50 protein-coding genes and 2 riboswitches (1 of these 52 running past the window's edge) are annotated in these 57,671 nt (G+C 58.6%); of the genes, 11 read left to right on the top strand and 39 right to left on the bottom strand.

Features of this window, described 5'->3' with window-relative positions; genetic code table 11:
• Positions 1-289: 289 nt before the first annotated feature.
• The 13 genes from purD to purE form a co-directional block, all read right to left on the bottom strand.
• Entirely contained in the window at positions 290-1,555 is a 1,266-nt protein-coding gene (gene purD / locus EAV92_RS24105) for a phosphoribosylamine--glycine ligase (RefSeq protein ID WP_123043435.1), read from the bottom strand.
• A gap of 1 nt (position 1,556) precedes the next feature.
• On the bottom strand, positions 1,557-2,303 hold the full coding sequence (locus EAV92_RS24100; protein ID WP_123043434.1) for an IMP cyclohydrolase: 747 nt from the start codon (positions 2,301-2,303) through the stop codon (positions 1,557-1,559).
• A gap of 20 nt (positions 2,304-2,323) precedes the next feature.
• Positions 2,324-3,502 (bottom strand): phosphoribosylaminoimidazolecarboxamide formyltransferase, encoded by a 1,179-nt coding sequence (locus EAV92_RS24095; protein ID WP_123043433.1) that lies wholly within the window; start codon positions 3,500-3,502, stop codon positions 2,324-2,326.
• 41 nt (positions 3,503-3,543) lie between these two features.
• Positions 3,544-4,158, bottom strand: a complete 615-nt coding sequence (gene purN, locus EAV92_RS24090) for a phosphoribosylglycinamide formyltransferase (protein ID WP_123043432.1) — start codon at positions 4,156-4,158, stop codon at positions 3,544-3,546.
• Positions 4,155-5,201: a phosphoribosylformylglycinamidine cyclo-ligase gene (gene purM / locus EAV92_RS24085; RefSeq protein WP_123043431.1), complete on the bottom strand. Its 1,047-nt coding sequence runs from the start codon at positions 5,199-5,201 to the stop codon at positions 4,155-4,157. Before purM ends, purN begins: the two co-directional genes overlap by 4 nt.
• 137 nt (positions 5,202-5,338) lie before the next feature.
• Entirely contained in the window at positions 5,339-6,856 is a 1,518-nt protein-coding gene (gene purF / locus EAV92_RS24080; protein ID WP_123043430.1) for an amidophosphoribosyltransferase, read from the bottom strand.
• Positions 6,841-9,084 carry a phosphoribosylformylglycinamidine synthase subunit PurL gene (gene purL, locus EAV92_RS24075; RefSeq protein WP_123043429.1) on the bottom strand — a complete coding sequence of 748 codons (2,244 nt, stop codon included), beginning with the start codon at positions 9,082-9,084 and terminating at the stop codon, positions 6,841-6,843. The genes purF and purL overlap by 16 nt, the downstream gene beginning before the upstream one ends.
• Complete coding sequence (gene purQ, locus EAV92_RS24070) at positions 9,062-9,754, bottom strand: phosphoribosylformylglycinamidine synthase subunit PurQ (RefSeq protein ID WP_123043428.1); 693 nt, start codon at positions 9,752-9,754, stop codon at positions 9,062-9,064. The genes purL and purQ overlap by 23 nt, the downstream gene beginning before the upstream one ends.
• Positions 9,755-9,761: 7 nt before the next feature.
• Positions 9,762-10,004, bottom strand: a complete 243-nt coding sequence (purS, locus tag EAV92_RS24065; protein WP_123043427.1) for a phosphoribosylformylglycinamidine synthase subunit PurS — start codon at positions 10,002-10,004, stop codon at positions 9,762-9,764.
• Between the two features lie 376 nt (positions 10,005-10,380).
• Positions 10,381-11,271, bottom strand: coding sequence for a phosphoribosylaminoimidazolesuccinocarboxamide synthase (locus tag EAV92_RS24060; RefSeq protein WP_241158385.1), 891 nt, complete (start codon positions 11,269-11,271; stop codon positions 10,381-10,383).
• A 27-nt stretch (positions 11,272-11,298) separates the two neighbouring features.
• A complete protein-coding gene (gene purB / locus EAV92_RS24055; RefSeq protein WP_123043425.1) occupies positions 11,299-12,594 on the bottom strand; it encodes an adenylosuccinate lyase in 1,296 nt (431 codons plus the stop codon).
• Entirely contained in the window at positions 12,591-13,754 is a 1,164-nt protein-coding gene (gene purK / locus EAV92_RS24050) for a 5-(carboxyamino)imidazole ribonucleotide synthase (protein WP_123043424.1), read from the bottom strand. Before purK ends, purB begins: the two co-directional genes overlap by 4 nt.
• Complete coding sequence (gene purE / locus EAV92_RS24045; protein ID WP_123043423.1) at positions 13,751-14,236, bottom strand: 5-(carboxyamino)imidazole ribonucleotide mutase; 486 nt, start codon at positions 14,234-14,236, stop codon at positions 13,751-13,753. The genes purK and purE overlap by 4 nt, the downstream gene beginning before the upstream one ends.
• Before the next feature lie 204 nt (positions 14,237-14,440).
• Positions 14,441-14,540, bottom strand: a riboswitch (purine riboswitch).
• 224 nt (positions 14,541-14,764) lie between these two features.
• On the opposite strand from purE, the gene EAV92_RS24040 reads away from it, so the two are divergent.
• The 5 genes from EAV92_RS24040 to EAV92_RS24020 all read left to right on the top strand — a co-directional run bounded on the left by EAV92_RS24040 (position 14,765) and on the right by EAV92_RS24020 (position 21,647).
• Positions 14,765-16,162 (top strand): sensor histidine kinase, encoded by a 1,398-nt coding sequence (locus EAV92_RS24040; protein WP_241158590.1) that lies wholly within the window; start codon positions 14,765-14,767, stop codon positions 16,160-16,162.
• 14 nt (positions 16,163-16,176) lie between these two features.
• Positions 16,177-16,863: a response regulator transcription factor gene (locus EAV92_RS24035; protein WP_241158384.1), complete on the top strand. Its 687-nt coding sequence runs from the start codon at positions 16,177-16,179 to the stop codon at positions 16,861-16,863.
• Between the two features lie 95 nt (positions 16,864-16,958).
• A complete protein-coding gene (locus EAV92_RS24030) occupies positions 16,959-17,417 on the top strand; it encodes a GNAT family N-acetyltransferase (RefSeq protein WP_123043420.1) in 459 nt (152 codons plus the stop codon).
• 93 nt (positions 17,418-17,510) lie between these two features.
• Entirely contained in the window at positions 17,511-21,122 is a 3,612-nt protein-coding gene (locus tag EAV92_RS24025; protein ID WP_123043419.1) for an FG-GAP-like repeat-containing protein, read from the top strand.
• A 3-nt stretch (positions 21,123-21,125) separates the two neighbouring features.
• A complete protein-coding gene (locus EAV92_RS24020; protein WP_123043418.1) occupies positions 21,126-21,647 on the top strand; it encodes a DUF4352 domain-containing protein in 522 nt (173 codons plus the stop codon).
• A gap of 102 nt (positions 21,648-21,749) precedes the next feature.
• Here the strand turns inward: EAV92_RS24020 and EAV92_RS24015 are convergent, their stop codons facing one another.
• From EAV92_RS24015 to EAV92_RS23970, 10 genes are all read right to left on the bottom strand, one after another.
• Positions 21,750-23,144, bottom strand: a complete 1,395-nt coding sequence (locus tag EAV92_RS24015) for an NCS2 family permease (RefSeq protein WP_123043417.1) — start codon at positions 23,142-23,144, stop codon at positions 21,750-21,752.
• Between the two features lie 145 nt (positions 23,145-23,289).
• Positions 23,290-23,390, bottom strand: a riboswitch (purine riboswitch).
• 170 nt (positions 23,391-23,560) lie between these two features.
• Positions 23,561-24,355, bottom strand: coding sequence for an ABC transporter ATP-binding protein (locus EAV92_RS24010; RefSeq protein ID WP_123043416.1), 795 nt, complete (start codon positions 24,353-24,355; stop codon positions 23,561-23,563).
• Positions 24,355-25,266, bottom strand: a complete 912-nt coding sequence (locus tag EAV92_RS24005; protein WP_123043908.1) for an ABC transporter permease — start codon at positions 25,264-25,266, stop codon at positions 24,355-24,357. The genes EAV92_RS24010 and EAV92_RS24005 overlap by 1 nt, the downstream gene beginning before the upstream one ends.
• 25 nt (positions 25,267-25,291) lie before the next feature.
• A complete protein-coding gene (locus tag EAV92_RS24000; RefSeq protein ID WP_123043415.1) occupies positions 25,292-26,371 on the bottom strand; it encodes an ABC transporter substrate-binding protein in 1,080 nt (359 codons plus the stop codon).
• A gap of 203 nt (positions 26,372-26,574) precedes the next feature.
• Entirely contained in the window at positions 26,575-27,816 is a 1,242-nt protein-coding gene (locus EAV92_RS23995) for a zinc ribbon domain-containing protein (RefSeq protein ID WP_123043414.1), read from the bottom strand.
• Between the two features lie 127 nt (positions 27,817-27,943).
• Complete coding sequence (gene guaA / locus EAV92_RS23990) at positions 27,944-29,464, bottom strand: glutamine-hydrolyzing GMP synthase (RefSeq protein ID WP_123043907.1); 1,521 nt, start codon at positions 29,462-29,464, stop codon at positions 27,944-27,946.
• Positions 29,465-29,541: 77 nt separating this feature from the next.
• Positions 29,542-30,012, bottom strand: coding sequence for a thioredoxin-dependent thiol peroxidase (gene bcp, locus EAV92_RS23985; RefSeq protein WP_123043413.1), 471 nt, complete (start codon positions 30,010-30,012; stop codon positions 29,542-29,544).
• A gap of 19 nt (positions 30,013-30,031) precedes the next feature.
• Complete coding sequence (locus tag EAV92_RS23980) at positions 30,032-30,829, bottom strand: ABC transporter permease (protein ID WP_123043412.1); 798 nt, start codon at positions 30,827-30,829, stop codon at positions 30,032-30,034.
• 5 nt (positions 30,830-30,834) lie between these two features.
• Positions 30,835-31,629: an ABC transporter permease gene (locus tag EAV92_RS23975; protein ID WP_123043411.1), complete on the bottom strand. Its 795-nt coding sequence runs from the start codon at positions 31,627-31,629 to the stop codon at positions 30,835-30,837.
• Positions 31,626-32,678, bottom strand: coding sequence for an ABC transporter ATP-binding protein (locus tag EAV92_RS23970; protein WP_123043410.1), 1,053 nt, complete (start codon positions 32,676-32,678; stop codon positions 31,626-31,628). Before EAV92_RS23970 ends, EAV92_RS23975 begins: the two co-directional genes overlap by 4 nt.
• Before the next feature lie 125 nt (positions 32,679-32,803).
• Between EAV92_RS23970 and EAV92_RS23965 the strand changes: the two genes are divergently transcribed.
• From EAV92_RS23965 to EAV92_RS23955, 3 genes are all read left to right on the top strand, one after another.
• Positions 32,804-33,826, top strand: coding sequence for an LCP family protein (locus tag EAV92_RS23965; protein WP_123043409.1), 1,023 nt, complete (start codon positions 32,804-32,806; stop codon positions 33,824-33,826).
• Positions 33,827-33,847: 21 nt separating this feature from the next.
• Positions 33,848-35,161: a glutamate-1-semialdehyde 2,1-aminomutase gene (locus EAV92_RS23960; RefSeq protein ID WP_123043408.1), complete on the top strand. Its 1,314-nt coding sequence runs from the start codon at positions 33,848-33,850 to the stop codon at positions 35,159-35,161.
• A 337-nt stretch (positions 35,162-35,498) separates the two neighbouring features.
• Positions 35,499-36,443, top strand: coding sequence for a transposase (locus EAV92_RS23955; protein ID WP_164472914.1), 945 nt, complete (start codon positions 35,499-35,501; stop codon positions 36,441-36,443).
• Between the two features lie 385 nt (positions 36,444-36,828).
• Here EAV92_RS23955 and EAV92_RS23950 read toward each other — a convergent pair whose 3' ends face one another.
• From EAV92_RS23950 to EAV92_RS23895, 12 genes are all read right to left on the bottom strand, one after another.
• Positions 36,829-37,680, bottom strand: coding sequence for a sugar phosphate isomerase/epimerase family protein (locus EAV92_RS23950; RefSeq protein WP_164472913.1), 852 nt, complete (start codon positions 37,678-37,680; stop codon positions 36,829-36,831).
• Between the two features lie 94 nt (positions 37,681-37,774).
• A complete protein-coding gene (locus tag EAV92_RS23945; RefSeq protein ID WP_123043405.1) occupies positions 37,775-38,020 on the bottom strand; it encodes a hypothetical protein in 246 nt (81 codons plus the stop codon).
• A gap of 82 nt (positions 38,021-38,102) precedes the next feature.
• On the bottom strand, positions 38,103-39,104 hold the full coding sequence (locus tag EAV92_RS23940) for a LacI family DNA-binding transcriptional regulator (RefSeq protein ID WP_164472912.1): 1,002 nt from the start codon (positions 39,102-39,104) through the stop codon (positions 38,103-38,105).
• A 155-nt stretch (positions 39,105-39,259) separates the two neighbouring features.
• Complete coding sequence (locus EAV92_RS23935; RefSeq protein WP_123043403.1) at positions 39,260-40,102, bottom strand: inositol monophosphatase family protein; 843 nt, start codon at positions 40,100-40,102, stop codon at positions 39,260-39,262.
• A gap of 110 nt (positions 40,103-40,212) precedes the next feature.
• Positions 40,213-41,037 carry a sulfite exporter TauE/SafE family protein gene (locus tag EAV92_RS23930; RefSeq protein WP_206424265.1) on the bottom strand — a complete coding sequence of 275 codons (825 nt, stop codon included), beginning with the start codon at positions 41,035-41,037 and terminating at the stop codon, positions 40,213-40,215.
• Between the two features lie 58 nt (positions 41,038-41,095).
• A complete protein-coding gene (locus EAV92_RS23925) occupies positions 41,096-42,406 on the bottom strand; it encodes a UDP-glucose dehydrogenase family protein (RefSeq protein ID WP_123043402.1) in 1,311 nt (436 codons plus the stop codon).
• Positions 42,403-43,437 carry an NAD-dependent epimerase gene (locus EAV92_RS23920; protein ID WP_123043401.1) on the bottom strand — a complete coding sequence of 345 codons (1,035 nt, stop codon included), beginning with the start codon at positions 43,435-43,437 and terminating at the stop codon, positions 42,403-42,405. Before EAV92_RS23920 ends, EAV92_RS23925 begins: the two co-directional genes overlap by 4 nt.
• 118 nt (positions 43,438-43,555) lie before the next feature.
• Entirely contained in the window at positions 43,556-44,326 is a 771-nt protein-coding gene (fabI, locus tag EAV92_RS23915) for an enoyl-ACP reductase FabI (protein WP_123043400.1), read from the bottom strand.
• Positions 44,327-44,425: 99 nt separating this feature from the next.
• Positions 44,426-45,421 carry a UV DNA damage repair endonuclease UvsE gene (gene uvsE, locus EAV92_RS23910; protein WP_123043399.1) on the bottom strand — a complete coding sequence of 332 codons (996 nt, stop codon included), beginning with the start codon at positions 45,419-45,421 and terminating at the stop codon, positions 44,426-44,428.
• Positions 45,422-45,502: 81 nt separating this feature from the next.
• Positions 45,503-45,820: a hypothetical protein gene (locus EAV92_RS23905; RefSeq protein ID WP_123043398.1), complete on the bottom strand. Its 318-nt coding sequence runs from the start codon at positions 45,818-45,820 to the stop codon at positions 45,503-45,505.
• 145 nt (positions 45,821-45,965) lie between these two features.
• Entirely contained in the window at positions 45,966-47,105 is a 1,140-nt protein-coding gene (locus tag EAV92_RS23900) for a D-alanine--D-alanine ligase (RefSeq protein ID WP_123043397.1), read from the bottom strand.
• Positions 47,106-47,175: 70 nt separating this feature from the next.
• Positions 47,176-48,258, bottom strand: a complete 1,083-nt coding sequence (locus EAV92_RS23895) for an amidase domain-containing protein (RefSeq protein ID WP_241158381.1) — start codon at positions 48,256-48,258, stop codon at positions 47,176-47,178.
• Positions 48,259-48,531: 273 nt separating this feature from the next.
• Between EAV92_RS23895 and acnA the strand changes: the two genes are divergently transcribed.
• The 3 genes from acnA (at position 48,532) to EAV92_RS23880 (ending at position 53,714) form a co-directional block, all read left to right on the top strand.
• Positions 48,532-51,243 carry an aconitate hydratase AcnA gene (gene acnA / locus EAV92_RS23890; RefSeq protein WP_123043395.1) on the top strand — a complete coding sequence of 904 codons (2,712 nt, stop codon included), beginning with the start codon at positions 48,532-48,534 and terminating at the stop codon, positions 51,241-51,243.
• 155 nt (positions 51,244-51,398) lie between these two features.
• A complete protein-coding gene (locus EAV92_RS23885) occupies positions 51,399-52,514 on the top strand; it encodes a SepM family pheromone-processing serine protease (protein ID WP_123043394.1) in 1,116 nt (371 codons plus the stop codon).
• Between the two features lie 9 nt (positions 52,515-52,523).
• Positions 52,524-53,714, top strand: coding sequence for a tetratricopeptide repeat protein (locus EAV92_RS23880; protein WP_123043393.1), 1,191 nt, complete (start codon positions 52,524-52,526; stop codon positions 53,712-53,714).
• 75 nt (positions 53,715-53,789) lie between these two features.
• On the opposite strand, the gene EAV92_RS23875 is transcribed toward EAV92_RS23880, so the two are convergent.
• The 4 genes from EAV92_RS23875 to EAV92_RS23860 form a co-directional block, all read right to left on the bottom strand.
• Positions 53,790-55,082 carry a homocysteine synthase gene (locus EAV92_RS23875; RefSeq protein ID WP_123043392.1) on the bottom strand — a complete coding sequence of 431 codons (1,293 nt, stop codon included), beginning with the start codon at positions 55,080-55,082 and terminating at the stop codon, positions 53,790-53,792.
• Positions 55,083-55,226: 144 nt separating this feature from the next.
• Positions 55,227-56,315 (bottom strand): Gfo/Idh/MocA family protein, encoded by a 1,089-nt coding sequence (locus tag EAV92_RS23870; RefSeq protein WP_123043391.1) that lies wholly within the window; start codon positions 56,313-56,315, stop codon positions 55,227-55,229.
• A 4-nt stretch (positions 56,316-56,319) separates the two neighbouring features.
• Entirely contained in the window at positions 56,320-57,174 is an 855-nt protein-coding gene (locus EAV92_RS23865) for a sugar phosphate isomerase/epimerase family protein (RefSeq protein ID WP_123043390.1), read from the bottom strand.
• A 25-nt stretch (positions 57,175-57,199) separates the two neighbouring features.
• Positions 57,200-57,671, bottom strand: the 3' portion of a protein-coding gene (locus EAV92_RS23860; protein WP_123043389.1) for a carbohydrate ABC transporter permease. Its footprint extends 416 nt past the window's final position; 472 of the gene's 888 nt are visible here — the last part of the coding sequence; the start codon falls outside the window, past its right edge — the gene reads right to left on this strand; its stop codon occupies positions 57,200-57,202.

Raw genomic sequence — 57,671 nt, 5'->3', positions numbered from 1 at the left:
TCCTTTAATTCCGATTAAAATAGTATGGATTAAAGTTATCACGATCCTTCACCGCTGTCAAGAAATACGAAACCATTTGGGCACACTAGGAAAATCACAGAAATCGGGTGAGGAGGCTAAGCCTGTGGAAGCTTTCATCGACTGGGTTTCCCATCACGTCGTCGAGTCGCTGCTGATTGCCGGCACGGTGTACGCCATTTTGTACGTGATTTACCGCCGCAAAAACCTGTTTTACCGGGAATAGAAAAAGCCCCGACTCCGTTTTCCGGATTCGAGGCTTTGAGTTTTGTTATACCAGCGCCTTGGCGGCGATGTCCGTGCGGTTCTGCTTGCCGGGGAAGTTTATGCGGTCCGCCGCGGCGTAAGCCCGGTCCCGCGCTTCCGCGATGCCGCGCCCCCGTCCGACGACGCCCAATACGCGCCCGCCGTTGGTGACGAACCGGCCGTCTTTGGAAGCCGTACCGGCATGGAACACCAGGGCGTCATCCTCGCTGATTTGGTCCAGCCCGTCGATCGGCAATCCTTTCGGATAAGAGCCGGGGTAGCCCTCCGAAGCGAGCACGACGCACACGGCCGCTTCGTCGCTCCATTCGATCTCGATTCGATCGAGCCGCCCATCCAGGGACGCCTGGAAAATCTCGAGCAAATCGGTTTTCAGACGCGGCAGTACGACCTGGGTTTCCGGATCTCCGAAACGGGCGTTGAACTCGATCGTTTTCGGCCCGTCTTTGGTGATCATGAGCCCGGCGAAAAGCACGCCGCGGAACGGCCGGCCCTCTGCCACCATCGCGCGCGCCGTCGGTTCGACGATCGTCTCGATCGCCACGTCGATGATCGATTGGGGAATGTGCGGCAGCGGCGAATAAGTGCCCATGCCGCCCGTGTTCGGTCCCTTGTCCCCGTCGAACACCGGCTTGTGGTCCTGCGCCGGCGACATTGGCCGAACCGTCGCCCCGTCCACGAACGCCAGGATCGACATCTCCTGGCCCTCCAGGAATTCCTCGATGACCACTTTGTCTCCCGCAGCCCCGAAGGACTTGTTCAGCATCGTATCGCGGAGTGCTTCGTCCGCTTGCTCGCGGCTGAAGCAAACGGTCACGCCTTTGCCGGCGGCAAGCCCGTCGGCTTTGATCACGATCGGAATCTCCTGCGCGTCGAGATAAGCTTTCGCGCTCTCGTAATCCGTGAACGTCGCGTATTTCGCCGTCGGGATGCCGTATTTGTGCAGCAGGTTTTTCATGAAAATTTTGCTGCCTTCGATTTCCGCCGCGTTTTGGCGAGGTCCGTATACGCGCAGCCCGCCCGCTTCGAGGGCGTCCACGATGCCGGCCGCGAGCGGATCGTCGGGTCCGACGACGACGAGGTCGATCTCCTGTTCCTGCGCGAACTTCACGAGCCGGTCGAATTCCAGCTCCCCGATGTCCACGAGCTCGGCGAGCTGCGCGATGCCCGCGTTGCCGGGCGCGCAGTAAATCTTCCGGCTGCCGTCCGCGCGCTTCAGCGCCCAGACGATGGCGTGCTCGCGCCCGCCGCGTCCGATGACGAGTATCCGCAAGTCAGGCCCCTCCTTCGGATTCCTTGTTGATCACGGTGAGACTTACCGCGCCGTCTCCGATGCGGATCGACTTGACCAGCAAGGAAATTTTGTTGTCCTCGTTCAAAAGGTTCCAATAGAATCCGGCCGTCTCATTATCGTCATCGAACAGCGGAGCGAGCTGCGGCTCGCCTGCGAACGAGGGCAACGGGTTCCCGTCGCCTTGGTACGTCGAGATGAAATGGCCGAATCCCGCGATCGCCTTTTCATAATGGAAAAATTGGCGCTTCGTTTGGGACTCGTCGTTCTCGTTCGTCTTCAGGATGGACAGCTTGTAGGCGTTCTGCCGATCGTTCAGATCCACGATGCCCGAGATGCGCGGGGTGAAATTCGGCGGGTCCGGCTCATAGGTACGCTGCGCCAAAGCTTGCTCGAAAGTTCCGCCTTGCTTCAGCGATTCCCAAATGGTGTCGGTTTGATCGCCGTTCGTCACGATGTGCGCTCCGCCTTCATGCCGAAGCGGATAATAGATAATGAGCGACGGATCGGACAGCTTCGCCGGATCGCGCGCTTCCGTACGCAAATATCCGTTCTCTTCCGGCACGAAAATGCGGTTGCGGCTGTTCTCGCTTCTTCCCATGATCCAGTACACTTGCACATAACGCGTTGCGTCCGGCGTCAAACCGATCACGATGCCGCGGCCCGGATAGGCGTTGGTTTTCAATTGTTGGACGGTACGATCCGCCAGCTGCTGCCATTTCGTAGACATGTTCGTTTCCCCTTCTCCCATCAGTGATGGAACAGGCGCACGCCCGAGTACACCATGACCATTCCGTAATCGTTCGCGGCTTGAACGACTTCCTCATCCCGCAGGGAGCTGCCGGCCTGGATGACGTACTTGACGCCGCTGCGGCTGGCCCGGTCGAGATTGTCGCGGAACGGAAGAAAGGCATCGGAGCCGTACGAAACGCCCGTCAATCCCTTCAGCCATTCGCGCTTTTCTTCGCGCGTCAAACGGGCAGGCACTTCCTCGAAGCAGCTTTCCCAAGCCGCTTGTTCGACCGGCGTCACTTCGTCCTCGAGCCACAGGTCGATGGCGTTGTTCTGCTCGGCACGCGCGAGCCCTTCGCGGAACTTCATGTTCAGCGCGGCCGGGTGCTGCCGGAGATACCAGCGGTCCGCCTTATCGCCGGCGAGGCGCGTGCAGTGAATGCGGGACTGCTGCCCCGCGCCGATGCCGATCGTCTGGCCGTCCAGTGCGTAGCAGATGGAGTTGGATTGCGTATATTTCAGCGTGATGAGAGCGACCAGCAAATCGCGTTTCGCATGGTCCGGAAGATCCTTGTTCTCCGTCACGATGCGGTCGAACACGGACTCGTCCGGAACAGCGCTATTACGCTCCTGTTGCAGCTTCAAGCCGAACAGCGTGCGGGTCTCGATCGGATCCGGAACGTATTCGGGATCGATCTGCAGGATGAGATACTTGCCGCCCTTCTTCTGCTTCAAAATCTCCAGGGCTTCCGGAGTGTAGCCCGGCGCGACCACGAGGTCGGATACTTCGCGCTTCAGGAGCAGAGCGGTGGACGCGTCCACCACGTCGCTGAGCGCGGCCGCGTCCCCGAAGGAGGACATGCGGTCGGCTCCGCGCGCCCGCGCGTACGCGGTCGCCAGCGGCGACAGCTCCGCGCCGTCCACGAAGTAAGCCTTCGCCAGTTCAGGCGACATCGGTGCATAGACGGCCGCTCCCGCCGGGCTTACGTGCTTGAAGGAAGCCGCAGCCGGAAGTCCCGTCGCTTGACGAAGCTCGCGCACGAGCTGGAAGGCATTCAACGCGTCCAATAGATTGATGAAGCCGGGGTCTCCGTTTACGACGGTCAGCGGCATCGGTTTGCCGTCCGCCGTCAGCTTCGCTTCTTTCTGATGCGGGTTCATGCCGTAACGAAGGGCAATCTCGTAGGTCTCGCTCATGAGTCTGTCTCGTCCTTTCCTATTCGGGTCGCCCTTCGGCATCAATCGCCGAGACGAACGTTTACTTTTCGGTCATTCAACGTTACGCGGCCCTCCGCAATCAAGCGGACCGTGTCCGGCAGCAGTTCATGCTCAATCCGCTGGATGCGGGCGTAAAGCGTTTCTTCCGTATCGTCTTCACGCACCTCGACGGCGCGCTGCGCGATGATGGGGCCGGTATCCATGCCTCCGTCCACGAAGTGCACCGTTACCCCGGCGATCTTCACGCCGTAGTCGAGCGCCTGTCTCGCGGCGTGCAGTCCGGGAAAAGCCGGCAGCAAAGCGGGATGAATATTGATAAGACGTCCGTAATAGGGCTCTACCAGCACGGGAGTAATGAGCCGCATGTATCCGGCCATGACCACGAGGTCAATGCCGCGCTCCTGCAGCTCCCGCAAAATTTCTTGCTCGTATGCTTCCCGGGAGGGATAATCCTTCGGGTTGAACACGAACGTTCCGATTCCGAATGATTCGGCTCGTTTCACGACCGTAGCCGAAGGCTTATCACACACGAGAAGCTCGACGGAGGCGGGAATCCTCCCGTCCCGCGCGGCTTCCGCGACCGCCTGAAAATTGCTTCCGCTGCCGGAAGCGAACACGGCGATTCGAAACGTCATGGAAGCTCCACGCCCTCGAACGTGACGATCTTGCTTCCGGCCGTTACGCTGCCGATGACGTAAGCTTGCTCACCCTTTTCCTTGGCGATGGCGACGGCGCGCTCGGCCTGGTCTGCCGGCACGACCAGCACCATGCCGACGCCCATGTTGAACGTCGTGTACATGTCGCGATCGGAAATGCTGCCGTCCTTCTGCATGAGGCCGAAAATCGGATGAACCGGCCAGGAGCCGCGCTTGATGTCCACGTTGACGCCTTCCGGCAGGACGCGCGGGATATTCTCGATGAAGCCGCCGCCGGTGATATGGGCCATGCCTTTCACCTGCACGGATTCAAGCAGCTTCAGCACTTGTTTGACGTAAATGCGCGTCGGCTCCAGCAGCGTTTCGCCGAGCGTCCGGCCGCCCAACTCGGGCAGCTTGTCGCCGAGCGAATAGCCTTTCTGCTCGAGCAGCAGGCGCCGTACGAGGGAGAATCCGTTGGAGTGAACGCCGCTCGATGCGAGGCCGATGACTGCGTCGCCCGGCGCGATGTTGGAGCCGTCAATGATCTTGGGTTTGTCCACGATGCCGACGGTGAAGCCGGCGATGTCATACTCGCCGTCTTGGTACATGCCCGGCATTTCGGCCGTTTCTCCGCCGATCAAAGCACAGCCGGCTTGCGCGCAGCCGTCAGCCACGCCTTTCACGATCGCTTCGATTTTCTCCGGGACCAGCTTGCCCGTGGCCAGGTAGTCGAGGAAGAAGAGCGGTTCGGCGCCGGTTACGACGACGTCGTTGACGCACATGGCGACGGCGTCGATGCCGATCGTGTCGTGCTTGTCCATCTGGAACGCCAGCTTCAGCTTCGTGCCGACGCCGTCGGTTCCGGAGACGAGCACGGGCTCTTCGTATTTATCTTTGTTCAGCCCGAACAGCCCGCCGAAGCCGCCGAGGCCCGTCAGCACCTCGGGACGGAACGTTTTCTTCACGTGTTTCTTCATCCGTTCGACGGCCTCGTTGCCCGCGGCGATGTCGACTCCGGCTTGTTTGTATGCTTCGGACACTCCGTTCACTCCTTCAATATGCGCCAGTTCGTTATTCCGCCTGAAGTGGGTGCTGCCGGGAAATCATCGGATTCCCTCTCGCACCTCCGCTGCAGCAGTAATTAGGCGCTTTTTTACGGGTTCACTTCGTTTGGTAGTTAATCGCAGCCGCAGCCGATTTTCGCGTCTTCGAATTCGGTTTGCGTCGGGTAATCGTTGCTGAAGCATCCGAGGCAGAGGCCGCGGTCGGTTTCGCCGTCGTGCCCGCCGATCGCCTCGATCAAGCCCGGCTGGCTCAGAAAATACAGCGAGTCGGCGTTGATCGCCTGGCGGATTTCCTCGACCGTCTTGCTGTGGGCGATCAGGTCGCGCCGGTCCGGCGTATCGATCCCGTAGAAGCACGGGTTCGAGAATGGCGGCGACGTGATCCGCACGTGGACCTCGAGCGCGCCGGCTTCCCGCAGCAGGTTGACGATCCGCAAGGAAGTCGTGCCCCGCACGATGGAATCGTCGATCATGACGACCCGTTTCCCTTCGACCACTTTGCGGACGGCGGACAGCTTCATTTTAACGCCTTTTTCGCGCAGCTCTTGGGACGGCTGGATGAACGTGCGGCCGGTGTATTTATTTTTGATCAGGCCGAGCTCGTAAGGGATGCCGGTCTGCTCCGCGTAGCCGATGGCCGCCGAGATGCTCGAGTCCGGCACGCCGGTCACGACGTCGGCGTCGGTGAACGCCTCGATCGCCAGCTGCCGACCCATGCGCTTGCGGGCCGAGTGCAGGTTGATCGCGTTGATGTCGCTGTCGGGACGGGCAAAATAAATGTATTCCATCGCGCAGACGGCACGGCGTTCAAGCTGCGCGAACCGGTCCTCGCGGAGGCCGTCCTTGTCGAGGACCAGCAGTTCGCCCGGCTGGACGTCGCGCAGGTACGTCGCGCCGATCGTTTCGAGCGCGCAAGATTCCGACGCGAAAATATATCCTTCGCCGAGACGGCCCATCACCAGCGGCCTTAGGCCGTGGGGATCGGAAGCGACGATCAGGCGGTCGTTCGTCAGGATCAGGAACGCATACCCGCCGATCAGCCGCCCGAAGGCGTCCTTCACCGCTTCGACAAGATCCTTCGGCGAACGGGCGATCAGGTGGGCGATGACTTCGGTATCGCTGGAGGTCTGGAAGATCGAGCCTTGGGCTTCCAGCTCTCTGCGGAGATTCGGCGCGTTGACGATGTTGCCGTTCGTGGCGACCGCCAAATCGCCGCCGCGGTATTTGAACACGAGCGGCTGGGCATTCGCCAGCTTGCTCTCGCCCGCCGTCGAGTACCGGACGTGCCCGATCGACCGGTCGCCCGGAAGCGACTCGATCCTCCCTTGATCGAACACTTCCTTCACGAGTCCCATCCCGCGATGGTAATGGAACTCGCCGCGGTCGGAGGTGCAGATCCCGGCGCTTTCCTCGCCCCGGTGCTGCAGCGCGTGCAGGCCGTAATAGGACAGGGCCGCGGCGTCGGGATGTCCGTATACCCCGAACACGCCGCATTCCTCCTTCAACTTGTCGAAAATGTCGTCGCGTCCGTTGCCTTCGTTGTAGTAGTCGCCCGTCCAGAAGCGCTGCACCGTTGTCCCTCCGTTCTGTTCGCCGTCTTGATGCAAAACGTTTATTAGTTCATCCGGCATGGGATGGCTTCCTTCCATTCACGGCGCAGCTCCTCGACGGAAGCGTCGATCGCCGTATGGCCGGCGACCGCGATCGTGAGACGGTCGCCTCCGACCGTGCCGATCCGAGCCGCCGTTACGCCTTGACCCGCGAGCCAAGCGGCCAGCGCGTCGGCCTGCTCCGGCTTCGCCGACAGCAGGATGCGCGATTGCGATTCGCTGAACAGCGCGAGGTCCGGACGCAGGTTCGGCGTCCACTCGACTTTCGCGCCGAGCCCGCGGCCGAAGCAGGATTCCGCCAGCGCCGCGGCCAGTCCGCCTTCGGACAGGTCATGCGCCGAAGCGACGAGGCCTTGCTGGATGGCGGAGAGAACGGCTTTCTGCACGGAGCGTTCAACCGCCAGGTCGATTTCCGGCGGGCGGCCTTCCGTCACGCCGTGAACGGCGTATTGGAATTCGCTGCCGCCGATTTCCGCTTTCGTCTCGCCGAGCAGGAAGATGACGTCTCCCTCGGCTTTGAATGCTTGGGTCGTGATGTGGTCGATATCATGCACGAGGCCGACCATGCCGACGACCGGCGTCGGGTAAATCGCGCCTTTGACGTTCTCGTTGTACAGCGACACGTTGCCGCCGATGACCGGCGTATCCATGACGCGGCAGGCTTCCGCCATGCCGTCGACCGCTTTCTCCATTTGCCAGAACACTTCCGGCTTCTCCGGGCTGCCGAAGTTCAGGTTGTCCGTGATCGCGAGCGGCTCGCCGCCGGAGCAGACGATGTTGCGCGCAGCTTCGGCCACGGCGATTTTGCCGCCGACCTCGGGATCGAGGTAGACATAACGGCCGTTGCAATCCGTCGTCATCGCGAGGCCCTTGCGGGTGCCGCGGATCGTGACGACCGCCGCATCCGAGCCCGGCACGACCGCCGTCGAAGTCCGCACTTGGTAATCGTACTGGCTGTACACCCACTCTTTGCTCGCGAGCGAAGGGGAACCGAGCACCTTTTTAAGCGCGCCCGTGAGGTCAATCACTTGCTCGTACAGATTCGTTTCGATCGAACCGTTTTTCAAATAATAGTCCGGTACTTTGGAAGGCTTGTTATAAATCGGGCAATCGTCGACGAGCGCCTTGACCGGCATGTCGGCGACCTGCTCGCCTTTGTGGAACAGGCGGAGACGGCCGTCGTCGGTCACTTTGCCGACTTTCGCGCAATGGAGGCCCCACCGCTCGAAAATGGCTTTCGCTTGCGCCTCGTGCTGTGGCTCGGTGACGAACAGCATGCGTTCCTGCGATTCCGACAGCATCATTTCGTAGGCGGTCATGCCTTCTTCGCGCTGCGGCACTTCGTCGAGGTAGAGCTCCATGCCGTTGCCGGCTTTGCTCGCCATTTCGGCGCTGGAGCAGGTGAGGCCGGCGGCGCCCATGTCCTGGATGCCGAGCACGATGCCGGAATCGATCAGCTCGAGCGTCGCTTCCATGACCAGCTTTTCCATGAACGGATCGCCGACCTGGACGGCGGAGCGCTTGGCTTCCGACTCGGCCGTCAGGTCCTCGGACGCGAACGTCGCGCCGTGGATGCCGTCGCGGCCCGTGGCCGGTCCGACGTAGAAGACCGGGTTGCCGACGCCTTTGGCGACGCCGCGCTGGATTTTGTCGTGGTCGATGAGGCCTACGCACATGGCGTTGACGAGCGGGTTGCCCTCGTACGCTTCATCGAACATGACTTCTCCCGCTACCGTCGGGATGCCGATGCAGTTGCCGTATCCGGCGATCCCGCTGACGACGTGGGAGAACAGGTAGCGCACGCGTTCGCTGTCGAGCTTGCCGAAACGCAGCGAGTTCAGCAGCGCGACCGGGCGGGCGCCCATCGAGAAAATGTCGCGGATAATGCCGCCCACGCCCGTTGCCGCGCCTTGGTAGGGCTCAACTGCCGAAGGGTGGTTATGCGACTCGATTTTGAACACGACCGCCTGGTTGTCGCCGATGTCCACGATGCCGGCGCCTTCGCCGGGCCCCATCAGGACGCGGGGGCCGGTCGTCGGAAAACGCCGCAGCAGCGGCTTGGAGTTCTTATAGGCACAGTGCTCGGACCACATGACGCTGAATACGCCGATTTCGGTGTAGTTCGGCTGCCGGCCGAGGAATCCGCAAATGAGCTCGAATTCGCTGTCGGAGACGCCGAATTGCTTGTAGATTTTCTGTTCCGCGATCTGTAGGGCCGTCGGTTCCTTAGCGGCCAATTGCTGCGCCATTGCGTTCCCTCCAAGCGTTGAGTACTGACGTGAACATGCGGGCGCCGTCCTTCGAGCCGAGCAGCTCGCTGACCGCGCGTTCGGGGTGCGGCATCATGCCGACGACGTTGCCGCGCTCGTTGGAGACGCCGGCGATGTTGTCGACGGAGCCGTTCGGATTGTGACCTTGGTAGCGGAAAACGATCTGGTTGTTCGCTTTGAGCTGCTCCAGCGTTTGTTCGTCTACATAATAGTTGCCTTCACCGTGGGCGATCGGAATGCGGATCGTTTCGCCTGGGGCGTATGCGTTCGTGAAAGCCGTGCCGGTGTTTTCCACGACGAGGTCGACGGGATGGCAGCGGAACTGCAGGCTGTTGTTGCGGATAAGCGCTCCGGGGAGCAGACCCGCTTCGGTCAGGATTTGGAAACCGTTGCAGACGCCAAGGACGAATTTACCCGCTTCAGCGGCTTTGCGCACTTCTTGCATGACCGGCGCGAATTGCGCGATCGAGCCGCAGCGGAGGTAGTCACCGTAAGAGAAGCCGCCGGGTACGAGAATCGCGTCGTACTGCGAAAGATCGTTGGCCGTGTGCCAGACGTAGTCGACCTGTTCGCCGACCGTGTCTTCCACGGCGTGGAACATATCGAGGTCGCAGTTGGAGCCCGGGAAAACGAGAACCGCGAATTTCATGGGGAAATCAGCCCTCCAGTTCGAATCGGTAGTCTTCGACGACGGTGTTGGCGAGGAGCTTTTCGCACATGGACTTCAGCTGGGCTTCCGCTTGGGCGCGGTCCGCGGCGTCCAGTTCCACTTCCATGAATTTTCCGATGCGTACTTTGCCGACTTCCGAGAACCCCAGCGAGTGGAGCGCTCCTTGCACGGCGTTTCCTTGGGGGTCGAGCACGTTTTCCTTGATCGTTACGTAAACCTTGGCTTTCATCGGTTCTCCTCCTTGGGTGGGTGGGGGTGGGCTGCTGCTGTTTCTGTTTTTTGTCCGAAACTTGGGTATCCCTTCGGATCAGGGTGGCCATGTGCCAACGTTTCATCTACTTTCTTCTGACTGACTGGGATATCCCCGTCGCTCAGAAGAGGAGAGAAGGCGGTCGCACCAATACGCCGATTGCCGAATAATACGGCTTTTGCGTGTTACTGAATGCTTTACGGCATCGCCCAGCACATTAACACGTTTTTTGCGTATTAAACGGCTCATTCAAGCACCATGCGGCACTTTAACACGGGTTTTACGCGTTACGGCACCCTTCTGAGCGAAGGGGATACCCAAGGTCGGAGGCAAAAAAGGGACTACACACCTGCGTCTATCGTTTCTCCGTCAAACGGCGGTAGATTTCCTGGTAGCGGTTCGAAGTCTCCTCGACGACCGAATCCGGAAGCCGCGGAGGCGGGCTGTTCTTGTCCCAATCCGAGCCCGACAGGTACGTGCGGACCGGCTCTTTGTCCATGCTGTCGATCTCGATGTCCAGCGCGTATTTCTCCTCCGCCCAAAAACGCGACGAATCCGGCGTGAACAGCTCGTCGATCAGGATGACCTCCCCGTCCAGCACTCCGAACTCGAATTTGCAATCGGCGAGGATGATGCCGCGCTCCGCGCAATATTCGCGCCCGGCTTCATATAATCGCAGGCTGCGCTCACGGAGCTCTTCGGCAAGCTCCCGTCCGACGCGGCGAGCCATCTCATCAAACGGGATGTCTTCGTCGTGTCCGACGTCGTTTTTGCCGGCCGGCGTGAAGATCGGCTCCTCCAGCTTGCCGTTCTTGCGCAAGCCTTCCGGAAGCTTGATCCCGTTGACCTCGCCGGTCGACACGTACTGCCGCCAACCGCCGCCGGTGATATATCCGCGGACGACGCACTCGATGTCGACCCGCTTCGCTTTTCGGCATACCATGATGCGTCCGGCCAGTTTGCCCGGTTCTTTCACCAGATCTCCAAGCAGCGAGACGTCCGTGTGCACGACGTGGTTCGGCTGGATGCTTTCCGTCCGTTCGAACCAGTAGGCGCTCAGCCCGTTCAGCACGCGGCCCTTGTCCGGCACCGGCGGATCCAGTACATAGTCGAACGCGCTGATGCGGTCCGTCACGACGATGAGCAAATGTTCTCCGAGGTCATACAGCTCCCGGACCTTGCCTTTGTGCAGAAGCGGCGCGTTCACGAGTCCTTCTGCGGTCGATAATGCTTCCGTATGCGGCAACTTGGCGGCCTCCCCCATGCCCTGTCGTTATTTCAAGCCAAGACGGTCGAAAATCGTGTCAACGTGTTTCAGATGCCAGGAAGGATCGAAGCAATCGGCGATTTCTTCCGGGCTGAGCGCTTCCGTAATTTCCGGCGTGGATTCCACGATCGAGCGGAAATCCCTTTGTTCTTCCCAAGCCTGCATGGCGCGGGGCTGTACGGTGTCGTAAGCCTGCTCGCGGCTGAAGCCCTTGTCGATCAGCTTCGTCATGACGCGGCCGGAGAACGGGACGTTATAAGTACTGCGCATGTTGCGCTTCATGTTCTCAGGGAACACGGTCAGGTTTTTGACGATGTTTCCGAAACGGTTCAGCATGTAGTTCAGCAGCATCGTGGCATCGGGCAAAATGATCCGTTCGACCGAGGAGTGCGAAATGTCGCGTTCATGCCACAGCGGAACGTTCTCGTAGGCCGAGATCATGTGGCCGCGAATAACGCGGGCCAGGCCGCTCATGTTCTCGCAGCCGATCGGGTTGCGCTTGTGCGGCATCGCCGACGAACCCTTCTGGCCTTTGGCGAACGGCTCCTCCACTTCGCGGAATTCGCTCTTCTGCAAACCGCGGATTTCCGTCGCGAACTTGTCGATCGACGTGGCGATCAGCGACAGCGTCGCCATGTATTCCGCGTGGCGGTCGCGTTGCAAAGTCTGCGTGGAGATCGGCGCCGGCTTCGTGCCGAGCTTCTTGCACACGAACTGCTCGACGAAAGGATCGATGTTCGCGTACGTGCCGACCGCGCCGGACATTTTGCCGAATTGCACGCCGTCTGCCGCCCGGTCGAAGCGTTCCAGGTTGCGTTTCATTTCCTCGTGCCACAGCGCCAGCTTCAGGCCGAAGGTCGTCGGTTCCGCATGGACGCCGTGCGTACGGCCCATCATCGGGGTGTCTTTATAACGGATCGCCTGCTCGCGCAGGATCGCGATGAAGTTTTCAAGGTCTTTTCTCAAAATCTTGTTCGCCTGCAGCAAAACATATCCGAGCGCGGTATCCACGACGTCGGTGGACGTCAGGCCGTAATGCACCCATTTGCGCTCTTCGCCGAGGCTTTCGGAGACGGCGCGCGTGAAGGCGATGACATCGTGACGGGTTTCCTGCTCGATTTCGTAGATCCGGTCAATGTCGAACTTGGCGTTCTTCCGCAGGAGGACGGTGTCTTCCTTCGGGATATGTCCGAGCTCGGCCCAGGCTTCGCAAGCGCAAAGCTCTACCTCCAGCCAAGCCTGGAACTTGTTCTGTTCCGTCCAAATCGCCCGCATCTCGGGGCGGCTGTACCGTTCGATCATGCTTCGTCATACCTCCAAATGTCTGTTTGCGAGATCCAAGCGAGCGCTGCGCCCGTATGGGGAGCCAGCACGTTGATATGGCCCATTTTGCGTCCCGTTTTCGATTCCGCCTTGCCGTACAGGTGAACCTTCGGCTCGACGCCCAGCTTCTCCGCTTCCACGTCGCAGGCGGGCAGCCATTGCAACAAGGACTCCATGTGTTCGCCCAGCACGTTCACCATCACCACGGGCGTCATCAAGGACGTATCTCCCAGCGGCAAATCGCAGATCGCGCGGATGTGCTGCTCGAACTGCGAGGTGCGGCAAGCGTCCATCGTGTAATGGCCAGAATTGTGGGGCCGCGGGGCAAGCTCGTTTACGTATAGCGTTCCATCCTCGGCCAGGAACATTTCCACCGCGATCAGGCCGACGACGTTCAGCGATTCGGCGATCGAGATCGCCAAGCCCTCCGCCTCCGCTCTTACGTGATCCGGAATGCGGGCAGGTACGATGGATAAGTGCAAAATATTGTTCACGTGAACGTTCTCGGCCGGCGCGAACGTACGGACTTCGCCGGAAGGCCGGCGGGCAGCGATCACGGAAATCTCTTTCGCGAAGCGGACGAATTTCTCGAGCACGAGCGCCGTTCCGGCGCGGGACGCTTCCTCCCAGGCCCGGTCCAGGTCGTCTGCCGACCGAAGCACCCACTGCCCTTTGCCGTCGTAACCGCCGGTCGCCGTTTTGAGAATGGCCGGCAGTCCGAGCCGTTCCGCCGCCTCGCGCAGATCTTGCAGGCTCGCGATCTCGGCGTAAGGAGCCACTCTGGCGCCTGCGGCCTCGAGGGCGTGCTTCTCGCGAAGGCGATGCTGCGTCGTATACAGCAGCGCGCTTCCCTGCGGAACGTAAGATTCCGCTTCAAGCATGGCCGCCACTTCGGCATCGACGTTCTCAAACTCGTACGTGATGACGTCCGAAAGTCGGGCGAGCTCGCGGGCGGCCTCGCGGTCGCCGTAGCCGGCGACGATTTGGCGGGCTGTCTGGCCACAAGGCGAATCCGGCGTCGGATCGAGCGTCACGAAGCGGTAGCCGAGCCGGTTGCCCGCATGCGCGAGCATCCGGCCCAATTGGCCGCCGCCGAGGATGCCGATGGTCGCGCCCGGAAGGATGGTGGCGGAGGTCATGGCAGCTCACCGCCCTCCAGCACTTCCCGGGTGATTCTCTCCCGGCGGGCTTCGATGCGCGATTGAACTTCTGGATCGAAAGCGCCGATGATTTGCGCCGCCAGCAAGCCGGCGTTCGTGGCCCCGGCTTGTCCGATGGCGACGGTCGCCACCGGAATGCCGCCCGGCATCTGCACGATCGAGAGAAGCGAATCCAGCCCGTTCAACGCTTTGGATTGAACGGGCACTCCGATGACGGGCAGCACGGTTTTGGCGGCCACCATGCCCGGCAAGTGGGCGGCACCGCCGGCGCCGGCGATAATCACTTTCAAGCCGCGGCCGGCCGCCGTCTCCGCGTATTCGAACATGAGATCCGGCGTGCGGTGCGCCGACACGACCTTCTTCTCGTAAGGAACATTCAGCTCATCCAGCACGTCGCACGCTTTTTTCATCGTCTCCCAATCCGAGGTGCTTCCCATGATGACGCCGACCAAAACCGACATGCTCCCACACTTCCCCTGTCTCTTTGGTTTGTCCTCAATCCCTCATAAAGCAAAAAAAGGGCGATGGGTATCTGTTACATTTTACCCCATCGGCCCTTGCATTCTCTATTCGTGGTCTTTCCCCCTATTTCGACGACAACTGAAACCCCGAAAGAAACGGGTGTCCCGGCGAACGGGAACTCGCTCGAGGTTTAGGCATGCCGTACTAGGGGCGAAATGCCGCGTAGTCCGGAAATTAAGGTTTCCGGGTAGAGACGTTCGGGCCGATTCCCGAGTTTATACGCGTATACCGCCATATGATTCTTAAATCGATAATTTCTCTTGCGATGCTTATTCAGTGTACCTTACACGGCTTGGAATGTCAAACAAAGACGAACGCTAATCTTCTTTTATCATTTGAATGTTCGTATTTAGACCGATTGTTTGTTCGTGACATAAAATGACATTTTTATTCTCGTTATCGTGGTAAAATGTTTGCGTTTCCATGATCGAAAAATCTACCTCCGGGGTGCTTTCGGCGTGATCTTAATGTTTCTGTACATGATGATTATCGTCATCATTTTCGCCCGCGACCGAAACGAGCCCGTCAAATGGTTCATTTCGATTCTGTCGGTAGGCTGCCTGGCCATTCTCGTCTCCTACATCCTGCCCGACAATATCCTCCCTTCCATGGCGCCTTATTTGCCTCCGCGAACGGTGAAATTCATTCTCGACTTGAAGCCCCTTTCCGATTTCACGGGCTATACGTATACGCCTTACGGTACGCTCATGTTTGCGATTGCCATTTCGGGGTCGGTTGCACGGACGGTCAAGCGGACGCTAGCGATCCTGCTGCTCGCTCCGATCCTTTATATGTTGTTCACGACGCCGCTGAACGTCCAAGACGGCATCGACTACGCTTTTTTCGGCGCTTGGGCGCTGCTCTACCACTTGATCTCCCTATTCATACTCATACGAGCGACGGTGAAAGAACGCACGAGGAACAAGCGCATCCACATGATTCTCTTCGCCTGCCTCATTTTTCCGCCCGAGCTTTTTAACATCCTGTTCAACATTTTCCCCCGCGCGTTCCACGAGTCGGTGAATTGGCGAGCCTTTTTCACTCCGTTCGCCGCCTCCGCGCTCGTGTTGACCGTTTACTGCATCTGGCGTTTCGGCGTATTCGGCATCCGCATCCGCGTCGAAAAGCACGTGTTCAACAACACGTTCGAAGCCTTGGCCAGAAACGCGAGCGCCATGAATCACCTGATGAAAAACCGCCTGACCAATATGGCCCTTCTCGCCAAGAACATCAAAGACGCTTCCGTCGATCCGGGTCATCCTGACATCATTCGCGATTTGGATGTGATGGTGGACGAAATGGACCGCTTAAACCGGATGATCGCGCGCATGCAGAAGCAGCTCGAAGACGTCATCCTCGACAGAAAACCGCACCGGTTGGCCGATATCGTCGAACAGGCGGTGCGATCCAACGACGGATTCATCCGCAGCAAAGCCATCAAGGTTCGGATCGGCAACATGGGTGAGGTTACGGTGCTTTGCGATTCCATGCATCTGCAAGAAGCGCTGGGCAACTTGATCCGCAATGCCATCGAGGCGATGAGGCCGGGGGAAGGCGTTCTGACGATCGCCATGGCGAAAAAAAGCAGGGCGGTCGACATCGTGCTGACGGACAACGGCACAGGGATCGCCGAATCGGAACAAGCCCGCATTTTCGACCCCTTTTATTCGACCAAACACACGGAACACAACTTCGGTCTTGGCTTGCCTTATTCCAAAATGGTCGTGCAGAAACACGGCGGGGATCTGCTGGTCAGCAGCGAAGAAGGAAAAGGAACGACGTTCACGCTCAGGCTGCCGATGGATTCGGCAAGGCGGAAATGGTCGCTGCCCGGCAGACGGACCGTTCGGGAAACGCAGTTATAGGAGGAAGGATCGAAGTGGAAAGCGAGCAAACCATCCGCGTATTCGTATGCGAAGACGATCCCGTGTATTCTCGGCTTCTGTCGGAACGGCTTGGGAAGGAGTCCGATTTCAAGGTGGTCGGTACCGCCGTCAACCGGGAAACGCTGATGCAGGCCTCCGGTTCGACGCCCTTCGACCTGCTGCTGCTCGATTTGAATTTGGCCGGCAAAAACATGGAGGGACTGGAAATCGCTCTCGATTTCCGCAACCGATTCCCCGACCTCAAGGTGATCGTGCTTTCTTCCATCGAGGACGAAGAAATCGTCTCTCACATGCTCGGCTTCGGCGGCGTCGCGAATTACATCACCAAGGACTACCTGGAAGACATCCCTTCCGCCGTGCGGGCCGCTTTCCAGGGCCGTTCCGGCATCCATCACTCCGCGGCTCCGAAGGTGCTCAGCGCGTTAAGCGCGCGTCAAGACCAGGAATTAAAAACGAAAATCACGTCGAAACAGATCCAAATCCTCAGGCTGCTGGACGCCGGATACAATCGCCGGGAGATTTCCGACATGCTGTTTTACAGCGAATATACGATCAACAACGAACTGTGCAAAGTGTCTTCGGCGCTGAAAGGAAAGTTCCCGTATCTGGAGTGGCTGCGGCTGAAAAAGCACAATTCGAAGGAAATCCTGCAGCTTGCCAAGCAGCTTCACCTGTTCTGACGATTCAAGCAAACTACCTGCGATTTCAAGTAGTTTTCCCTGCCCCCGTCTCTGCTATGATCGGCTTTAGCCGATCACGGCAAGGAGGGGGTTTCTTGAAAATCGAACAAGCGGTCGCGGACGACGCGGAGGAGATTTACGCGGTTCAGCTCCGCCACTTCGCGGGCGAGCCGGAATTATCGGCCATTCAGAAGATGGAGAATGCATGGTCCCTCAAGCAAAGCCTGAAAACGCGGATTTGGCTGAAAGCCGTATGGGGCAACGCAACGATCGCCGGCGTAACCCGGGGACAGGACCGCGGCCAAATCGTCTATGTCGACGTGCTGTGGGTTCCGGATTCCGCCCGCCGATCGAGTCTGTGCGTGCGTCTTCTTCGCGAGCTGGAAGGGCGTTTCCCCGATCGCGCGACGTTTCATGCGCGGGCAGCGCATCGGGACGCCAAGCGCTTTGACGTTTACAAGAAAGCGGGGTACCTCCCCCTCTACGAAGAGCGCAAAGAAAACGGCTTGCTGCTGCGGCTTTACGAAAAGCGTCTTCCCGATCCGCAAACGTGAACGGTGAACTACACGTAATTTCGAGTAGTTTTCTTTGACTCCTTTCCTGCTATCATCGGTTTGAAATCGCAGCGGAAGGAGCTGGAATTTACGATGTTTCAAAAATGGAAGAGGCGTTGGCGAATTCGGATAAGCATCGGTATAAGCGCGCTCATGCTCGTGGCAGCGCCGATGAACGTCTTCGCGTCGGGAGCGCTGTTTCACGGGGTGCCGCATGGAGCGGCAGGCACCCATCCGTCCTCCGTCGCCATAGGCGACTACAACGGGGACGGAAAGGCTGATTTGGCGGTGGCGAACAACGGTTCCGGCACCGTTTCCATCCTGCTCGGGAACGGCAGCGGATCGTATTTGCCGGCGGTCGATTATCCCGTCGGCGGAGCGGGTTCAATGCCCAGCTCTGTCGCCGCGGGCGACTTCAACGGGGACGGCGCAACGGACTTGGCCGTGTCGGACGCCGGGTTGAACCAGGTGTTCGTTCTGCTAGGCAACTCGAATAACGGCCACGGGGACGGAACGTTCCAGACGGCGGCCGGATATCCGACGGGCACCGCCCCCCAATTCGTGGCTTTGGGAGATTTCAACGGAGACGGAGCTTCGGACTTGGCCGTCGCGAACGGCGCCTCGAACAATGTCTCTTTATTGTTCGGGAACATGGTAAGCGGCGTTGCGGACGGGACATTCGGCAGCCAGTCGGTTTTCAACGTCGGCGCCAATCCCCATGGCATCGCCGCCGGGGACTTCAACCATGACGGGCATGCCGATCTGGCCGTCGCGAACACGGGCGACGTATCGGTTCTGCTGTACGATCCGGCGAATCCCGGCACGTTCCTGGCGCCCGTTGTCTATTCGAACGGCGCCCCGGTTGCCTCGGTCGCGGTCGGAACGTTCAATGGGGACGCCATCCCGGATTTGGCGGTCGTGAGCGTCGTCGGTCTCTCGGTTTTCCCGGGCATCGATAACGGATCCGGCTTCGGTACCGGCACGTTCGATTCGGCGCACCGAATCGACAGTTGGACGGAAACGGCCCCCGGCTCGAACGCGGTCGGCGATTTCAACGGGGACGGCAAGCTGGACGTGGCCGTGGCGAACTTCTTGGACAACAGCGTATCCGTCTTGCTCGGGGACGGTACCGGCGCTCTGGCGACGAACGGAGCGAACAACTACATCCTGAGCAGCCAAGCGGACGCGCAGCCTGCTTCCGTAGCCGCGGGGGACCTCAATGGCGACGGAAAGCCGGATCTGGCGGTCGCCGGATCTGGGACGAACGAAATCTCCACGTTGCTCGGGAACGGAGACGGAACCTTGCAAGCGCCCGTATCGTACGGTCTGTTCAACGGTCCGCTGGCCATTGCTTTCGCGGACTTTAACGGCGACGGGAAAGCCGATATGGCGGTAGCCAACAGCGGCTCGCACAGGGTGTCCATCGAGCTCGGCAACGGCGACGGAACCTTCAAGCCGGGCGCGGTACTGGCACTTCAGGATTCAAACGGCTATATGTTATCGCTCGCTGCAGGCAATTTCGATCAAGATGCTTCCGGCCATGCGGATTTGGCGGTCGGCTATAAGAACGCGGCCATCAGCAAAGGATTCGTCACGGCTTTTCCCGGCAACGGGGACGGGACGTTCCAAAGCGAAAAAGGACCCGTCTTTCTCGGATTAAACGTGGATCCGGTTTCTCTTGCCGTCGTGGACTGGATCAAGGACGGCAATCCCGAGATCGCCTATACGGATTCCGTTTCCGGAGGCATCGGGCTCCTCGATTGGGATACGGCATCAGGCAGCTATTATGTGTTCGGCACTTATCCGACCGGTTCAAATCCAAGCTCCATTGCGGCGGGAGACTTCGATTCGGATGGAAACCCGGATTTGGCCGTCGTTAACAAAGGATCGAACAACGTGACGGTTCTGCTCGGCAAAGGGGATTCCAATCTGAAATCGAGCACGAATTTCAGTGCGGGAACGAGTCCCGGGTCCGTCGCGGAAGGAGATTTCAACAAGGATGGCGCTTTGGATTTGGCCGTGACCCATGGCGGATCGAACGACGTCTCGATTTTACTGGGCAACAAGACGAACGGGACAGCGGACGGGTCGTTTACTTTGCAGCAAACGAGCTATCCGGTCGGAACGGCCAGCTCGTCTCCGGCAAGCGGCGCCGTTGGGGATTTCAACGGGGACGGGAATGCGGACATTGCCGTCGGGAATTTCAACGCCGACCCGTTTCATGACGTCTCCGTCCTGCTGGGCGTCGGGGACGGCACCTTCCAAGCCGCGGCCGATTACGGCTACGGCCCGGCAAACGCTGCGGCCGATTCGATTGCCGTGGCTGCCGCCGAATTGAACGGAGACGCCAAAACGGACCTTGCCGTCGCGAACTTTAGTCTGGACCGCCTATCCGTCTTTACCACCGCATCGCTTGGCGGGTTCTTATCTTTTTCATCTTCCGCGATCAACGCATACGAGAACAGCGGCAACGCGACGGTCACCGTCATTCGCACCGGAAGCGCGCAAGGCGCGGTTACCGTTCAGTACGCCGCCTCGGACGGCACCGCTCACGCAGGCGTCGACTATACGGCAACGTCCGGCACGCTTTCGTTCGGCGACGGAGAGACGAGCAAAACGTTCGCGATCCCGCTGAACGACGATGCCGTGTACCAAGGAAGCAGGACCGTCAACATCCAATTGAGCAATCCGTCCTCTCCCGCCGGTCTCGGCTCGCCGTCCGCTGCCGTGCTTACGATTTCGGATAACGAAACACCCCCTGCCCCGCCTAGCGTACCTAGTTCCGGCGGCTCCATCAGCGTCGATCAATTGAAGTTCCAGTCGGATGCGATCAACGCGAATAAGAGCAGCGGAAGCGCCGGGGTGACCGTTGTCCGCAGCGGCGGCAGCGCGGGCACGGACAGCGTGCAATACGCGACATCGGACGGCACCGCCGTCGCCGGGACCGATTATACGGCCGTAAGCGGTACGCTGGTGTTCGGCAACGGAGAAACGAGCAAAACGTTCAACATCCCGATCAACCCGGCATCCGCATCCAAAGGAAACAAAACCGTGAACATCAAGCTTACGGACGCAAAAGGCGCGGTGATCGGCTCTCCTTCATCGACGGTGCTCACGATCGTGGACGATAATCCGTTATCGCCGGCTCCGGGCTGCGTCACCGATTTGACCGATATCGCCGGGCATTGGGCAGAGGCGTCGATCCGTTCGGGCGCGAAGCTGGGAATCGCCTGCGGTTATCCGGATCATACGTTCAAACCGGACCGGGCCGTTACCCGAGCGGAGTTCGCCGTAATGCTGGTGAAGGCGCTGAAATTGGACGGAGAAGGCGCAAATCTTCCCTTCAAGGATCAGGATGACATCGGAAGCTGGGCCAAGAAAGCGGCAGCCCAAGCCGTGCAGGCCGGCATCATCGTCGGATATAACGACGGGACCTTCCGACCGGGAGCGCCGATTTCCAGAGCCGAAATGGCGGTGATGATCGGCAAGGCGCTCGGTATTCCGGGCGATGCGAAAAGCCCGACGGGCTTCGCCGACGACGCAGACATTCCCGAATGGGCAAAAGGCGAGGTGGAAGCTCTTCGCGTCCGGGGCGTCTTGACGGGCCGGAACGGCAACCAATTTGTTCCTTCTGGCCTCACCACGAGGGCGGAAGCGGTGACCGTCATCTTGAAGATGCTGTCTGCACCGAAAGGAAATCCGTAAAAGATGACCCAGCTATTCGGCCATAAACATGTGCACAGGCTTGCAGCCGCGGCAGCGACGCTGTTGCTGCTCGCGGTAACCGCCTGCGGCGCTTCGTCCCGCAACGCGGCGAGCACCCCAGATAAGCCTGAATCGGCGCCGGCAAAGGCTTACCGAGTCGGCGAAACCGCGGAATTATTCGGCCTGAAGCTGACCATCGATCAGGTGGAAACGAAAACCGAGTACCAATCGGAAGTTCTTCAAGCGGGCACCGAGTTCTTGCTGGTCACCGTCACGTTGGAGAATACCGGAGAGGAATCGAAGACTTACAATCCCCATTCCTTTGAGCTGTTTCCTTCGAACGGCAAGCCGGACCTGAACGTCTCGACCTTGGCCGGCGAAGGGCAGCTGCGGGAGGGCAGCCTGGAGCCGGGAGCGAAGGTCAGCGGAGTCATTCCCTTCGAGCATCCGAAAGACGATCCGACCGGGAAACTGACATTCCAACCCAACTTGATGTCGGAGCAAAAAATCGTTTTCGAATGGTAAAATCCTTCAAGCCTTAAATAAATAAAACCCCGCCCCACCTTCGCCGATTCGAAAGTGGAACGGGGTTGTGTCACCTAAAATTCAGATTAGCCTTGAAGTAGCTTAGCCCTGGGAACCGATAAACGCGTAACGGGCGATAACGAGTACGAACAGGATCCACATGAGCCAGTGGATTTTGTACTTGCCGCGGCCGAACAGGTTCGCGAACCCGGCAAGCAGCACGTAGGAAACGATGCCGTAGGAAATGCCGTTGGCGATGTTGTAGGTGAACGGCATGAGAACGATCGTCAGGAACGCCGGGATGCCGATGACGAAGTCGCCGAAGTCGATTTCCTTGACGGATTGGATCATCAAGACGCCGACGATGATAAGGGCAGCGCTCGTCGCCGACGTCGGAACGAGCAGCGCGATCGGAGCCAGGAACAGCGAAATCAAGAAGAATACGCCCGTGCTGACGGCGGTCAGGCCGCTGCGTCCGCCTTCCGCGACGCCCGCGGAGCTTTCCACGTACGCGGTCACCGTGCTGGTGCCCAGCATCGCGCCGCCGCTGACGGCCACGGCATCGACGAACATTGCTTTGCCGACGCGTTTGCCGCCTTCTTCTTTGTTTTTGAAGAATCCGGCGCGGTTGGCCGTACCGACCAAGGTGCCGAAGGTGTCGAACAATTCAACGAAGGTAAACGTAGCCACGGCCGTCAGAATGCCGGTCGTGAACAGGTCCGCGAAATCGAAGTCCCAGAAGTTCAACGAGCCGAAATCCGGCACCCACGTTTGGCCTTTCAGCGAATCGAAGTTGACCGCGTCCACGCCGGGGATCATGCCGATGAGCGTCGTGACGAGGATGCCGAACAGGATCGCGCCGCGAACCTTCAGCACCATCAGGATCCCGATGATGACCAGTCCGAGGATCGTGAGCCATACGGTCGTGGACTCCAGGCTGCCCATATGGATTACCGTTTCGAAGCTTTGCAGGTCCATGAATTGGCCTTTGGCGACGTCCGTCACGGAAGCATCCAGGCCGATCGTCATCAGGCCGCTGTTTTTGAGGCCGATGATCGCGATGAACAAGCCGATGCCGACCGTGATCGCGTGTTTCAAGCCGTCCGGAATGGCCACGATCAGCATTTGGCGAATTTGCGTAATGGTCAAGATCAGGAAGATGACGCCCGAAATGAAGACGGCCGCGAGGCCCATGCTCGGCGTGATCGGATGATCCGTCGCTTTGGAAGCGAGAACCGTCGTCGCGAAGTAAGCGTTCAGGCCCATGCCCGGAGCCAGCGCGACGGGGAAATTGACAAAAAGGCCCATGGCGATCGTGAAAATGCCGGCCGCCAGCGCGGTCGCCAGGAAGATCCCGTACGGGTCCATTCCGGTCGCGCCGAGAATGCTCGGGTTTACCGCCAAGATGTAAGCCATGGTCATGAACGTCGTCAAACCGGCCATGATTTCGGTGCGTACGTTCGATCCAAGTTCCTTCAACTTAAAGAAACGTTCCAATTGGTTTCGACTCCTTCGTTTGGGTTCAGATCGGATGAATGCGGAAAACCAAGCGAAACAAACAGAAAAACCCAGAGAAGGTCATCTCTAGGTTCCGCACTACCGTGAAAAACATACATCCGAAAGATCGCGCGATTCTTCCGGCGCATGCCGTTTCACTTTTCGTAGACGGATCATTTGCGGTGACCCCGTAGAGACTCCCGGGCCGATTCCCGGGATTATACGAAAAGACCTATTCAGTTCGATTTACATTTCTCATTTTAGGACCAGGTACCTGAACTGTCAACCATTTTTACGAACTTGCAAGCGTTTACCGATAATGAATGTTCGGATTTGCTGTATTTTTTGTCAATTCCCCCGAAAATACAACAGCCGGATCGGCGAATGCCGACCCGGCCTTTGCATAACGTTACAGATTATCCCAAAATGACGCGATCGTCAGCCAGCTTATGTCCGCTGATCGTCTCGAACTCGCGGAGCAGCCGCTCCACGGTGAGGTCCTTCTTGCGCTCCTCGTCCACGTCGAGGATGATCCGCCCTTTGTCCATCATGATGAGCCGGTTGCCCAGACGGATGGCCTGCTCCATGTTGTGCGTGACCATCAGCGTCGTCAGCTTCATTTCGCGGACGATGCTGTCGGTCAAGCGGGTGATCAGCTCCGCGCGGGCCGGGTCGAGCGCTGCCGTATGTTCGTCGAGGAGCAGGATCTGCGGCTTCGTGAACGTGGCCATCAGCAGGCTGAGCGCTTGCCTCTCGCCGCCGGAGAGCTGGCCTACCTTCGCTTTCAGCCGTCTCTCGAGCCCCAGGTTCAGGCGGCTGAGCTGCTCTTGGAAGAGCGCACGTTTCGCGCGCGTCACCCCGAAGCTGAAGCCGCGCGTCTTGCCCCTGGCGTAAGCCATGGCGAGGTTCTCTTCGATCGTCATGTTCGGCGCGGTGCCGGCCATCGGATCTTGGAACACCCTGCCGATCCAGCGGCTTCTCCGGTACTCCGGCAGGTTCTGCACGGCGTTGCCGTCGATGCGAACCTCGCCGGTGTCCGGCGTGATGACGCCGGAAATAATGTTCATCAGCGTCGATTTGCCGGCGCCGTTGCTCCCGATGACGGTGACGAAATCTCCCGCCCTCAGCGACAGGTTAATGCCGGCTAGGGCGACTTTCTCGTCGGGGGAACCGGGGAAGAACAGCTTCGAAATGCGGGACAGCTCCAGCATTACCGTCCACCCCCCGTCTTGCCGGTCATCGCTCCGGCCAGCTCGGCCGCGCGGCGCCTTGCCGCGTTTTTCTGCTTCCAGGAACGCTGAATGGTCGGAACGACCAACGCGAAAATAACGATGACGGCGGTGATCACTTTCAGATCGGACGCTTTAAACCACGGCACCTGCAGCGCCAGGGCGATGATAATCCGGTAGACGATCATGCCGACCACCGCGGAGAGCGTCGCCCAGAAAATCCGGCGCCCGCCGATGATCGCTTCGCCGATAATGACGGCCGCCAGCCCGATAACGATCATCCCGATGCCCATCGACTGGTCGGAATAGCCCTGCTGCTGCGCGACGAACGCGCCGGACAGGGCCACCAGGCCGTTGGACAGGCTGACGCCGATGATTTTGGTGTTGTCGGTATGGGCGCCGAAGCTGCGGATCATCCGCGGATTGTCGCCGGTCGCGCGCAGGCTCAGGCCGAGATCCGTATGGAAGAAAGCGTCGAGCAACAGCTTGATCACGATGACCGCGACGGGCATCAGGAACCACGGCGAAACCGAAGTAAACACGGTGTCCTCGTTGATGAGCGGAACGTTCGGTACCTTGGAGATCCGGAGGTTGATCGAATACAACGCGATCATCATCAGGATCCCGGACAACAGCGCGTTGATTTTGCCTTTGGTATGAAGCAGGCCCGTCACCGCCCCCGCCGCCAGCCCGCCCAGGAAGGCGCAGACCGTCGAAATCCAGGGGGAGTAGCCGTGCGTGATCATGACCGCCGCGATTGCGGCGCCGGTCGTAAAACTTCCGTCGACGGTGAGATCGGGAAAATCGAGAATCCGGTACGTGATGTAAACGCCGAGCGACATGAAGGCGTACAACAGGCCTAACTGTATCGCTCCGGGTATAGACTCGAGCATGGATTCAAACATGGAAATCCTCCGATCACTGGATCAGGTTTTGCGATTGATCCTGCACGGCGTTTTTCATGGCGTCGGTCACTTCAATGCCATAGTCTTTCGCGACTTTCAGGTTCAAAATCAAATCGAGCTTCTGTTGCATCAGAACCGGCATGTCGCCCGGTTTTTTGCCGTGCAGCAAAATGTCCGCGGCCATCTGGCCGACTTGGTAGCCGTGGTCATAGTATTTGAAACCGACGGTGGCGAATGCGCCCTTCTCGACCGTATCGCGGTCGCTGGAGAAGAACGGGATCTTGTTCTTTTGCGCCACTTGAATGATGGAATCCACGCCGCTGACGACCATGTTGTCCAGCGTGATGTAGAACGCGTCCGCTTTGCCGACGAGCGATTCGGCGGCTTGCTTCACTTCGGAAGTGTTCGTGACCGGCGCTTTGATCAGCTTGATGCCCTTCTTGCCCAGCTCTTCTTCGGCTTTCTTCGCCATGACGACGGCGTTCGTTTCGCCTTCGTTGATGACGAGGCCGACCGTTTTGACTTTCGGGAAGTTGGCCGCGATGAACTCGACCAGCTTCGTCGTCGCTTCCGGGTTCGTGTCGGACGCGCCGGTTACGTTGCCGCCGGGAGCGTTCATGTCCTTGACGATCTGGGCGGCAAGCGGATCGGTGACGGCCGCGAACAGGATCGGCGCGTTTTTGACGTTTTGCACGAGCGCTTGCGCGGAAGGCGTCGCGATGCCGAGGACGAGGTCGTCTTTATCGTTCGCGAGTTTTTGCGCGATGGCCGTGTTATTGGACGGATCGCCCTGCGCGGTGTTGAAATCCACCGTCAGGTTTTTGCCTTCTTCGAGGCCGGCGTCTTTCAGGGCAGCCAAGAACCCTTCGCGGGTCGCGTCCAGGGATGGATGCTCGACGATTTGGGAAATCCCGATTTTATAGGTTTTGCCTGCAGCGCTTTCGCTTGGGCTCGGGCTTGCGCTATCGCTGGCGCTCGCGGAAGCCGAAGCGGAAGGGCTGCTGCCGGAGCCGGCGTTGTCGTTCTTTTTGCCGCACGCGGCAACGATCAATACGAGGGACATTACGAGTGCGAGCCAAGTCAATTTCTTCATGTGCGATGTTTGCTCCTCTCAAATATGCGTTTGCGGTTGCGCAAACGTTGCAACGCTTTGCTCCGTCAAAGCCGAAAAGCGAAACGAAGCACCGTTTCCAACCGTCAAAAAAGCACGCTTTTTCCTATCTTAAGGGGCAGTCCCGCTTTCGTCAATCGTACAAAAAAAACCGCCGCCATTCAGCGATGGCGGCAATGAAAGCGTTATGACGAATAAGACATCGTTTTGGTATGGGCATTCTGGAAACCGTAGTCTTGGTACCAATCGGCCACGATCCATTCCCCTTTCTCATAAACGAGACGGTAGGTCATCGTGTCGGTATATTCGGCGTAAGCGGGCGGCGTATCCCCGGCGGCGTAAAACCGCTGGTCATAAGTGCTTTGGACGGATACGGCAGTGCGGAACGATCCGTCGCTGTCCTGCTGGACGTAGATGCTGTCCGTGTCGAACACGATTTTCTTCAAACGTGATTCGTACCGTAACCCGTTCTTCTTGTAATCCTCGACGCCGGCCTCCAGGCCTGCTTTCTTATCCGCCGAAGAATTCTTGAGAACCGCCGGATCCAATAAGTTATAGGCTTCCATCCAGCTCTCGATGAAATTCGAAGCGGCGAGCATGACGCTGTCCTTGAGCGCGTCGTCGTTCGGATCGAGCTCGACGTGCACGGAGCTTCCGGTAATCGGCTGGGGTTTGCTTTTGGCTGTCCCCCAGGGAAACTCTTTCTCCACATGGACGAGATTGCTGCCGTCCGTCGACACCGGCCCCAGGCTGTCGTTGCCTCCGGTCAGCGCCCCCGTATCCTTGTCGTCAATGAATATCTTCGCCTGGGGATAGTTGGCGTCGATCGTAACCATCTCCCCTTGCAGAGATAGGTCGACCGATTCGGCGGAATTTCCGCCGCCGTTCACCGTCACGGTCTGTTCGGTCTTCAGCGTCGCGTAATCTCCCGCAAATACCGCTTCCAGCTTGTAATTGCCGGGAAGCAAAGGGCCGATCTGCGTGCTGTAATCGTCGGAGTCGGCCGTCGCGACGGTTTTGCCGTTCAGCTTGATCGCGGCGCCATTATAGTTCGTGCGGGCTTCGACGGTACCGGTGTGCACGACGACGCGGTAACGGTCGAACAGGACGTACTGCCGGCCGTTCTTTTCCACCGAGAATATCCCCGTTTCGGAACCGCTCAACTCTTTCATCGCTTGATCAAGACGGCCGTCTTGCTTCAAATAGGCCAGCAGCGTCCGAGCGGCGGCCTCGTCCATTTTCGCTTTATCGTTGTCCGTAACCAGCATGGAGGCGACCTTCGCCGTATCCCCGCCGCGGAGCGCGCTTTCGAAATCCCGGACCGTCCGGCTTTCGCTCGCCGTCCATCTCCCGAACAAATACAGCCCGGCGGCCAGCAAAATAAGCGCCGCGGCGCCTCCCGCCGCCCAAACCTTCTTCCTGTTCATGATGCCTCAGCCTTCCTGTGCGCTAGATGATCCATTCTGCCTCTCACAAAGGTTACCGAAACAAAAAGACACCCGCAGGTGTCTTTCCGTTCATTTATTTAGGCCCTTCGTCCGAAATCTCGCGGAATTACTCCCACTCGATCGTCGCCGGCGGCTTGGAAGTGATGTCGTAGACGATCCGGTTGACGTTCTGGACTTCGTTGACGATGCGCACCGAAATCTTCTCCAGCACGTCCCACGGAATGCGCGCCCAGTCGGCCGTCATGCCGTCGATCGAAGTGACCGCGCGAATGCCCACCGTGTACGAGTACGTTCGGCCGTCACCCATGACGCCGACGCTCTTCATGTTCGGGAGCGCGGTGAAGTATTGCCAAATCTCCCGGTCGAGACCGGCCTTGGCGATCTCGTCGCGGAGAATCGCGTCGGACTCGCGGACGATTTCGAGCTTGTCTTCCGTGACTTCGCCGAGCACGCGGATCGCGAGCCCCGGACCCGGGAACGGCTGGCGCCAAACGATTTCCGCCGGAAGGCCGCATTCTTCGCCGACCTTGCGGACTTCGTCCTTGAACAGCGCCTTCAGAGGTTCGACAAGCTTGAATTTCATGTCTTCCGGAAGCCCGCCCACGTTGTGGTGGGATTTGATCGTCTGCGCGGTCGCCGTGCCGCTTTCCACGATGTCGGTATACAGCGTGCCTTGCGCGAGGAACGCGAAGTCATCGAACTTCGCTGACTCTTCCTCGAACACGCGGATGAATTCGTTGCCGATGATTTTGCGCTTCTGCTCCGGATCGTCGACGCCCTTCAGCTTGCCGAGGAAACGCTCGCTGGCGTCGATCTTCACGACGTTCATGTCGAACTTGCCGACGAACGTCTCCATGACGCTGTCCGCCTCGCCCTTGCGGAGAAGGCCGTGGTCGATGAACATGCAGGTCAATTGGTCGCCGATGGCTCGGTGAATGAGCGCCGCGACCACGGAGGAATCGACGCCGCCGGACAAGGCGCACAGCACCTTCTGGTCGCCGACCTCTTCGCGGATCTCGCGGATCGTATCGTCGATGAACGACTCCATCGTCCAGTCGCCGCGGCAATCGCAGACGCGGAACAGGAAGTTGCGGATCATGTCGTTGCCGTACACGGAGTGGCGAACCTCGGGGTGGAACTGTACCGCATAAAACTTGCGGGCAGGATCGCTCATCGCGGCCACGGGAGCATGCGCCGTGCTCGCGTCGACGCGGAAGCCGGCCGGCAGCTCGGTGACATGGTCGCCGTGGCTCATCCATACGGTCTGGCGGGCCTCCAGGCCGTGAACCAGATCGCAGGCGCCCGCGAAATCGACGTCCGATTTGCCGTATTCGCGTTTGTGGGCCGGCTCTACTTTGCCACCCTGCTGGTGGGTCATCAGTTGCATGCCGTAGCAGATGCCGAGGATCGGGACGCCAAGGTCGTACACCCCGGGATCGACCGACGGCGCGCCTTCCGCGTACACGCTTGCCGGTCCGCCGGAGAAGACGATTCCTTTGGGAGACAGAGCGCGGAGCTTGTCCGCCGACGTATTGTAAGGAAGCAGTTCGCTGTAGACTCCGAGATCGCGGATACGGCGGGCGATCAATTGGTTGTATTGGCCGCCGAAGTCCAGGACGACGATCATTTCATGCGGATTACTGTTCACGGGTTAAGCCGAGCCCCTCTCCATTAATTGTCGCTAATTATAGCGTCCCCTATCGGCTATTTCAATAGTTGGGCGGCTTGCAGCACCGCGTCGATATGCCCCTTCACCCGCAAGTTCCGCCACTCTTGGACAAGCTTTCCCTTGCGGTCGATCAGGAAAGTCGAACGGACGATGCCCATGTATTTCCTGCCGTACATTTGCTTTTCTTGCCACACTCCGAAAGCGTGAGCCGCTTTCAGTTCGGTATCGGACAGCAGCAGGTAAGGCAGTCCCTGCTTCTCGATGAATTTCAGATGCGATTTGATCGGATCCGGACTGATGCCGATCAAGACCGTATCCGACTCCTCGAAAGAACCGTGGGCATCCCGAAAATCGCACGCCTCTTGCGTACAGGTTGGCGTTTGGTCCTGCGGGTAAAAAAACAGTACGACCTTGCGGCCCCTGAATTGGCTCAGCTTGACGATTTCCCCGTCCGAAGCCGGCAGCTTGACGTCTGGGACGGTTTTTCCGATTTCAGCCTGACGAATGGCCGTTCACTCCTCTCTCTTATGACCCCGCTCCGCGGTATCGTTTGACGCCGCGGTTCCAGACGATCAGCCCGATCGCGGAGACGACGATGCCGACGGCAGGCGTCAGCAGAGACATGGACAGATCGCCATGCCGTTCCAGGAAGAAGGATGCCGGATAAACGCCGACGAAAGCGAAAGGCAGCAGCCAGGTCAGCAAAAACCGGATCCCTTTGTTGTAAATCTGGATCGGATAACGGCCGTAGTTCTGGATGTTGAACATAAGCGGAACGATACCCGTCGGGGCGTCCGAGTAAAACGAAATCGCAGCCAGCGACGTATACAGTCCGGCGTAAACCAGCACGGAGCCGATGACCATCACGATCAGCACCAGCGGATCGTACCAATGGAACGGCAGCCCCAGCGAGGTCCAAGCGGAGCCCATGATGGCGAGGCCCACGAAAGATCCGATCATCGAAGGAGGGTCGACGTTCTCCAGCATGATCTGCGCCAGCGAGTGGGCCGGCCGCGTGAGTACGCGGTCCATTTCCCCTTTGACGATATAGCGTTCGCTGAAATTCCATAAATTAAAGAACGTGCCGAAAACGCCGTAAGGGATCATGAAATACCCGTAGACGAAAACGACCTCCGCTTCGCTCCAACCCGCCAGCGACGGCGTATGCTGGAACACGACGAAAATGAACACCAGGTTCATCGCCGAGAACAGCAGGTCCGACATGACCTCCACCCAGAAATCGGCGCGGTACGTCAGCCTTGTTTTAATGTAGTTGCCCAAATACTCCTTGAACAGCGATACGTTGTATGCCCATTTGCTCACGCGAATCAACCTCCCTGCACGAACAAGCGGCGTCTGGATGCGCGCCACATGGCCAGGATGGGCACGATTAATACGGCAAACCAAATGACCTGGATGAGCAGCGCCTGCCAAGCTTCCGCACCGGACATCCGGCCGGTAAATACGGAGCTCGGCAAGTACGTAATCGCCGGAAACGGCGTCCATTCCAGTACCGTTTTCGCCCAGAGCGGGAAGAAGGCGACCGGAATGATGACGCCGGAGAACAAGTCGACCGCGACGCGTTTCATGCGCATGAGCCCTTCGTTGTTTTCCACGAAGAACGCGAACAAGCCCGTCAAAATGTTGAGCTGCGAATTGATCAGGAAACTGAACCAGATCATCACGAAGAAAAGCACCCATCTGAACGGATCGGTCGGCAGCTGAACCGGGAAGATCAACGACACGACGATCATCCCCGGCAGCATGAACAGCGAGATGCGGAACAGTCCCTCGCCGAAGCCCTGCATCATTTTGACCAGCAAATAGTTATAAGGCCGCGTCATCTGCACCGCCACGCTGCCGTCGCGGATGTCGTTCGCGATTTCGCGGTCCAGATTGTTGAAATAAAAAGCCCGGGCCATCCACGAAACGGCAACGTAAGTCGTCATTTGGCCGATGGTGAAGCCGGCAAGGGTTTCGGCGTTTCCGTAGATCGCTTTCCACGTGAAGTAATACGCGCCGATGTTGATGGCATAAATAATGATGCCGCTGTAGTAATTCACCCGGTACGCGAGCATCATGAGGAAACGGATACGAATCAGGTCGAGATAAGCGGAATTCACGAAATCACGCTCCCGGCCGGCGTTGCCTCGCTTGCGGGCTCGGCCGGCTTTTCGGCGCTGCCCGACTGGTAAATCTCCCGCACGATTTCGTCCGTGTTCGTTTCGAAAATCTTGATGTCGCTGATATCCTTCGCCCCTACTACACGCGAAAGCACTTCGGACACGTTCAAATCGCGTGGGATCCAGACTTTGGCTGTCAGCTCGTTTTCTTTGGACCATCGTACCTGAAGTCCCTCCGTCAGGAGCGACAAATCGGCGAGCGTAAACGAATCGTTGAATTGGAACTGCACTTCGCGGCCTTTGCCCCACCGGTCCTTCAGCTCGTCCAATCCCCCGTCGTAGATGATCCGGCCGTCGTCAAGCATGATAACGCGCGAGCACAGCGCTTCGATGTCCTGCAAATCGTGAGTCGTGAGTAGAATGGTTGTACCATGCTCTCGGTTAATCTTTTTCAGGAACTCGCGGATTTCGGTTTTGACCACGATGTCCAGTCCGATCGTCGGCTCATCCAGGAACAGAATAGACGGCTGGTGAAGCAGCGCGGCGACGAGTTCGCATCTCATCCGCTGTCCCAAGCTGAGCTTTCGTACCGGACGGTTCAGCAGATCCTGGAGCTGCAACGTTTCGACCAGCTCGTCCAGCCGGTTACGGAAATCGGCTTCGCTGACGCCGTACACCTTGCGAAGGAGGCGGAATGACTCGATAACGCCGATATCCCACCACAACTGGCTTCGCTGGCCGAACACGACCCCGATGCCGCGGACGAACTCTTCCCGTTCCTTATAGGGAACGTAGCCGTTCACCTGAAGCTTGCCGGACGTCGGGACGAGGATGCCCGTGAGCATTTTGATCGTCGTCGACTTGCCGGCGCCGTTCTCTCCGATGTAGCCACATATTTCCCCTTGCGGAATCTGAAAGCTGATATCCTTCACGGCGGTCACTTCCGTATGTTCCCGCCGGAACAGGTCTTTCAAGGCGCCTTTGACGCCTTCGCGGTTTTTTTGCACTTTGAATTGTTTCCGTAAATCGGAAACGTCGATCGCCAGCATGGCCGTCCTCCCGTTCGGCGACTTGCTTCGCCGAGTAATGAAACTTTATAATTTTATAATATGTTATCTTACCGCACGAACTCATAAGCGTAAACGTTATGAACATACCGGAAAGGAAGACACCGATGCGCAAAAAGTGGAAGTGGATATTAACCTGCACGCTGACTCTCGTGGTGGCGGTGATCGGCTTTGCAGGCTGGAAAATGTATCAGACGTATCATCAACTCGATCAAATGAGCAAACCCAAAGAAGAATCCCGCTTCGGCCAATTCGAGCAAAAGCCGGAATACCAGCCTCTCGAATGGACCGGCTCCGAACGGGTCAACGTGCTTCTGCTGGGCGGAGACGAACGCGGGTTGAAGGAAGGCGAAATCGCCAGATCCGACTCCATCATGGTTGCCTCTTTCGATCCGAGCACGAAGAAGGTCCATCTCTTCTCCGTCCTGCGGGATACGTACGTCGACATTCCGGACCACCGCAAGGGCCGCATCAACACGGCCATCACGCTCGGCGGTCCCGATCTCGCGATGAAAACCGTCGGCAACCTGCTCGGCCTGAACATCCAGTATTACGCATACGTCGATTTCCAAGGATTTATCAAGCTCGTTGACGCGATCGGCGGCATCGATTTTTACGTCGAAAAAGACATGAAATACAGCAGCGCGGCGGACGATCATCAATACGATATCGACCTGAAAAAGGGCCAGCAGCACCTGAACGGGGAACAAGCCCTGCAATATGTCCGGTTCCGCCACGACGCCATGAGCGATTTCACGCGGACCGAGCGGCAGCGGAATTTCCTGAAAGCCGTCGCGGACAAATTGAAGTCCGGCTGGAACATCATCCGGCTGCCCGATATCTTGTCGAAAATGACTCCTTACGTGGAAACGAACATGTCGGCGGACGACATGATCCGGCTGGCGACGCTCGGCTACAAATCGCATCAAGCCGGCTCCGCTCAGATCCCGCCGATGGAGCTGGTGGCAGAAGAAAGCGTGGGAGGATCTTCCGTCATCGGAATCAAAGACACCGACGCCCTCAAAGGGTACGTGCAAGCGACGCTTGCCCAGGACTCCGCGACGTCGTCACCTTCTCCCTCGCCGTCTTCGACTTCGAAAGCAGAGGCCGCGGCTCCGCTTAATCCGTAATTAAAGGAAGGACAAGGAAGCATGCTGTTACGAACACAATCCGAAAGACTTTACGAAGAAGCGCAGCGACACATCGTCGGTGGCGTGAACAGCCCCTCCCGCTCGTTCAAAGCGGTAGGGGGCGGCGCACCGGTGTTCGTGGAACGCGCGAACGGCGCCTACTTCTGGGACGTCGACGGCAACAAATACCTCGACTATCTGATGGCTTTCGGCCCCATCATCACGGGCCACGCCCATCCTCATGTGACGAAGGCCATCATCCGGGCCGCCGAGTCCGGGACGTTGTACGGAACGCCAACGGAACACGAGGTCCGGCTGGCAGAGACGCTGAAAGCCGCCATCCCGTCAATGGATAAAGTCAGATTCGTCAATTCCGGCACCGAAGCCGTCATGACGACGATCCGCGTCGCGCGCGCCGCGACGGAACGGACCAAAATCGTCAAATTCGCAGGCTGCTACCATGGCCACTCCGATCTCGTGCTGGTCGCGGCAGGGTCCGGCCCCTCCACGCTGGGCATTCCCGACAGCGCCGGAGTTCCCGGCAGCATCGCAAACGAAGTGATTACTGTCCCGTTCAACGACCTCGACGGTTTGCGTGCCGCTCTGGAACGTTGGGGAGACGAAGTGGCCGCCGTCATGGTCGAGCCGATTGTCGGCAATTTCGGCATGGTGATGCCGCAGCCCGGCTTCTTGGAAGGCTTGTGCCGCATGGCACGCGAAGCCGGTGCCCTCGTCATCTACGACGAGGTCATCAGCGCGTTCCGCTTCCATTACGGATCCGCTCAGACATTCAGCGCTTTCCCCGACCACGAGGCCATTCGCCCCGACTTGACGGCGTTGGGCAAAATCATCGGCGGTGGCCTCCCGATCGGGGCTTATGGCGGCAGAGCCGAAGTGATGGACCGTGTCGCTCCTCTCGGTCCCGCTTATCAGGCCGGAACGATGGCGGGCAATCCCGCCTCCATTCTCGCAGGACTGGCCTGCCTGGAAGTACTTCGCGAGCCGGGCGTATACGATCGGATGGACGCTCAGGCTTCGCGGTTAGCGGAAGGCTTACAGGCATCCGCAGACCGTCATGGCGTGCCTCTAACCATTAACCGTATCGTCGGCGCACTATCCACCCATTTTTGCTCGCATCCCGTCACGAATTACGACGAAGCCCAGGATACCGACGGCGAGGCGTTCGCTCGCTTTTTCCGTCTGATGCTCGAACGCGGGGTTTACCTGGCTCCCAGCAAGTACGAAGCCTGGTTTTTGACGACCGCCCATACGGATGCCGACATCGAGATGACGATCGAGGCTGCCGAGGCCAGTTTCCGTGAGATGTCCAAGTAAGTTTCGTGCAAGCTGAGGAACGTCCCCGTTTGGGCGTGCCACTATCTCATTTTTGCCTTGACCTTGGGTATCCCCTTCGCTCAGAGGAAGTACAACCATATACAACCATCACCCTCCCTCTTCCCTCCGGAAGAGGGATTTTTATGCGTTCAAATTGCCCAAATTCCGTTGTTTGGCATGCCAGCCTCCGTCTCCCTTTCTGATCGAACGGGATATCCCAGTCAGTCAGAACGAATTTTCGCGAGATGTAAAATAATAGAATCATTTAATTGAAAAGCGAACATATGTTTGGTAAAATGGATGTAACAATTTCTCGTGTGGGATTGGGGGAACTATCGTGCTGGCTCCGAAATACCATCCGGCATACAATGAGTTCTGCCGCCGTTTCGACACGGAAAAGGCTTGCGAACAAGCCCTATTCGAGGCTAAATGGCCAAACGGTTTCGTTTGCCCGGTTTGCCGGCATTCGCGGGCTTACTCCATTCGCACGAGAAGGTTGACGCTTTTTGAGTGTGTCGAATGCCGGCATCAAACGACCGTCATCGCCGGAACCATCATGGAAGGCAGCCGCACTTCGCTGATGAAGTGGATGCATGCCTTGATTTTACATGTGCTTCCGTCTGGATATAGCGCGAAAGAAATTTCGCGAATTCTCGAGGTCACCTACAAAACAGCCTGGCTGATTTGCCATAAAATACGCCATGCGATGGGGAACGCGGAAACCAAGGAGCTTCTGACCGGTCTCGTCCGGATCCAGCCTTCCCATTACAGGAGAGTGGATCGGACGACGGCTCAATTTCTGAAAATTTGGCGGCAACCGGTCTTAGCCGCCGCAACCATCAGCGAAGATGGGAATTTCACGGATCTGCGGATCCGTAAAATCGCGGAATGCGAAATCGAGAGAAACAGGGTCAACCCCGACGTCATCCGAACGTTCGTGAAGGAGTCTGTAGATTCCAAAACAGTTCACCCTGTCGTCGTTCCTGAATTTTACGGATCGGACAGGAGCCCTGAGTTCACCCTGCAATTGCACCATGCTCGAGCGTGGATCAACGGCGTATATTCGGGAGGCGTCGGGGAGAAGCATCTCCAAGCGTATTTAGATCAGTATTGTTTTCGTTTCCCCGAGCGTCAAAATGTCTTTTTCGATAAATTGTTGAAGTGGAGCTTGGTTACTCCCCGGATATCTTATCCTGATCTTATCCATAAGAGGAATACTACGACCTCAAGACGACGGTCGAATCTTAGAAAACAAGCCCATTTTGGCTTCGCAGCTGTATGATTATTGAACTTTTCTCTAAATAATGAACGCTATTAACTCGTTATCTTTCCTGATCGAACGGGATATCCCAGTCGGACAGGGAGTCATTCAAATCTTTGAAAAGTAAAAAATCAGCCCTTTCCGGGCCGTACATTGGAAATATTCGAGTATTATGAGCTTATCTCGCCAAGAAAACGTGATTTCCAAAACTCGAGAAGCCTTATCCATCAAGCATTCTGAGCGGAGGGGATACCCACGGTTAGGGGGAAAAAGAGGAGGGTGCACCTCGAAAAGATAAGGAAGCACTCACGCCAGTAATAGCCCCTAGAAGAGATAAAAACGGCGAAACCCCGTAGAGGACGCTCCTTTGAGCTTGGTGTCCGCTACGGGGTGAATACGCCTGCCGTTATTTTATGGTGTCCATCGGCGACGACATGGTGGGGAGAGCTTCGGAGAGCGTGCGCATGACGTTCATTTTTTCCCAAGGGTCTTCGCGACCTAAATACGTCAGAGAAAAAGGACCGCTGAACTCGGCTTCCCGGCAGATCTCGAGGCACTTTTTGAAATCGACTTCGTCGATGCGGCCTTGAGCGTCCAACCTGGCTTTGGCATGAACCGTCTCGGCGATGGGAATCACTTCTTGCAGTTGATCATATTTATTGCGGTCAAAATTACCAAAGTCGGCGGTGAAGCCTACTTTCCCTTGGCACAAGTCGATGAGCCTCAAACAGTTTTCGGAATTGGACAGCAGGCCGCCAAGGTTTTCGGTGACGACCCGAATGCCCGCATCCGCCGCGTAAACGGCCAACTCCGAGAGGCCTGCAGCCGCACGGATCAAAGCGGCCCGGTCATCGGGAGAGCTGTCGCCGGCGGGAATGCGGACGCGGCTGAAACCGGCTTGGGCCGCGGATTCGATCCATTTGCGATACAGCTCCAGCTCGGCGGTTCTCCGCTGCGGATCCGCGCTGGATAAATCCCCGAAGTCGAGAAGCAGCGAGGCCAGCTCCACCTTGGATACTTCCGCAACATGGCGGATATCGCGCAGCGTTTGGTCGTTACGCGATTTTAGATGGACATAGGCAAGCTCCAAGGAATGATAGGCGTTAGAGCCCATTCTCACCAACAATCCGAGCAGACTCGTTTCTTCGGGCATCGTCTCCGTCGTCACGACCTGCCGTTTTTGCTTATCGTCCCATTCAATGAGACGAAGAGGACCTAAGTATCGTTCAAAAGACCAGCTGTTCAGCGAGTAATTCATGCCACTCCCTCCTTGCATGTTGACCCGTTCCTCGATTAATTGTTAATAAACGTCGGATACGGGGTTCAATCATCAAGCGGGACGCGCGAGTCGTTTACGTGGCATTCGGATCTTGTCCCGGCTTGCGGTCGTAACGATCGTCGACTTCCTTGGCCATGGAGCGGTATAATTCCGTCTCTTCCGCGATCGGATCCCTTTCCGTCTGGATGCGGATTTCCCAACGCGGAGGCAGCTTCCTCACGGCTTCTTTGCCGGGATCTTCATGCTCCGTCTCCCCGCCGATCAACCGTTCCGCCAGCAGCCTTTCCGCTTCGCTTTCTTGCTTGCGTTCGCGTTCCATTTTTCATCGCCCCCTCATCCTGGCAGGATGGTGCAAAGCCCATCCACTCTCCTTTCAGTATTACCCTTTCGAAGTTTCTCGCTCACGGTTTTCCTGTGGAGCCTCTCGGTATTAGGGTGACTTGCGTTCGATGATCAGCCGGCTCCGAATCCGGATTTGCGATCATCTCCAGAACCGCCTCCGCCGCAATTTTCCCCATCCACCTGCGTTCCTGCCGGATCGAAGTTAACGTAGGATTTACATACTCGCACAAAGGGAGGTCGTCGTATCCTACGACCATAAGCTGCTCGGGCACTTTGACTTGGCGTTCTTTAGCCGCTTGAATGACTCCGGCGGCAATCGTATCCGCCGCGCAGAAAACGGCATCCGGCGGGTTCTGAAGGGAAAGCAGGCGATGCCCTTCGGCGATGCCGCTGTCCACGGAGTATTCACCTTCAAGGATATATTCAGGCAGGACCGGAAGTCCGGCTTCTGCCAAAGTATGTTTGTACGTTTCGAGGCGTTTGGCGGACTCGTAGCTCCAGCCCGGTCCTGAGATGTGGGCGATTTTCGTTCGCCCCTCTTCGAGCAAGTGCCGAACGGCCATGATGGCGCCGCCTTCGTCGTCCGATGAAACGTAACCCGTCCGTCTGCCGGCCAAATTCCGATCGAAAACGATGCACGGTACGCCGCTGTCGAGCAGGCTCTGGACGATCGCGGGCTGCGGATAATCCCCCAGCATGATGACGCCGTCGACGCGATATTCGGTCGCATGCTTCAGGAAATCTTCGTCCGGGCTGGCGGCGAACATGAGGACGTGGTATTTTTCCTTCACGAGAGCTTCCCGGATGCCGGAAACGACCTCGCTCCAGTAGATGTGAGTAATGAAAGACTCCAGCAAGTCGTCCGACATGAACAAGCCGATCAAGTTCGATTTTCCGGTCGTTAGGCTTTTCGCGAAAACATTCGGTGTATAGGTCGAGCCCTCGACTGCGGCAAGCACCTTCTGCTTGGTCTCCTCACTCACCCCTTTATAGTGGTTCATAACTTTAGAGACAGTGGACTTCGAGACTCCCGCCTTCCTGGCGACGTCAGAAATATTCAAGCCGATGCACCTTTCGGTTCTAAATTCGGAAACCGTTTTCAACCCGGATTATACCAACCGACCTCACCCTCAACAAGGCATTCGACAAACAAAAAGAACACAAGCGCCTAATCTCTCATGGGTCGCCGTGTTCTCTTTATTTTCGACAATGAATTTTAGCGGGAAGGGAGCGCTCCGATCAACTCTTCGTGAATCTTTCCGTTGCTCGCAGCGACATTGCGGACCCCGAGATGGTACGGTTCGCCTTGCGTATCCGTAATCCGTCCGCCGGATTCCTCCACGAGCAGCGAACCGGCCGCGATATCCCATGCGCTCAGCCCGATTTCCCAGAAGCCGCTGAGCCGCCCCGCGGCTACATAAGCCAACTGCAAAGCGGCGGAACCCGCTACGCGCAGATTCCGAACCTTCGGCGCCATGGCCTGAATGCCCGCCATGTTCGCCGGCAGCGCCTGCAGATGGTCCGCCGGGAAGCCGGTGGCGACCAGGCTTTGCGATAGCGACGTTTCCTTGGACACCTGCATCAAGCGGCCATGTACGTAGGCGCCTTTGCCCCGCTCCGCAAGGAACAGCTCATCGCGCACCGGATCGTAAATGACGCCCACGATCACTTGGCCGCGATGCGCAAGCGCGATGGACACCGAGTAAAACGGGAAACCGTGAACGTAGTTCGTGGTTCCGTCGATCGGATCCACGATCCACAGGTATTCGGCCCCGGACGCCTGTTCCAGCGCTTTCGCGGAAGCTTCGGGGCCCGGCTCGACGCCCTCTTCGCCCAGGAAGGCGTGGTGGGGAAAGTGGGTTGCGATCAAGTTCCGGATCAGCCGCTCGCATCCCTTATCCACTTCCGTTACCAGATCATGCTGCGAATATTTCGTATCGAGCTGGCTGAAATTGCCGCTTTTGCTTTTGATCCATTCTCCGGCCTTGGCCGCGCAGTTGATGGCGACCGCGGTAAAGCTTTTGCCGCCGACGATGCTCTCCGGGCGGTTCTCGTCCAATTGGCATCCCTCAGATCGATTCAATGATTTTCAGCTATGAATTCGTAATCGCATTACCTCTAGCTTATACGAAAACCGCAGAGTCCGGTTGCGCGGTTGTTCGCCTTTTCTTACATTTCGCGAATGCCCTTAATGATGAGGTAGACGGCCATTGCCAGCAGCGTGACGCGGAGGATCCACATCAGTTGACGGCCGCTGAGCCTGGATGCGATGACGGCTCCCGCTCGTCCGCCGACCAAGGCGCCGGGCGCCAGCGCCGCGAACAGCCTCCAATCCACGTTGCCGTGCCAGACGTGAACGCCCGATCCGAGAACGGAAGACAGCATAATAACGAACATCGAGGTTGCCGTGGCGACGTGGGGCGGAAACCGGAACAGCAGCACCATGAGAGGCACGAACAGCGAGCCGCCGCCGATGCCGAACAGTCCGGACGCCATGCCGACTCCGAGTCCGATCAGCAAGGCAAGCTGCAGGTTATAGCCGTATTCGTAAACATTTCCGGCGCCGTCCGTGAACTTCCTTTTGATCTTCCAGTCGATGTTCAGGGGTTTCATTCTCTCGCGGGCGACCATCAGAGCAAACATGACGAACATGAAAATGCCGAACGAGAGTTGAAAAGGACCTTGCGGAATCGAGTTGGTCAGCAAAGCCCCGACCATCGCCGCCGGCCCGCTCGTGATGAAAAATAACCAGCCGCTTCGAAAATCGACTTTTCCTTGCCGGCGGTATGTCCACGTGGCGGACAATGCGGTGAAGATGAGCACCGCAAGCGAAGTGCCGACCGCCGTCTGGGTCGTCACCGGTTCACCGAGAAGGGATGGCCCCATCAGGACGAGCACCGGTACGGTGATGATCCCTCCGCCCAATCCGACGATACTGCCGAACACGGCCGCCACGATTCCGATGATGAACAATACAAGCAAACTCAACCACATGCGCAGCGCTCCCGTACGACTGTTATCCTTTTAAACATAACACGGGGGCCCGGCCAGTTCAACGCGCCGCCAGCACGGGCGGACGCCCGATGGAGTAGTAATCGAACCCGGCTTCGTCCATGGCCGCGGGGGAAAACAGGTTCCGGCCGTCGAAGAGGATCGGCCTTCGCACCCAACTGCGAAGGCTCGGCAAATCCAAAGTCGCGATTTCCGGCCATTCCGTGACCACTAGGCAGGCATCGGAGCCCTCAACCGCTTGGCGCAGGTCATCCGTGTACACAGGGCCGTCTCCCAGCTCCAGCTTCGCTTTCCGGGTCGCTTGCGGATCGTAAGCCCGAACGGCGGCCCCCTCGCTTAACAGAAATCGAATAATCGGAATGGAGGGCGCCGAGCGCATATCGTCGGTTCCGGCCTTGAAGGACAAGCCGAGCACGGCCAGTTTCAAGCCTTTGAGGCTGCCGAGCGTCGCCTTCACTTTTTCCGCGAAGCGCAAGGGCTGCATCCGGTTTGTTCGGATGACCGGCTTCAACAGCTCAAAATCGTGACCCGCAGACTCCGCCATGTGGAGCAGGGCTTGTACATCCTTAGGAAAGCAGGAGCCCCCGTAGCCGATCCCCGCCGAAAAATGCTTCGTCCCGATTCGGGTATCCAGCCCCACGCCATATGCGAGCTCAGTGACATCCGCTCCCGTGGCTTCGCACAACTGGGCCATATTATTGATGAAGGAGATTTTCATGGCGAGAAAAGCGTTACTGGCGTATTTCATCAGTTCCGCCGTTTCCCATCCGGTGCGGACGATAGGAATTCCAAGCGGAGCGTAAAGTGCCTCCAAAACGTCTCCGGCGCGTGAGCTGGCGGTGCCGATGACGATCCGTTCCGCCCGCGTGAAATCCGAAACGGCGGTTCCTTCCCGTAAGAATTCGGGGTTGCACGCTGCTTCGAAGGGATGCGTTGTTTGCGCCGCGATCGTATCGCGCACGAGACGCGTCGTCCCCGCGGGAACCGTGCTTTTAACAGCTACGACGGCGTCCGGCCGGAGAGCTTGTCCGATCGACGAAGCCGCCGCGAGCACGGACGAAACGTCGGCATCGCCGCCCGGTCCCATCGGCGTGCCGACCGCGATGAAGATCAGCTCCGCTTGAGCCGCCGCCTGTGATGGGTCGGCCGTGAAGGTTAGTCGCCCGTTAGCGGCGTTCCGGCTCAGCAGTTCCGGCAAACCCGGCTCGTAAAACGGGAGGGCGCCGGCCTGCAAAGAGGCGATTTTGGAGGTGTCGGTGTCGCAGCATACGACCGAATGGCCAAGCTCCGCGAGGCAGGCTCCGCTTACCAAGCCGACGTATCCCGTGCCCAGGATCGCGATCCTTTTCACTTGCCTGCCTCCTTGCCGACCGAATGATAAGTTTTAAACCACTCCGCGAAACGGGCCAATCCGATCTCCAGCGGCGTGCTGGGCGCAAACCCGACATCCCTCCGCAAGTCCGCCGTATCCGCGAACGTTTCCACGACATCTCCGCTTTGCATATCCAGAAACTCTTTAACGGCGGGCATTCCCAGTTCTTTTTCCAATATCGAGATGAAATCCAGCAGAGGGACCGGCTCATGGTTCCCGATATTATAAATGCGGTAAGGCGCGCTGCTGACGGCTGGATCCGGACGCTCGGCATCCCAATCGGGATCCGGTACGGCAGGACGGTCCAACAGCCGAACGATGCCTTCCACGATATCGTCGATGTACGTGAAGTCCCGCTTCATTCGGCCCTGGTTGTAGACTTGGATCGGTCTGCCTTCCACGATCGCTCGGGCGAAGGAGTAGTAGGCCATGTCCGGTCTCCCCCATGGGCCGTAAACCGTGAAAAAACGCAGACCGGTGGAAGGAATGCCGTACAGATGAGCGTAGGAATGGGCCATCATTTCGTTCGCTTTTTTCGTGGCTGCGTACAAGCTGAGAGGATGTTCCGCCGAGTGATGCTCGGAATAGGGCAAATTCTCGTTCGATCCGTATACCGAGCTCGAGGAAGCAAACAGCAGATGGCGAATGGAATGGCTGCGGCAGCTTTCCAAAACGTTCAGGAAACCGACCAGGTTGGACTCCGCGTACTCATGCGGCTCTTTCAAGCTGTGCCTCACCCCGGCTTGCGCAGCCATATGAATGACGTGCGTCGGCCGGTGTTCCTTGAATACCCGCTCCATTTGCTGCCGGTCCGCAATCGATATTCGTTCGAACGTAAATGCGTCCGGCGACTGGTCGATCAGCCGCTGCAGCCTGGCTTGCTTGAGACCGACGTCGTAATAGGCGTTCAGATTGTCGATTCCGACAACCTCGTGCCCGTCCCGAAGGAGCCGCGCCGCCGTGTGGTAACCGATGAATCCCGCGCTGCCGGTAACCATTATCCGTTTCATCGGAAACCTCCTTTTACACATCCTTATGCGGGAGCCGGACGCCGGGAAGCGGCTTTCCCACGAAAAAAAACAGCGAGCCGAAAGGCTGCTGTCTCTTCTCGTCCCCTGAAGGAAGAAATCAAATGCCTACGATATTATAGCCGTTGTCCACGTAAATGACTTCACCCGTAATGCCGCGCGCCCAATGGCTCATCAGGAACAGGGCCGTGTCGCCGACCTCGGCCGCCTCCGTCGTGCGCCGCAGCGGGGCTTTCTCTTCGACCTGCCGCAAAATCGTATTGAATCCGGCGATGCCTTTGGCGGCCAGCGTGCGGATCGGACCGGCGGAAATCGCGTTGATCCGGACGTTATGCTGCCCCAAATCCGCCGCGATATAGCGGACGGAAGCTTCCAGCGCGGCTTTGGCCACGCCCATGACGTTGTAGTTCGGAAGGGCGCGTTCCGCGCCGAGATAGGTCATCGTGACGATGCTGCCGCCCTCGGTCATGAGAGGATACAGCCGCTGAACGACTGCCGTCAGGGAGTAAACGCTGATGTCGTGCGCAAGGGCGAAACCGGCACGGGAGGTGTTGACGTAAGCGCCGTCCAGCTCCTCTGCCTTGGCGAAAGCGATGCAGTGCGCGATGCCGTGCAGCACGCCGATCTCGTCTTTCAGGCGGGCGGCGAGCGATTCGATATCCTCGTCGGACGTCACGTTGCAGAGAAGCGTGATAGAGCCGGGAATCGTGTCCGCGAGTTTTTTCACGCGTTCTTCGACCCGCTCGCTCTCGTATGTAAATACCAAGCGCGCGCCTTGGGATGCCAGCGACTGCGCGATCGCCCACGCGATGCTCCGTTCGTTCGCCACGCCCATGACCACGATGTTCTTGCCTTGCAGCAATCCGTCCATCTCTCGTGATTCCTCCTCTAACGGAATGAAACGGCTCCCATTTTTGCCATCGGCCGCCTACTTGTCCAACGTAACGCATTTGGAACGGGATTGCAACCGTTATCCGCGAGGCTGAACCTCGATGCTCGCCCCTCCCGTGACGGTGATCGGAGCGCCTTTGGACTCCAGCGCGCGCATGTCGTCCATGAGGCGCAGCAGCGCTTCATCCTTGCGTTTGGCTTCGATCATCACGTCGATGGCGGGCGTTTCCGGGGCGATGTCTAGCAGGAAGCTCACAAGGGGTCCGGAGTCGACATGGTCCGCGTGTCCGCGGGGGTCGCTTTCGCTTTTGGGGCTGGAGATGTGCATTTTGGGCGGCAAGGAGTGGCCGTAGTTCCGCTCCCATGTCTTGAGAATCCGAGGCCATAGCTCTTCCGGACGATCGTTGTCCGGATTGTTGACCGCGTGATGGTGAAGGTCCAGCACCATAGGAGCGCCCACTTGCTCGCAAATGTCGAGCGTCTCGGCGGCGGTGAAGGTTTTGTCGTCGTTTTCGAGGGTAATCCGGCGGGTGATGTGCTCTTCGATTTCGTTGAATTGCTTGATAAAACGCTGGCCGGCGGCTTCCTTATCCCCGTAAGTGCCTCCGACGTGGATATTGCAGGTCGCCTTCTCGTCCAGCCCCATCATTTCGAGCATTTTCACATGGTGGCGGAGATCGCGGACCGAGTTCGCGTACACCTCGGGACGGGGCGTGCTCAGCACCGTAAAATGGTCGGGATGGAACGAAAGCCGGATGCCGTGTTCGAGCGCGAAAGCCCCTACCTCCGCGAAGTCGTCGGCCAGCGGCGTATAGGGGTCCCAGTCGCTCATATCCTGGTGCGTGGCGAGCGGAATGAGTTTGGACGTCAGCCGGTAAACATGGACGTCCATGTAGCGGTTGTGCTTCAGCAGGCGCATCGTGTTGTGAAGGTTTTCCCGGGCAATTTGCTCAAGGCGGCGCAAACCGGCTTCCCGGTCGGGCAGCTTGGAGAACGTCGCCATCGTCATCGTGCGGGAAGGCGACGCGTTTTCCAACTGCACGGACATGGCGACGTAACCGAAGCGGACGATCATGGCGGTCGGATCCCCTTTCGCATTTCGGGCTCATGGTTAGGTAGGTGCCGCTCATGCAGGGGGATGTTTCGCGGCTACGGTTTACTTTTGGTCTCCGAAAAACATTTCATGCGCCAAAGCCGTTTGCACCCGCGCCTCTTCGTCGGTCAGCTTGCGGATAAGCTCCATTTCCACTTCGGTCACTTCTTCGCCGGCGAAGTTGATTTCCGCGATCGAAGCGACGATGCGGACGATGGCGACCGCCCGGTTGTCCGGCGCGTAGGCGATCACTTTTTGGCCGGTCGGGAAAACGCGGAAGTGTTTTTTGACCATTTTGCCGCGGCCGTATTCGAGCAGCTCGTAAAGCTCGCGGTCCGATTTGAATTTGCACACCGAATTGAACTCCGTCTGGAAGCCCATGGCGATCCCTCCAACAGTTATTTTGACCATTATAAGCTGGCGGCGCGGGGAAAAGGAAGGGCGGGGCTTGCGGGGTACTGCGTGTCACTAACCACTAACCAAAGAAAAAGAGCGGCATAAGCTGCCGCTCTTTGATCAAACACCCTTAATTCCCGCCGCCGTAGTCGATCGACTGCTTCTCCTCGTAGCGCTCGAGCGCCAAACGGATGAGCGTGTCGAGCAGCTCCTGGTACGAGACGCCGGTTTCCTTCCACATCAGCGGGTACATGCTGTACGGCGTGAAGCCGGGCATCGTGTTCACCTCGTTGATGAACAACGCGCCGTCGCTGCGGCGGAGGAAGAAGTCGGCGCGGCACAGGCCGGAGCCGTCGATCGCCAAGAAGGCGCGCACGGCCATCGAGCGAACCGCATCAACAACCTCCTGCGACAGGTTCGCCGGGATTTCCATCTCCGACTTGCCGTCGATGTACTTGGCTTTGTAATCGTAGAATTCATTGGAGCTGCGGATCTCGCCGGGGACCGAAGCGCGGGGCTCGTCGTTGCCGAGCACGCTGACCTCGATCTCCCGAGCGTCGACGAATTCCTCGACGATGACTTTGCGGTCGAACCGCAGCGCTTCTTCGATCGCGGCCGCCAGCTCATCGCGGTTGCGCGCTTTGGAGACGCCGACGCTGGAGCCGAGGTTGGCCGGCTTGACAAAGCACGGGTAGCCGAGCTCCTCGATTTCGTCCAAGCGTGCCTCGCGGTCTTGTTTCCAGCCGAACCGGGTAAAGTGGCGGTACCCAACTTGGGGCAGTCCGGCTTGCGCGAACATCGTTTTCATCGCGACCTTGTCCATCCCGACCGCCGAAGCGAGAACGCCCGCCCCGACGTACGGCAGCCCGGCCATCTCGAACAGACCCTGGATCGTCCCGTCTTCCCCGAACGTGCCGTGCAGCAGCGGGAACATGACGTCGACGGGTTTCCCGTCGCCCGCAGCCCCTTCGCCTTCGGCGAGCATGCTCTCCGACATGCCGCGAAGCACCGGCTGAAGCGCATACCCCGCGCCCGCGCCGGCCTCGCCATCAGCAGCCCCTCCGCCGAATTGCAGCTCCGCCACCGCCGCCGGAGGCGCCTGCAGCAACGGTCCCGAGCGCCATTGTCCCGAATGCGTGATATAAAAAGGAATCAGTTCGTATTTTCCGTAATCGAAAGCCTTCAAAACCGCCAGCGCGGTCTGCAGCGACACTTCATGCTCTCCCGATCGTCCTCCGTATACGAGGCCGACGCGGATTTTGTTCCCCATGACTTACCTCCGTATGCCTGTCTTCTGGATAACATACCCATACCCGTTGCTTGATCGCTTAAAACGTCGCTTAAAACTCGTCGTGGATGTGGAAAAAACGGTACCTGGTTCTGCTGGTATATGCGTATGAATCCCGGTAGTCCCAGTAGCGGTGGCGGCTCGCGACCGTATTGGCGTTGACCAGCGGCGATCCGTCCGGCGCGAACGCGGTCACGATCGTATTGTGGCCGAACCGTCCGGAACCGTCCCAATCGTAACAAATCACGTCCCCGAGCTGCAGGCCGTCGGGAGAACCCAACGCTTCCGCGCGGAGACCGCTGCTTCTGGGATGCCCCAAATACCGCTGCAGGCTGTCGGCCACGGCCCAGCTGAAACTCCACATTTCGCGGCCGTTCGACATGCCTTGGTACCACCAGCCCGTTTCCCTTCTCCCAGTATAGTTCATAGGCGCATGGCCTGCAAAGATGCACTGGGACACGTAGTTCGTGCAGTTTACTTCGAAATTATGGTAGGCGGGATTCGGGTCATTCCACCATCTCTCGGCATACGCGACGGCCTCGGCACGGCGATACGGGATGCCCCTCCGGTAAGGATCGTAACCGTAGGCCCCGTCCGCCCCCGGCCCCGCATACACCCTCGACTGAAAGCGCCCGCGAGGGTTCATATTAATATAAGGAACGGATGGCATCGCGTCCCTTCGCTCAAATAAATCTTCCAGCTCGTCATCCGGCTGCGGGACGACCGCACGGAACCGCCCTTCAATCGCCAGCGGCTCCGCCGCATCGAGCCTCCACTCTTTGCCGGCGGAAACGAAACGGAGCCTCTCCCGATCGACGCGTTCCTCTTGCCAGGTGACGCCGAGCTGCTCGCAAGAACGCACGAAATGAAGCGAGACGTCCGCCCACACGTCCTTGCCGTTTTCGGAATGGCGCTCGATCCGCGCACGCACTTCGCTGCGCACCGTGCGGATACCAAGCAGGGCTTCCCGGTTGGCCGTTTCCGTCAGGCGCGCCGAAAGCCGATTGCGGTGGAGAGCGTCCGGCACCGCGCGCAGGGCGGACGGATCCCCCCGGAGCCCCGCTTCGTTCACCGCATTCACGTAACCGTACAAAGTTTCCTTCCAGTCCGCTTGCTTTTTATGCGATTCCGGCACCGGACCTTCCCCCTTTCCCCTTCCCGCTGCGTAACTCGGATGGCGTCGATTTATCTTATTCGCGGGAGGGCGGGCGCATGACGCGGACCGCGCGGGGCAAGCCATTTTAGCGGAATTCGGATGAAACGGAACGGGCGTGCGGATTCTAAGGCTTATGGGCAAAAAGTCTTTACGGCGCAAGGCCGAGAGAGTATACTGAAATACGGAAATGTTTTATGAAATCGTGTTTCACAGAGTGAAACAACGTAATCGTCCGCAAGGAGGCTGAACTACTTGTCCACCTTACCGTATCAAGTCCAAGCCGACCTGCAGTCGTCCGGGCAAACGTTCCGGTACTATCGTCTGCAGGCTCTGGAAGAACAAGGCCTGGGCCCCGTATCCAAACTTCCTTTCTCCATGAAAGTTCTGCTTGAAGCCGCCGTTCGCCAATTCGACGGCCGCGGCATCACGCTGGAACACATCAAGCAATTGGCCACTTGGGCCGAAGGCCGCGAAGACAAGGAAATCCCCTTGATTCCCGCGCGCATCGTTCTGCAAGACTTCACCGGCGTTCCCGTCGTCGTCGACTTGGCGGCCATGCGCGACACCGTGAAGCAAGCCGGCGGCGATCCGAAACGGATCAACCCGCTCGTGCCGGTCGATCTCGTTATCGACCACTCCGTCATGGTCGACGCTTTCGGCTCTCCCGAAGCGCTCAAGTACAACATGGACATCGAGTTCGAGCGCAACGAGGAACGCTACCGCTTCCTGCGTTGGGCGCAAACCGCGTTCGATAATTTCCGCGCCGTTCCTCCGGCAACCGGTATCGTCCACCAGGTCAACCTGGAGTACCTCGCTTCCGTCGCCGCGAAGAAGAACAAAGACGGCGTTACCGAAGTGTTCCCGGACTCCCTCGTCGGCACCGACTCCCACACGACCATGATCAACGGTCTGGGCGTCGTCGGCTGGGGCGTCGGCGGCATCGAAGCCGAAGCGTGCATGCTCGGCCAGCCGCTGTACTTCGTCATGCCGGAAGTCATCGGCTTCAAACTGACGGGCAAGCTTTCGGAAGGCGCAACCGCGACCGACCTCGCGCTGACCGTTACCGAAATCCTGCGCAAGAAGGGCGTCGTCGGCAAATTCGTCGAGTTTTTCGGCCCCGGACTTTCGAACATCACGCTCGCCGACCGCGCGACGGTCGCCAACATGGCGCCGGAATACGGCGCGACGATCGGTTTCTTCCCGGTGGACTCCGAAACGCTGAACTACCTGCGCCTCACCGGCCGCGACGACAAGCAAATCGAGCTCGTCGAAGCCTACTATAAAGCCAACGGCATGTTCCGCACGGACGAAACGCCGGATCCGGTCTTCACCGACGTCATCGAGCTCGACCTGTCGACGATCGTGCCGAGCTTGGCCGGCCCAAAACGCCCTCAGGACCGCGTCGAATTGACCGCCATGAAGAAGGCGTTCAACGACATCATCCGCACGCCGATCGACAAAGGCGGCTACGGCCTGTCCGACAGCAAAATCGACGAAACGGTCGAAGTCAAACACCCGAGCGGCCAAAGCAGCCGTTTCGGCACGGGCGCCGTCGTCATCGCCGCGATCACGAGCTGTACGAATACCTCCAACCCGAGCGTTATGCTGGGCGCGGGTCTCGTGGCCAAGAAAGCGGTCGAGCGCGGCCTGAAGAAACCGGGCTATGTCAAGAGCTCCTTGACGCCGGGTTCGCTCGTCGTCACCGACTACCTGACCAAAGCCGGCCTGCTGCCGTTCCTGGAGCAACTCGGCTTCCACGTCGCCGGCTACGGCTGCGCAACGTGTATCGGCAACTCCGGCCCGCTGCCGGACGAAGTCAGCCTGGCCATCGCCGAGAACGACATGACCGTCGCCGCCGTCCTGTCCGGTAACCGGAACTTCGAAGGCCGCGTCCATGCCCAAGTCAAAGCGAACTACCTCGCTTCCCCGCCGCTCGTCGTCGCTTACGCGCTCGCCGGCACGGTCAACATCGACCTGGCCAACGACCCGATCGGCTTCGACGGCAACAACCAGCCGGTGTACCTGAAGGACATCTGGCCGACGAACGAGGAAATCCAGCAAGCGATCGCGACGGCGCTCAACCCGGAAATGTTCCGCAGCAAATACGAGCACGTCTTCACGCAAAACGAGCAGTGGAACCAAATCCCCGTGCCGAAAGGCGAGATCTACGAGTGGGATGACAAGTCGACCTACATCGCCAACCCGCCGTTCTTCTCGAACCTGGGCACGCAAGCCGGCGACATCCACGATGTCAAAGGCGCTCGCGTGTTGGCGCTGCTCGGCGATTCCGTCACGACGGACCACATCTCCCCGGCCGGCAACATCAAAGCCGACAGCCCTGCGGGCCTGTACCTGACCGAGCACGGCGTCGACAAGAAAGACTTCAACTCCTACGGCTCCCGCCGCGGTAACCATGAAGTCATGATGCGCGGCACGTTCGCGAACATCCGGATCCGCAACCAAGTGGCTCCGGGCACGGAAGGCGGTGTCACGACCTACCTGCCGACCGACGAAGTGATGTCCATCTACGACGCATCGATGAAGTACCAGAAGAGCAACACGAACCTGGTCGTCATCGCCGGCAAAGAATACGGCACCGGAAGCTCGCGCGACTGGGCGGCCAAAGGAACGTTCCTGTTGGGCGTGAAAGCCGTCATCGCCGAAAGCTTCGAACGGATCCACCGCTCCAACCTCGTCGGCATGGGCGTTCTGCCGCTGCAATTCCAACCGGGCCAAGGCTGGAAAACGCTCGGCATCACCGGCCGCGAAACGTTCGAAATCAACGGCCTGTCCAACGACGTGACGCCGGGCCAGACGATTACCGTCACCGCCAAACGCGAAGACGGCACGTCGTTCGAATTCCCGGTCGTCGTCCGCCTGGACTCGATGGTCGACGTCGACTACTACCGCAACAGCGGCATCCTGCAAACGGTGCTGCGCCAAATGCTCGCCGGCCAGAAGTAATCCGACTGACCGTGGCATAAACCGAAGAAGCCTTCCAATCGCCGTTCGCGCGGCGGCTGGAAGGCTTTTCTTATTTCCCGTTTGGTTGGACATGCCAAGTCGGGTATAATGGAACCGACTTGTTTCAATCGATTCGGCGTCCGGAGGTGCCATCCTTGTCCACTCCCAAAGCGTCCTTCTTCAGGCGCTATCTCACCGCGATTATCCTCGTCATTCTGCTGCTCGTCGTCGGCGCCGCGCAGTTCCTGTCCTGGCCTTACGTCATCTACGGTCCGGGATCGGCCGAGCCCGTGCATCCGCGCGTGGAAACGGGCCATAAGCTCGACGAAAAAGGCTCGATCCTGTTCACGACGGTGTCCACCTACTCCAAGCCCAGCGCACTGTCGCTCGCCTATGCATGGCTGAATCCGCGGATGGATATCCACACCGAGCAAGAAGCGACCGGCGGCACGACGAATATGGCCGCTTACCGCAACCTGCTCTCCTGGATGCGCGACAGCTCCGAAGCGACCGCGATGCTCGCCGCTTACGGCGCCATGGACCGCAAAATCGACGTCCAGCAGAAAGGCGTCATCGTCGTCAATTTCCTTAAGGAATCCAAAGCGGACGATAACGGCCTTCAGGAAGGCGACATCATCACGTCCGTCGACGGCAAAGCCACGTTGAAGGCGGAGGATTTGGTCGCCGCTCTCTCCTCCCGCAAGCCCGGAGACAAAGTACAGCTGGCCGGCACGAGGGGCGGAAAGCCGTTCAAGGTCACAGTGCCGCTCATCGAAATGCCGGACACACATCGGCCGGGCATCGGCTTCCAAAACAACAGCGTCATCAAAGTCACGCCCCCGGATCCGGTCAAATTCGATTTCAACGACGTCGGCGGCCCCTCGGCGGGGCTGATGATGACGATCGAAATCGTGGCGCAGCTGACGGGCGAGGACCTCAGCCGCGGTTACCGCATCGCGGGAACCGGCACGATCGACGGGGACGGCCAGGTCGGACTCATCGGCGGCATTCAATATAAGCTGATGGCCGCCGATAAAGAAAACGTCGACTACTTCCTCGTGCCGTATACCCAATACGGGATCGAGAATTGGAAGAACGGACAATCGCCGAGCCAAACGGTGACGTCCATCCATTCCGTCGTGCAAGGGTTCGACAACTGGAATACGGCCGAGAAAACGGTCAAAGACTTGAAGCTGAAGCCGAAGCTGGTCCCGGTGTCCTCCCTGAAGGATGCGCTGGCTTTCCTGCGTTCGCTTCCGCCGAAGAAATGAGGATAGCGATTGAAAACCACCCCATCTTGGAGCCGGCGTCTCGCCGGACTGGCACTCAGCCTGACGGTTGCGGCATCTTTCACTTCCGCAATCGGAGCCATCGGCGCGGCCCCTTCCGCCGTCTATGCGGCGTCTGCCCAATCCACGGATCCCGTATCGCAGCCCGTCTGGCCGGTACTGCTGTATGAAGAGAACGATCCGGGGCGCGTGCTTCCTTCCCTCCGGGAATACGTCGCCCAAGAGCTCAAGATGTCGAAAGACGAAGCGAGTTATATGGAAGGAGATCCCTTCTACGAAGTCAATCTCGGCGGGATGCCGGACGGCTACTTCCGGCAGTTTCTCGTCGCCACATACGCCGGCGAGCACTTTTACCTTCTTTTATTGGCGACCGACAAGTCCGTGACTCACATTCGGACTCTGGATACCGTAAGCGAAGACGACGAAGGCGACATCATCATCAACACGGCGAAGTTCGACCTCGAGGTGGAAGGCAGCAAAATCACGCTCTGGAGCCAAGCCCCGTACCGCGCGTTCCAGTCGGATGCCACGCTGGAGTGGGACGGCAGCAAGCTGAACGTCCTGTCCCACGAGTACAGCGATCCTACCGATGATTATTTTCAGCAGAAAGACGCTTTGCTTAAAAAATCCGACTTGACCGGTCTCATGAAACTGGAAGGCGACGGCGAAACCGGCGTGATGTACCCGGCTTTTTACGAGGAATACTTCTCCCTGGCCGCCCCGACGCTTCAGTTGGCTTATAAGAAATCCCTGGACGCGTACAAGAAAGGCGATGCCAAGTCCGCGGCGAACATGCTGCAATACGGACTCCGGCAATACGCCGAGCCCTACGGACTGTGGGAATGGAGCACTGGGAAGCTGACGGCGGCGGACCTCAAAACCGCCGACGCCGATTTCCATCCCGAAGGCCGTTTGCCGGCCGCCACTTTCATTCCCATGCTGAACGATTACGGCTTCTTCCTGTCGGAAGCCAAACGCTACAAAGAAGCCAAACCGATTCTGCTCAACGTGATCCAGCTGGCTCCTACCCGTGCGGTAGCTTACCTCAACGCAGCGGATACGGAATGGGCGCTTGGGGACAAGAAAAACGCCAAAGCCCACTACCAGAAATATTTGAAGCTGCTCGGCAAAAACGCCTCCAAGGCGCCTGCCCGGGTGCAGCAACGTATCAAGGCCAAGTAAGCTTCAGCACGAAAAAAAGGACGTTCCCGCCAAACCGCGGGAGCGTCCTTCTGCTTTATCGAAAAATCCGTAAGATTAGGCCTGGCTGGCTTTGATCGCTTGCTCGAGATCGAACAGGATGTCGTCGATCGCTTCGGTGCCGACGGACAGACGGATCAGTCCCGGCGTTACGCCTGCGGAAGCTTGCTCGGCTTCGCCCAGCTGCTGGTGCGTCGTGCTCGCCGGATGGATGATCAGCGACTTGGAGTCGCCCACGTTGGCGAGGTGGGAGAACAGCTTCACGGAATCGATCAGCTTGCGTCCCGCATCGACGCCGCCTTTGATTTCGAAGGTCAAGATGGCTCCTTGGCCCTTCGGCAGGTATTTCTTCGCCAAACCGTACGACTCGTGGCTTTCGAGTCCCGGGTAGCTCACCGAATCGACCGCCGGGTTCGCTTCCAGGAACTTCGCGACCGCCAGCGCGTTCTGGCTGTGGCGCTCCATCCGGAGGTGCAGCGTCTCGAGGCCTTGCAGCAGCAAGAACGAGTTGAACGGCGAAAGCGCCGCGCCCATGTCGCGGAGCAGCTGCACGCGCATTTTGATAATATAAGCGAGCGGTCCGAGAGCGGCGGTATACGCCACGCCGTGATAGCTCGGATCCGGATCGGTCAAGCCCGGGAACTTGCCGCTGGCCGCCCAGTCGAATTTGCCGCCGTCGACGACGATGCCGCCGATGGACGTGCCGTGACCGCCGATGAATTTGGTGGCGGAGTGAAGGACGATGTCGGCCCCATGCTCGATCGGACGGAGCAGGTACGGGCTCGGGAACGTGTTGTCCACGATGAGCGGGATGCCGTTCTCATGCGCGATGGCAGCCACCGCCGCGATGTCGAGGACGTCGCCTTTGGGGTTGCCGATCGTCTCGGCATACAACGCTTTCGTCTTGCTCGTGATCGCTTTGCGGAAGTTTTCCGGATCGCCGGCGTCCACGAAATGCACCTTGATGCCCAGCTTCGCCAGCGAATGCGCGAACAGGTTGTAAGTACCGCCATACAACGTGGAGGACGATACGATCTCGTCGCCGGCGCCCGCGATGTTCAGAATCGAGTACGTGATCGCCGCTTGACCGGACGACACGGCCAGTGCGCCGACGCCGCCTTCCAGCGCCGCTACGCGCTGCTCGAATACGTCGGAGGTCGGGTTCATGATACGGGTATAAATGTTGCCGAACTCTTTCAGGGCAAACAGGTTGGCGGCATGCTCGGTATCCCGGAAGCCGTAGGAAGTCGTCTGATAGATCGGTACCGCGCGGGACAAAGTCGCCGGATCCAGCTGCTGTCCGGCATGGACCGCTAACGTTTCAGGCTGTAGCTTTCTCTCTTCTGACACGGGATCATCCTCCATTTTAAGGGCTTACATTTATTCCGACTGATCGAGTCGGCTTAATGGAAGTTTAACCCTCTATTCCCACTCTGTCAATCAAATAGGCTGCCGATTCAATCGGCAGCCCATCCACGCTTCCAATCTATGAAATTACCGCAAGAAATTCATCGGCAGCGGCGCCGGTTTCGCGCACGTGCTGGTCAGCTCGTAGTGCTTGCCTTCCTGCGATGCCTGAAGAATGCCGTGCATCGCTTCGAGCACGTGGTAAGCCAGCTCTCCGTTCGCTTTGTGCGGAACGCCTTCGCGGATAGAGTAAGCCATATCCACCAGGCCCAGTCCCCGGCTGTTCTCCGTATAACCGTGAGTCAGAGGCACTTCGGCGAAATCGGTGTGGCCGTATCTCTTAATGTAAACCGGTCCTCCGAACGTATTCGGGTCCGGAACCAGCAGCGTGCCTTCCGTGCCGTGGACTTCGATGTAAGGCGTCTTGGTGCCCCAAACGTCGAAGCTCGTAATGAGGGTAGCCACCGCCCCGTTCTCGAAATCCAGCACGCCCGCGATGTGCGTCGGGGTTTCGACCGGGAATTTGCGCCCGTAGTTGCTCGGGTTGGTGACGGTCCGCTCCGGGAACGTGATGCGGGCCGAACCCGTTACGCGGCGGATAGGACCGATCAAGTTAATCAGCGCCGTCAGGTAGTAAGGCCCCATGTCGAACAGCGGTCCCGCGCCCTTCTGGTACAGGAAATCCGGGTTCGGGTGGAAAATTTCCGGCCCGTGGTACATCATGAACGCCGTCGCGGCGATCGGTTCGCCGATCCAGCCTTCGTCCACCAGCTTGCGGCAGGTTTGGATGCCGCCGCCCAGGAACGTGTCCGGAGCGGAGCCGATCCGCAGCCCCTTCTCTTCCGCTTTGGCCAAAACGAGGCGGCCGTCCTCCAGTAGCGTCGCCAGCGGTTTCTCTCCGTAGGCATGCTTGCCGGCTTCGAGGATTTTGAGATGAATGTCCGCATGCGCATTCGGAATCGTCAGGTTGACGACCATGTCGATTTCCGGATCGGCGAGCAGTTCCTCCACCGAACACGCCTTGGGAATGCCGAATTCCTGAGCTCTGGCGGCCGCTCTCTGCACATCCATGTCCGCGCATGCCGCGATTTCGATGATGTCGAACTTGCGGCCCGCTTCGAAATAAATCGGGCTGATGTTGCCGACGCCGATAATCCCCACTTTGAACGGTTTCACTGGTTTATCCCTCCATGGAAGCAAGCAGGTTCGTGATGTTGCGGTAGCTGATCGCGACGCTCTCGAGTTCGTCCCGCACGGTATGGTCCTGCTCGACGAACAGGTACTTGGCCGCGCCGTTCCGGTTGATTTCGTCGACGATGCCGCGGATGTTCATGCTGCCTTCGCCGATTTCCGCGAAGTATTCTTTTTTCGAAAACGGCATGAAGCGCTCGAACGTGATGGGCTCCGATTCGTCGATCGTTTCAAAAACGTTGACCGGCTTCACGGCCGCCGGGATGTCCTTCTGGTGCACCAGATCGCAGCGGCTGCCCAGCTTGCCCAGCCATTCGATCGGATCCACTCCGCCTCTCAGCGCCCAGTAAGTGTCGAACTCGATTTTGACGAGGTCCCTATCGGTCCGCTCCAGCAGGATGTCCATCATATATTGACCGTTGAACCGCTGGAACGTTTCGAAGTGGTTGTGATAGTAGAAGTCCAGGCCGTTTTCGCGAGCGCGTTCGCCGTAACGGTTCATTTTGTCGCAGAAGGCATAGACAGCGTCGAGGTCCGCGAACAGCTCCATCGGGTTGATGATCGTCTTGCTGCCGATTTCCAGGTTGTACTCGATCAGATCGTTCCAATCGACGGTGTCCAGGATGCCGACGTGGCTGGACACGATCTGCAGATTGGAGTCGTCCAGCACCTTCTTCAATTCTTTCGCGTTAAGGCCGCAGAACCGGACGCCGTTGTCCGCGTTATGAATGAAGAGTTCCAGGTTCTTATAGCCGATTTTAGAGATTTCCTTGAGCGTAGCCGGGCAGTCCTGCTGCAGCGCCTGGCGCACGGAGAACAATTGCAAACCGATTTCGAAGTTCATGTTAAACCTCCATCCGAGAGTTCGATTATCCTTTGACCGCGCCGATCATGATGCCTTTAACGAAGTATTTTTGGAAGAACGGATAGGCGATCAGGATCGGAATGACGCCGATGACGGCGATGGCCATCCGCACCGTCGTGCCGGGAATGGCGCTGAGCGCGTCGCCGACTTGCGACGACATGTTGCTGCTCGAAAGAAACTGGATGTCCATCAATATCCGGTTCAAGATGTTCTGAATGCTGAAGTAGGCCGGATTCGTGATGAAAATGACGCCGTTAAACCAATCGTTCCAATAGGCGATCCCCTGGAACAGCCCGACGGTCGCGAGGATCGGGGTCGACAGCGGAAGCACGATGGACGTGAAGGTCCGGAACTGTCCCGCGCCGTCTATCCCGGCGGATTCGATGACGGCGTCCGGCACCGAGTTCAAGAAGAACGTCCGCATGAGCAGGATGTTGAAGCCGTTCAGCAGCAGGTTCGGAATGATGAGCGCCCAA

Source organism: Cohnella candidum (assembly GCF_003713065.1).
In the GTDB taxonomy this organism is placed as follows: domain Bacteria; phylum Bacillota; class Bacilli; order Paenibacillales; family Paenibacillaceae; genus Cohnella; species Cohnella candidum.
Note: the sequence above shows the minus strand (reverse complement) of the source record. Positions and strands in the feature narration are given on the sequence as shown.

What these genes read in the sequence shown, in the direction of transcription:
- EAV92_RS23960 (WP_123043408.1), top strand. Translation starts at nt 33,848, where the DNA reads ATGCTGTTACGAACACAATCCGAAAGACTTTACGAAGAAGCGCAGCGA.
- EAV92_RS24020 (WP_123043418.1), top strand. Translation starts at nt 21,126, where the DNA reads ATGACCCAGCTATTCGGCCATAAACATGTGCACAGGCTTGCAGCCGCG.
- purF (WP_123043430.1), bottom strand. Translation starts at nt 6,856, where the DNA reads ATGCCGGATGAACTAATAAACGTTTTGCATCAAGACGGCGAACAGAAC.
- purL (WP_123043429.1), bottom strand. Translation starts at nt 9,084, where the DNA reads ATGGCGCAGCAATTGGCCGCTAAGGAACCGACGGCCCTACAGATCGCG.
- EAV92_RS23965 (WP_123043409.1), top strand. Translation starts at nt 32,804, where the DNA reads ATGCGCAAAAAGTGGAAGTGGATATTAACCTGCACGCTGACTCTCGTG.
- purK (WP_123043424.1), bottom strand. Translation starts at nt 13,754, where the DNA reads ATGACCTCCGCCACCATCCTTCCGGGCGCGACCATCGGCATCCTCGGC.
- purQ (WP_123043428.1), bottom strand. Translation starts at nt 9,754, where the DNA reads ATGAAATTCGCGGTTCTCGTTTTCCCGGGCTCCAACTGCGACCTCGAT.
- EAV92_RS24000 (WP_123043415.1), bottom strand. Translation starts at nt 26,371, where the DNA reads ATGAAGAAATTGACTTGGCTCGCACTCGTAATGTCCCTCGTATTGATC.
- fabI (WP_123043400.1), bottom strand. Translation starts at nt 44,326, where the DNA reads ATGGACGGATTGCTGCAAGGCAAGAACATCGTGGTCATGGGCGTGGCG.
- EAV92_RS24095 (WP_123043433.1), bottom strand. Translation starts at nt 3,502, where the DNA reads ATGAGCGAGACCTACGAGATTGCCCTTCGTTACGGCATGAACCCGCAT.
- purN (WP_123043432.1), bottom strand. Translation starts at nt 4,158, where the DNA reads ATGACGTTTCGAATCGCCGTGTTCGCTTCCGGCAGCGGAAGCAATTTT.
- EAV92_RS23970 (WP_123043410.1), bottom strand. Translation starts at nt 32,678, where the DNA reads ATGCTGGCGATCGACGTTTCCGATTTACGGAAACAATTCAAAGTGCAA.
- uvsE (WP_123043399.1), bottom strand. Translation starts at nt 45,421, where the DNA reads ATGATCGTCCGCTTCGGTTACGTCGCCATGTCCGTGCAGTTGGAAAAC.
- EAV92_RS24025 (WP_123043419.1), top strand. Translation starts at nt 17,511, where the DNA reads ATGTTTCAAAAATGGAAGAGGCGTTGGCGAATTCGGATAAGCATCGGT.
- purB (WP_123043425.1), bottom strand. Translation starts at nt 12,594, where the DNA reads ATGATCGAACGGTACAGCCGCCCCGAGATGCGGGCGATTTGGACGGAA.
- EAV92_RS23905 (WP_123043398.1), bottom strand. Translation starts at nt 45,820, where the DNA reads ATGGGCTTCCAGACGGAGTTCAATTCGGTGTGCAAATTCAAATCGGAC.
- EAV92_RS24040 (WP_241158590.1), top strand. Translation starts at nt 14,765, where the DNA reads ATGTTTCTGTACATGATGATTATCGTCATCATTTTCGCCCGCGACCGA.
- EAV92_RS23930 (WP_206424265.1), bottom strand. Translation starts at nt 41,037, where the DNA reads ATGTGGTTGAGTTTGCTTGTATTGTTCATCATCGGAATCGTGGCGGCC.
- EAV92_RS23950 (WP_164472913.1), bottom strand. Translation starts at nt 37,680, where the DNA reads ATGAATTACTCGCTGAACAGCTGGTCTTTTGAACGATACTTAGGTCCT.
- purS (WP_123043427.1), bottom strand. Translation starts at nt 10,004, where the DNA reads ATGAAAGCCAAGGTTTACGTAACGATCAAGGAAAACGTGCTCGACCCC.
- EAV92_RS23945 (WP_123043405.1), bottom strand. Translation starts at nt 38,020, where the DNA reads ATGGAACGCGAACGCAAGCAAGAAAGCGAAGCGGAAAGGCTGCTGGCG.
- purE (WP_123043423.1), bottom strand. Translation starts at nt 14,236, where the DNA reads ATGTCGGTTTTGGTCGGCGTCATCATGGGAAGCACCTCGGATTGGGAG.
- EAV92_RS24005 (WP_123043908.1), bottom strand. Translation starts at nt 25,266, where the DNA reads ATGCTCGAGTCTATACCCGGAGCGATACAGTTAGGCCTGTTGTACGCC.
- guaA (WP_123043907.1), bottom strand. Translation starts at nt 29,464, where the DNA reads ATGATCGTCGTCCTGGACTTCGGCGGCCAATACAACCAATTGATCGCC.
- EAV92_RS23900 (WP_123043397.1), bottom strand. Translation starts at nt 47,105, where the DNA reads ATGGGGAACAAAATCCGCGTCGGCCTCGTATACGGAGGACGATCGGGA.
- EAV92_RS24100 (WP_123043434.1), bottom strand. Translation starts at nt 2,303, where the DNA reads ATGTCTACGAAATGGCAGCAGCTGGCGGATCGTACCGTCCAACAATTG.
- EAV92_RS23920 (WP_123043401.1), bottom strand. Translation starts at nt 43,437, where the DNA reads ATGAAACGGATAATGGTTACCGGCAGCGCGGGATTCATCGGTTACCAC.
- EAV92_RS23865 (WP_123043390.1), bottom strand. Translation starts at nt 57,174, where the DNA reads ATGAACTTCGAAATCGGTTTGCAATTGTTCTCCGTGCGCCAGGCGCTG.
- EAV92_RS24010 (WP_123043416.1), bottom strand. Translation starts at nt 24,355, where the DNA reads ATGCTGGAGCTGTCCCGCATTTCGAAGCTGTTCTTCCCCGGTTCCCCC.
- EAV92_RS23995 (WP_123043414.1), bottom strand. Translation starts at nt 27,816, where the DNA reads ATGAACAGGAAGAAGGTTTGGGCGGCGGGAGGCGCCGCGGCGCTTATT.